The 57,671-nt window shown below is 71.3% G+C and carries 44 protein-coding genes and 2 tRNA genes; 17 read left to right on the forward strand and 29 right to left on the reverse strand.

Going from position 1 to position 57,671, the window contains the following annotated elements; all coding sequences use genetic code 11:
* Both CC117_RS29975 and CC117_RS29980 read right to left on the reverse strand, forming a co-directional pair.
* Nucleotides 1-2,752: AAA family ATPase (locus CC117_RS29975; RefSeq protein WP_198542040.1), on the reverse strand; the 2,752-nt coding region annotated here is incomplete at its 3' end.
* A 475-nt stretch (nt 2,753-3,227) separates the two neighbouring features.
* Nucleotides 3,228-3,303, reverse strand: a tRNA-Thr gene (locus CC117_RS29980).
* Between the two features lie 574 nt (nt 3,304-3,877).
* Between CC117_RS29980 and CC117_RS29985 the strand changes: the two genes are divergently transcribed.
* Nucleotides 3,878-4,939 carry an adenylate/guanylate cyclase domain-containing protein gene (locus tag CC117_RS29985; protein WP_241830555.1) on the forward strand — a complete coding sequence of 354 codons (1,062 nt, stop codon included), beginning with the start codon at nt 3,878-3,880 and terminating at the stop codon, nt 4,937-4,939.
* Nucleotides 4,940-4,955: 16 nt separating this feature from the next.
* Here the strand turns inward: CC117_RS29985 and CC117_RS29990 are convergent, their stop codons facing one another.
* The 10 genes from CC117_RS29990 to CC117_RS30030 all read right to left on the reverse strand — a co-directional run bounded on the left by CC117_RS29990 (nt 4,956) and on the right by CC117_RS30030 (nt 15,746).
* Nucleotides 4,956-5,387, reverse strand: a complete 432-nt coding sequence (locus CC117_RS29990) for a DUF3307 domain-containing protein (RefSeq protein WP_241830556.1) — start codon at nt 5,385-5,387, stop codon at nt 4,956-4,958.
* 391 nt (nt 5,388-5,778) lie between these two features.
* The gene (locus CC117_RS29995; protein ID WP_071090548.1) at nt 5,779-6,264 is read right to left on the reverse strand and encodes a hypothetical protein; all 486 of its coding nucleotides are present in this window, start codon (nt 6,262-6,264) and stop codon (nt 5,779-5,781) included.
* Between the two features lie 223 nt (nt 6,265-6,487).
* Complete coding sequence (locus tag CC117_RS37120; RefSeq protein ID WP_131803161.1) at nt 6,488-7,321, reverse strand: hypothetical protein; 834 nt, start codon at nt 7,319-7,321, stop codon at nt 6,488-6,490.
* The gene (locus CC117_RS30000; RefSeq protein WP_071090551.1) at nt 7,318-7,671 is read right to left on the reverse strand and encodes a hypothetical protein; all 354 of its coding nucleotides are present in this window, start codon (nt 7,669-7,671) and stop codon (nt 7,318-7,320) included. The genes CC117_RS37120 and CC117_RS30000 overlap by 4 nt, the downstream gene beginning before the upstream one ends.
* 90 nt (nt 7,672-7,761) lie before the next feature.
* Nucleotides 7,762-8,370 carry a GTP-binding protein gene (locus CC117_RS30005; RefSeq protein ID WP_071090553.1) on the reverse strand — a complete coding sequence of 203 codons (609 nt, stop codon included), beginning with the start codon at nt 8,368-8,370 and terminating at the stop codon, nt 7,762-7,764.
* Complete coding sequence (locus tag CC117_RS30010) at nt 8,351-8,743, reverse strand: DUF742 domain-containing protein (protein ID WP_018637388.1); 393 nt, start codon at nt 8,741-8,743, stop codon at nt 8,351-8,353. The genes CC117_RS30005 and CC117_RS30010 overlap by 20 nt, the downstream gene beginning before the upstream one ends.
* A 43-nt stretch (nt 8,744-8,786) precedes the next feature.
* Complete coding sequence (locus tag CC117_RS30015; protein ID WP_018637389.1) at nt 8,787-9,197, reverse strand: roadblock/LC7 domain-containing protein; 411 nt, start codon at nt 9,195-9,197, stop codon at nt 8,787-8,789.
* 3 nt (nt 9,198-9,200) lie between these two features.
* Nucleotides 9,201-12,170, reverse strand: a complete 2,970-nt coding sequence (locus CC117_RS30020) for a sensor histidine kinase (RefSeq protein ID WP_071090555.1) — start codon at nt 12,168-12,170, stop codon at nt 9,201-9,203.
* A gap of 303 nt (nt 12,171-12,473) precedes the next feature.
* On the reverse strand, nt 12,474-13,889 hold the full coding sequence (locus CC117_RS30025) for a LuxR C-terminal-related transcriptional regulator (RefSeq protein ID WP_116287933.1): 1,416 nt from the start codon (nt 13,887-13,889) through the stop codon (nt 12,474-12,476).
* Nucleotides 13,890-14,525: 636 nt separating this feature from the next.
* Nucleotides 14,526-15,746 (reverse strand): sensor histidine kinase, encoded by a 1,221-nt coding sequence (locus CC117_RS30030; RefSeq protein ID WP_084133029.1) that lies wholly within the window; start codon nt 15,744-15,746, stop codon nt 14,526-14,528.
* 1,136 nt (nt 15,747-16,882) lie between these two features.
* On the opposite strand from CC117_RS30030, the gene CC117_RS30035 reads away from it, so the two are divergent.
* From CC117_RS30035 to CC117_RS30055, 5 genes are all read left to right on the forward strand, one after another.
* The gene (locus CC117_RS30035) at nt 16,883-17,164 is read left to right on the forward strand and encodes a hypothetical protein (RefSeq protein WP_071090559.1); all 282 of its coding nucleotides are present in this window, start codon (nt 16,883-16,885) and stop codon (nt 17,162-17,164) included.
* Nucleotides 17,161-18,486: a glycosyltransferase family 2 protein gene (locus CC117_RS30040; RefSeq protein ID WP_071090562.1), complete on the forward strand. Its 1,326-nt coding sequence runs from the start codon at nt 17,161-17,163 to the stop codon at nt 18,484-18,486. The genes CC117_RS30035 and CC117_RS30040 overlap by 4 nt, the downstream gene beginning before the upstream one ends.
* A 125-nt stretch (nt 18,487-18,611) precedes the next feature.
* Nucleotides 18,612-19,295, forward strand: a complete 684-nt coding sequence (locus tag CC117_RS30045; RefSeq protein WP_071091134.1) for a family 16 glycoside hydrolase — start codon at nt 18,612-18,614, stop codon at nt 19,293-19,295.
* 96 nt (nt 19,296-19,391) lie between these two features.
* The gene (wecB, locus tag CC117_RS30050; RefSeq protein WP_071090565.1) at nt 19,392-20,672 is read left to right on the forward strand and encodes a non-hydrolyzing UDP-N-acetylglucosamine 2-epimerase; all 1,281 of its coding nucleotides are present in this window, start codon (nt 19,392-19,394) and stop codon (nt 20,670-20,672) included.
* 110 nt (nt 20,673-20,782) lie between these two features.
* The gene (locus CC117_RS30055; protein WP_241830558.1) at nt 20,783-22,543 is read left to right on the forward strand and encodes a DUF2334 domain-containing protein; all 1,761 of its coding nucleotides are present in this window, start codon (nt 20,783-20,785) and stop codon (nt 22,541-22,543) included.
* A 135-nt stretch (nt 22,544-22,678) separates the two neighbouring features.
* Here CC117_RS30055 and CC117_RS30060 read toward each other — a convergent pair whose 3' ends face one another.
* From CC117_RS30060 to rlmB, 3 genes are all read right to left on the reverse strand, one after another.
* Nucleotides 22,679-23,197, reverse strand: a complete 519-nt coding sequence (locus CC117_RS30060) for an RlpA-like double-psi beta-barrel domain-containing protein (protein ID WP_241830584.1) — start codon at nt 23,195-23,197, stop codon at nt 22,679-22,681.
* A 406-nt stretch (nt 23,198-23,603) separates the two neighbouring features.
* Nucleotides 23,604-25,049 carry a sensor domain-containing phosphodiesterase gene (locus tag CC117_RS30065; RefSeq protein WP_241830559.1) on the reverse strand — a complete coding sequence of 482 codons (1,446 nt, stop codon included), beginning with the start codon at nt 25,047-25,049 and terminating at the stop codon, nt 23,604-23,606.
* 155 nt (nt 25,050-25,204) lie between these two features.
* Nucleotides 25,205-26,293: a 23S rRNA (guanosine(2251)-2'-O)-methyltransferase RlmB gene (rlmB, locus tag CC117_RS30070; RefSeq protein ID WP_071090571.1), complete on the reverse strand. Its 1,089-nt coding sequence runs from the start codon at nt 26,291-26,293 to the stop codon at nt 25,205-25,207.
* Nucleotides 26,294-26,628: 335 nt separating this feature from the next.
* On the opposite strand from rlmB, the gene CC117_RS30075 reads away from it, so the two are divergent.
* From CC117_RS30075 to CC117_RS30085, 4 genes are all read left to right on the forward strand, one after another.
* Nucleotides 26,629-27,864, forward strand: coding sequence for a protein kinase domain-containing protein (locus CC117_RS30075; RefSeq protein ID WP_084133030.1), 1,236 nt, complete (start codon nt 26,629-26,631; stop codon nt 27,862-27,864).
* 220 nt (nt 27,865-28,084) lie between these two features.
* Nucleotides 28,085-29,653, forward strand: coding sequence for a PP2C family serine/threonine-protein phosphatase (locus CC117_RS30080; RefSeq protein WP_071090574.1), 1,569 nt, complete (start codon nt 28,085-28,087; stop codon nt 29,651-29,653).
* A gap of 92 nt (nt 29,654-29,745) precedes the next feature.
* A complete protein-coding gene (locus CC117_RS39880) occupies nt 29,746-29,919 on the forward strand; it encodes a hypothetical protein (RefSeq protein ID WP_157905482.1) in 174 nt (57 codons plus the stop codon).
* A gap of 4 nt (nt 29,920-29,923) precedes the next feature.
* On the forward strand, nt 29,924-31,495 hold the full coding sequence (locus CC117_RS30085; protein WP_071090577.1) for an FHA domain-containing protein: 1,572 nt from the start codon (nt 29,924-29,926) through the stop codon (nt 31,493-31,495).
* Between the two features lie 95 nt (nt 31,496-31,590).
* Here CC117_RS30085 and cysS read toward each other — a convergent pair whose 3' ends face one another.
* The 5 genes from cysS to CC117_RS30110 all read right to left on the reverse strand — a co-directional run bounded on the left by cysS (nt 31,591) and on the right by CC117_RS30110 (nt 35,770).
* Nucleotides 31,591-33,120 carry a cysteine--tRNA ligase gene (gene cysS, locus CC117_RS30090; RefSeq protein ID WP_071090580.1) on the reverse strand — a complete coding sequence of 510 codons (1,530 nt, stop codon included), beginning with the start codon at nt 33,118-33,120 and terminating at the stop codon, nt 31,591-31,593.
* Nucleotides 33,121-33,266: 146 nt separating this feature from the next.
* Nucleotides 33,267-33,659, reverse strand: coding sequence for a PPOX class F420-dependent oxidoreductase (locus CC117_RS30095; protein ID WP_071090583.1), 393 nt, complete (start codon nt 33,657-33,659; stop codon nt 33,267-33,269).
* A gap of 253 nt (nt 33,660-33,912) precedes the next feature.
* Nucleotides 33,913-34,395: a 2-C-methyl-D-erythritol 2,4-cyclodiphosphate synthase gene (ispF, locus tag CC117_RS30100; protein WP_071090586.1), complete on the reverse strand. Its 483-nt coding sequence runs from the start codon at nt 34,393-34,395 to the stop codon at nt 33,913-33,915.
* On the reverse strand, nt 34,392-35,081 hold the full coding sequence (gene ispD, locus CC117_RS30105) for a 2-C-methyl-D-erythritol 4-phosphate cytidylyltransferase (RefSeq protein WP_071091142.1): 690 nt from the start codon (nt 35,079-35,081) through the stop codon (nt 34,392-34,394). The genes ispF and ispD overlap by 4 nt, the downstream gene beginning before the upstream one ends.
* 206 nt (nt 35,082-35,287) lie before the next feature.
* Nucleotides 35,288-35,770, reverse strand: a complete 483-nt coding sequence (locus CC117_RS30110; RefSeq protein ID WP_006545253.1) for a CarD family transcriptional regulator — start codon at nt 35,768-35,770, stop codon at nt 35,288-35,290.
* A 1,173-nt stretch (nt 35,771-36,943) separates the two neighbouring features.
* On the opposite strand from CC117_RS30110, the gene CC117_RS30115 reads away from it, so the two are divergent.
* The 4 genes from CC117_RS30115 (at nt 36,944) to CC117_RS30130 (ending at nt 41,739) form a co-directional block, all read left to right on the forward strand.
* Entirely contained in the window at nt 36,944-37,729 is a 786-nt protein-coding gene (locus CC117_RS30115; RefSeq protein WP_071090589.1) for a copper chaperone PCu(A)C, read from the forward strand.
* A gap of 130 nt (nt 37,730-37,859) precedes the next feature.
* Nucleotides 37,860-39,332, forward strand: coding sequence for a DNA repair protein RadA (radA, locus tag CC117_RS30120; protein WP_116287942.1), 1,473 nt, complete (start codon nt 37,860-37,862; stop codon nt 39,330-39,332).
* Nucleotides 39,333-39,478: 146 nt separating this feature from the next.
* Nucleotides 39,479-40,558, forward strand: coding sequence for a DNA integrity scanning diadenylate cyclase DisA (gene disA, locus CC117_RS30125; RefSeq protein WP_071090592.1), 1,080 nt, complete (start codon nt 39,479-39,481; stop codon nt 40,556-40,558).
* Between the two features lie 269 nt (nt 40,559-40,827).
* Nucleotides 40,828-41,739, forward strand: a complete 912-nt coding sequence (locus CC117_RS30130; protein WP_084133060.1) for an HhH-GPD family protein — start codon at nt 40,828-40,830, stop codon at nt 41,737-41,739.
* Between the two features lie 52 nt (nt 41,740-41,791).
* Here CC117_RS30130 and CC117_RS30135 read toward each other — a convergent pair whose 3' ends face one another.
* The 5 genes from CC117_RS30135 to pstS all read right to left on the reverse strand — a co-directional run bounded on the left by CC117_RS30135 (nt 41,792) and on the right by pstS (nt 47,310).
* Nucleotides 41,792-42,943, reverse strand: a complete 1,152-nt coding sequence (locus tag CC117_RS30135; RefSeq protein WP_071090595.1) for a winged helix-turn-helix domain-containing protein — start codon at nt 42,941-42,943, stop codon at nt 41,792-41,794.
* A gap of 35 nt (nt 42,944-42,978) precedes the next feature.
* Nucleotides 42,979-43,755 carry a phosphate ABC transporter ATP-binding protein PstB gene (pstB, locus tag CC117_RS30140; protein ID WP_071090597.1) on the reverse strand — a complete coding sequence of 259 codons (777 nt, stop codon included), beginning with the start codon at nt 43,753-43,755 and terminating at the stop codon, nt 42,979-42,981.
* 122 nt (nt 43,756-43,877) lie between these two features.
* Nucleotides 43,878-44,942 (reverse strand): phosphate ABC transporter permease PstA, encoded by a 1,065-nt coding sequence (gene pstA, locus CC117_RS30145; protein ID WP_071090600.1) that lies wholly within the window; start codon nt 44,940-44,942, stop codon nt 43,878-43,880.
* Complete coding sequence (gene pstC / locus CC117_RS30150; RefSeq protein ID WP_071090603.1) at nt 44,939-46,027, reverse strand: phosphate ABC transporter permease subunit PstC; 1,089 nt, start codon at nt 46,025-46,027, stop codon at nt 44,939-44,941. Before pstC ends, pstA begins: the two co-directional genes overlap by 4 nt.
* Before the next feature lie 164 nt (nt 46,028-46,191).
* The gene (gene pstS / locus CC117_RS30155; RefSeq protein WP_071090605.1) at nt 46,192-47,310 is read right to left on the reverse strand and encodes a phosphate ABC transporter substrate-binding protein PstS; all 1,119 of its coding nucleotides are present in this window, start codon (nt 47,308-47,310) and stop codon (nt 46,192-46,194) included.
* A gap of 3,011 nt (nt 47,311-50,321) precedes the next feature.
* On the opposite strand from pstS, the gene CC117_RS30160 reads away from it, so the two are divergent.
* From CC117_RS30160 to CC117_RS30170, 3 genes are all read left to right on the forward strand, one after another.
* Nucleotides 50,322-50,648, forward strand: a complete 327-nt coding sequence (locus tag CC117_RS30160; protein ID WP_241830560.1) for a hypothetical protein — start codon at nt 50,322-50,324, stop codon at nt 50,646-50,648.
* Between the two features lie 80 nt (nt 50,649-50,728).
* Nucleotides 50,729-52,135, forward strand: a complete 1,407-nt coding sequence (gene proS / locus CC117_RS30165) for a proline--tRNA ligase (protein ID WP_071090609.1) — start codon at nt 50,729-50,731, stop codon at nt 52,133-52,135.
* 720 nt (nt 52,136-52,855) lie between these two features.
* Nucleotides 52,856-54,295: an aldehyde dehydrogenase family protein gene (locus tag CC117_RS30170; protein WP_071090611.1), complete on the forward strand. Its 1,440-nt coding sequence runs from the start codon at nt 52,856-52,858 to the stop codon at nt 54,293-54,295.
* 87 nt (nt 54,296-54,382) lie between these two features.
* On the opposite strand, the gene CC117_RS30175 is transcribed toward CC117_RS30170, so the two are convergent.
* From CC117_RS30175 to CC117_RS30190, 4 genes are all read right to left on the reverse strand, one after another.
* Nucleotides 54,383-55,198 carry an SDR family oxidoreductase gene (locus CC117_RS30175; protein WP_071090614.1) on the reverse strand — a complete coding sequence of 272 codons (816 nt, stop codon included), beginning with the start codon at nt 55,196-55,198 and terminating at the stop codon, nt 54,383-54,385.
* The gene (locus CC117_RS30180) at nt 55,195-56,130 is read right to left on the reverse strand and encodes a zinc-dependent alcohol dehydrogenase (RefSeq protein WP_071090617.1); all 936 of its coding nucleotides are present in this window, start codon (nt 56,128-56,130) and stop codon (nt 55,195-55,197) included. The genes CC117_RS30175 and CC117_RS30180 overlap by 4 nt, the downstream gene beginning before the upstream one ends.
* Nucleotides 56,131-56,471: 341 nt before the next feature.
* Nucleotides 56,472-56,548 (reverse strand) — tRNA-Pro (locus CC117_RS30185).
* A gap of 125 nt (nt 56,549-56,673) precedes the next feature.
* Nucleotides 56,674-57,585 carry a metallophosphoesterase gene (locus CC117_RS30190; RefSeq protein ID WP_071090619.1) on the reverse strand — a complete coding sequence of 304 codons (912 nt, stop codon included), beginning with the start codon at nt 57,583-57,585 and terminating at the stop codon, nt 56,674-56,676.
* Nucleotides 57,586-57,671 lie beyond the last annotated feature (86 nt).

A 57,671-nucleotide genomic window follows, 5' to 3' on the forward strand; every position in this document is an offset into this window, starting at 1 on the left:
GGATGATCGTGCCCCGATCATCCTGTGAGTTGTTCGTGGAACCCGTGATGAGTGTCCGGCCACCTGCGGTGAACACCGCTCCGGTGATGTTGCCTACGTGGCCGGTCAGCGGTTGTCCGATACGCCGAGGAGAGGCGGGATTGGATGTGTCCCACAAGATCACATCGGCGTCATCGGTCACCCTATCGCCTCCTCCGCGACCGAAGTCCGACGTGCCCGTGCCGGAGAGCGCGAGAAAGGAGCCGTCGGGGGTGAAGGCAGCGGCGAGGACTCCGCCGGTGTTGCCGCGGAGCGGCCCGGTGAGGAGCCGGGGCCGGTCGGGGTCGGAGATGTTCCAGAGGAAAGCCGTACCATCGGCGCTGCCGGTGGCCAGAGTCCCGGTTGTCTCCGCGAACGCGATCGCGTTGACGGTGGCGGTGGCGGTGTGGCCGGGCAGTGTCGCGGCGAGGTTGCTGTTGACAAGCGTGTCGAGCAGGTTCATGCGCGGGCGCGGGCCGTCAGCGATCGCGTTGGCGGCGACGCCGAGTCGCAGAGCGGTGCGCGGGTCATCGTTCTGAAGCGCATCGGCTCTGGCCAAGAGGCTCTCGGCGATCGCGGTCCGGCGAGCGCGTTCGGTGGCTTGCTCGCGGTCGAGGGCGCGTTGCCACTGCACGAGGGCGGTGATGCCGCCGGCGGTGACCAGGGTGGCGAGGACGGCGACGACCGCGATGGCCCGTCTTTGGGTACGGCGCGTGTGTTCCCGGCTGGCAGCGAGGAAGTCCCGTGCCCGGGGGCTCATCTGAGCTCGGTTGCGGGGGTCCGCGGCCCAGGCTGTGGCAGTGGCGAGGCGGTGTCCCTGGTAAAGGTGGCCGGGGGCACGGTTATCGTCGTGCCAAGTGTTCGCGTCGTCATCGAGGCGTTGGCGTAGGAGCTGGCCGGCGCGGTCGCTGTCGATCCAGGAGCGCAGGGTCGGCCAGGCACGCAGCAGGGCCTCGTGGGTGATCTCGACGTGCTGTTCGTGGATTGTGACGAGTCTGGCGTCGGGCGCGGCCAGCGCGTTTAAGACGTCCCGGGCCCTGCGGGGGTCAGCGGTGCTGGTGAGTAGCCGTTCGAGYGGGACCTTGCGGCGGGTGTCGTCGGTGCCCTCACCGACCCGCACGAGATCGAGCAGCAGGTGGCGAGCGGTTTCACGGTGAGCGTCATCGAACCGACCGAGGATCTCCTCGGCGGTGCTCGCCACGGCCCGGCGGATCCCACCGGTCGCGTGGTAGGCGGCCAAAGTCAGCAGCGTGCCGCCGCTGCGCTGACAGGTGACAAGCAAGGCGTGCGACAGCAAGGGCAGATGGCCGACGTGGTGCCCAGGCCTTCCCTGCGCCGACCGAGACAATGTACTCACAGGGTTGGCATCGAGATCCTCAAGGATGACGTCGGCAAGGCCCGGTTCCAGGTTCAACCCGGCTGCCGCGGCGGGCTGCTCGATGGCGCAACGCACCTCGTCCCCGCTCATCGGACCGACGAGCACCGGGTACGCCTCCACGGCCTCCCGCAGGCGCGGATAGGCCGCGAGGTGCTCGATGAAGTCCGCTCGGATACCGAGCACCACGGCCGCGGCGGGCGTCGGGGTGTCATCTGTGCAGCCCGCCAGCACCGCGAGCGCATCCAGGAACGCCCGCCGGGAACCCAAATCATTACACAGCGTGAAAAGTTCTTCGAATTGGTCAACGACGAGGACAACCCCCCGGCCGGCGCTCGTCGGGGACAGCGAAGTCAGGTGACGGCCGCGGAGGCGAGCCGCTACCTGGCTGGGCGCGTCCCTGAGCTCCGCAGCCACCGCGTCCGCGGATAGCTGCGCGGCATCGAGAGCTGGCGCCAATGCGGTGGCGAGGGCACGTAGCGGCGTTGCCGTCGGTGTCAAGGTCACGTGGGGCCAGTCCGCAGAACCGGGAATCCCGAGCTGACCCCGACGCAACGCGGGGAGGAGACCGGCTGCCAGGACCGACGACTTCCCGGCGCCGGACGCCCCGAGAACGACCAGCGGCCGGCCCTCACCGTAGGAGTGTGCCAACCGGGCAGCAAGCCGTACCGTGAGTTGTTCGCGGCCGAAAAACAGACCCTCATCGGATTCGGTGAACGCGGCCAACCCCTTGTAAGGGCACGCTGCGGATGGTCCGCCCCCGCCGCGACGGACACGCGCGTCCGTGTCTGGCTCCGTTGCCATCCACTCGAGCAACGACGACATCACATCACCTGAGAGGATCTCGCCTGCGTACGAACGGCGGACGCCGGGATGAATCTCGAGGAGCCGACCCAGAGTGTCGTGGTGCCACACCCACCAGTTCTTCAGGCCCAGCCCGGCGGCATGCTTGCTGATCAGCTGCTCGATGATGTCAATGCCCCCACCGCCAAGAGCCGGGGACAGCACGACGTTGGTCACGACCAGCAGGTACGCTGGGGCACGTCCCTTGCTAGCCCGCCCAGACTTCGGGTTAGACCACCACTCGAACTCCTTCTCTAGCTGCTGAGCAAGCCAGCGTGCGTCTCGCGCGTCCCCGTGCGGACGCCGCCGGAACTTGGCCTGCATGACGCCGTAGCCCGCCCAGGTACCGCCCCCAGCCTCCTCTGGGAGCAGGACCACGCCGTCAAACGTCGCGTCCCGGCCGCCGTCCGGCCCGTCGCCGTACACCACGGTTCCTCTGCCGAACACCGCCATCATCAGCGCTTGCGCCAAGTGCTCGAAGTCATGCTCGTTCAAGCGGCTCAAGTCGTGCTTCATGACCCGCATTGTCCATCTTGTCCTGACGCAACCGATCAGTCGACCATGCGACCGCCGACCTCCGCTACGCGGCCGACACGCGCACGCTCGGTCCGGCCCTGGGCAGATGGGTCATCCACGCCGACACATTCGCGCCCACGGCGGCGCCACGGCCCCCAACGGCCCCGTGCACGCCCGATCCCCACGCAGCGTGACCCCCAGGCAGGGTGCGCGGATGAACCACCGCCAGCCGACGCGCAACGCTCTTACCGCACCCCACCCACCCCAGAACCGCAGAAAAATAACAGACCGTAACCACTGCCGGGACGGTGGCGGGCCCTCAGATCCCGACCCAGACGGACAAAGGCGACACCCAAAACAAGATCGCCCCCAGCACGCCAACGCGAAATGCGCACACCATGCGCACACCAACCCGGTTTGATCTTGTCAAAATGATCTTTGACTTTGTAAAACCGCAGGTCAGGGCCTATTTTTCTGGAGCCGGCGAGGGGACTCGAACCCCTAGCCGCTCGATTACAAGTCGAGTGCGCTACCAATTGCGCCACGCCGGCCAGTGCCACCAGCGTACCGGACGGCATCGGCCGCCCGGGCCGACCGTCAGCTCTCGCCGCGCCCTCGGGCGCCGCCCGCTGGCCCGAGGCGAGCACGGACGGTTCGAGCCCCGGCAGGCCTGGGAAGGCGGAGGCTCTGGTGGCTGCGCCGGGCAGTCTCGCTGGCGGTTCCGGGGACCGCTCAGGGCCGACGGGGCACGAACCCGGCAAAGCCCCGGCCGGCTACCCAGAGGGTGGCGCCGACTGTAGTCCGCTGCTCTCGTTCCTGGTGCCCACGCCGGAGCCGAAATGTCGCCGCGGGCGGCGGTACGACACCTGACGGAGGGTGTCGGGTACTGGACATTGAATATTCGGGACCAGGCCGGATGATCTGATCGTACATCTCTTCAGTTCCGGGGGTCTTCCCTCGAATCAGGCTGGCTGGCTCCGGATTCACGGTTATGATTCCGCCGGGCCCGCCGCGTCAGCGGGTCGAAGGACGGGGACGACGATGGTGGGAATGGAAACGACAACCGTGTTGGTCGTGGATCTCGTGGGTTCGACGCGGGCCATCGCATCAGTTCCACAGGTTCRCATGGACGAAATGATGGCCGAGGCCGTGCTGCCGGTTCGCCGGGTCGTCGAGGAGCTCGACGGTGAGATCATCAAGTTCACGGGTGATGGTTATCTGACCGCGTTCCGGTCGGCGACGGGTGCGCTGCACGCGGCCGCACAAATCGTCAACCTGTTCATCTCCGGGCGGCGGTTGCCGATCGGCGAGTGGGTGGAGGGGTGCCGGGTCGCGATCCACACCTGCGACACGACCAGATTCGAGAACGACCTGCTGGGCGAGGGCGTTGTCGTCCCGGCACGAATGGAGAAGCAGGTACCTACGAACGAGGTGTACGTGACGTCGACGACGGTGGAGGCCGCGAAGTCGGCGGAGTTCACCTTCGACCTGATCGGCGATCTCTCGTTCGGCGGGATTCCGCGGCCGGTGCGGGTCCATCGGCTGCTGGCGGAGCGCTACCGGGGAATCGAGCGTGGAACGTTCCTCACGGTGACCGATCTGATCGGGCTGAACGCGCTGGCCGCGCAGGTCTCACTGACCGCGCTGAACGAACGGCTGCACAGCTGGGTCAGCATGCACCACGAGGCGCTGGGGGCGACGCGGGGTCGGCTGCGCTCCGTGGCCGGCGACAACATTCTGTCCACGCACGACGGTGCGGACGACGCCGTGGACTTTCTGGTCATGTTGGATCGCCTGGCCCGCGACCGGGTTGGCACGCCAGTCCCCGAGCAGGCCGCAGCCACGGACCCGGCCGCGGCCGCGGCTGCGGCTGCGGCAGGTGTGACGGTCGTTCCGGGGCCGGACGAGAGGCGCCAGGCGCCGTTCGCCTTCAGCGCCGTCATCACCTACGGGGATCTTTTCGTCCCGGATTTCGGGCTGGCAGGACCGGCCGTCAGCACCGCCTGCCGGACGCTGCAGGCCCTCACCCCGGGGACGAAGATCGCGGCAGCGGAGGTGCTGCGCCAGCTCGCCGCGCCGCGCGAGGAGTTCGGCAGCGCACTAGCGCCGCTGCCGGACGGGCTACCGGACAGTTACCACCTGTTCGGGACCCCCGACGGCGGCGAGGCCGCCTTCTCCGGAGCCTGACCGAGGCGGCCGCCGGTCAGCTCAGGGCAGCCGCCAGCAACGCACCGACGAACAGGCAGCCGATGTGCAGGGACTGGTCCGCCAGGTAGATCCCGTTGAGGCCGCCGCTGTCGATCTCGGCGAAGCGGGGGGAACGCCCCCGTTGCAGGATGCGGCGGACCGGCCATCGACGATCGATGAAGGCGTGGGTGACGAACGACCAGGCCAACGCCGCCGCAACACCGGCGGGTCGCAGCGGGACATCGATCAGTACGAGGCCCAGCAGCGCCGCGCCGATACACAGGTGGTAGTTGAGTAGATGACTGGTCATCGCCCGGGCCGCCGCCCAGCCCGAACCGTGCTTGCGGGCGGCCTGCCAGTCGGTCTGCGCGACGTGGTCGCCAAGATGATGTCCGACAAATAACGCGATGAACACAGCAGAGAATAGCGCGGTCTGATTCATGGACATTTCCCCCTCCTGCCGAAATCACAGTAGGACACGAACGCGGGAGATATCCGCGGGTTCGGTGGAGAGAGAGCTCGAAACGCGCCACCTGGCTGGCATCACCGCCTCCAGCGGTCGCGCAGCTGGGCGGAACGACGAAAATCAGCGGCGTTCGTCCCGATATGCGACAGCCAGCAAGGAAGAATACGCATATCTGTTTTATACGGACAGAAGCGGCAACGGCGGGGCCTCTGCGGCATGGTTCCGGCGACCAGGTGCGGCGCGCAGGATGCCGACCTCGACTCGGAACCGTGGCTCCGGTCGGGGCTACCGACCGAAAACGGAAGGCCCGACCGGTCGAACCGACCGGTCGGGCCTGACGGTGTTGCGAGGTGGTGCGGTGGTGCGGTGGTGCCTACAGGGTGCGGGTGCCGGTGGAGCTGACCGGGCCGGCGAACAGGACGTTGCCGTTCAGGTCGTAGGCGGTGGCCGTGCCCGTGGAGGTGTACTTGTTCCACGCTGTGAAGGTGGCCGAGTGGCGGATGTCGATGGTGCCGATCACCGAGCCGTTCGGGCCGGGCAGGCTCCGGACGAACTTGTAGGTGAAGGTGCGCGGCCCGGTCGACTTCCAGTTGCCGGTGAAGGAGCCGGTCGGGGTGGCGACCTGGAAGGTGCCGTTCAGTAGGAACTTCGTCTCAACGGCCTCGGTCTGGCCGGTGGAGGTCGTCGCCGTGCCCGACCAGCGGCCGACCGGCAGGTAGTAGACCGACAGGGCCGAGGTGTCCGCGGTGGCGGGAGCCGCGGTGGCCGCCGGGGCGCCGACCAGGACGAGTGCCCCGGCCAGTGCTGTCAGGATCAGTGTCACGCGTGTGGCGGCGGCCCGGACGCGAGATCTCAACATTCATGTGCTCCTTTGTTGCCGTCATCATCGAGGCGCCTGAACACCCGGACCGACATGCGGATGTCTGGGGATCACGTCGGTATGCGCACTCAGGCGGCGTCGCGCACACGTGCCCGCCCCGCGACAGATCTGGGACTCCACGCCCCCCGTCCGTGGTGTTGGGGGTTCGTGCCGGCATCCACGGCACGAACCCCCGACCTCACGGCTGGCGGGCCCCGTTCTGTCAGCGTGCGGGCGACGGCAACGACGAGCGCGCAGGAAAAGGGGTGAATCGGGACGTGTCAACGTCCGTACTGAGTGCTTCTGACCAGTCCCCCGCGGCCGGGACGACAACCTTCCAGTCGTCATCGACCCAGTTCACCTCGACCCGCATCGCCGTCGTGACGACTCCACCGCCGCCCCCGGACCGGGTGAGAACATACCGTACAACCGCGTTCCCGGATGAATAACGCTCCATCTGCCATCCGCTGATCTCAATCAGATCGGGAACAAAGGAGGTGGGCTCCCGGATTTCTTCGGTCACCCGGCGGATCATCGGGACGGCCGGCGCCGAGCCTGACCGTTGACGCCGAGCAGTCAATCCTTTTTCATATGGAATGTCGGATTTATCCGACACTCGGACGCCCGAGAGGGCGACTTCGCCATGCCGGTTCACGGCTTCAGAACACGCGACACACAACAGTTCGACGCCAGCAAGCCTCGACGCGAGGTTGATGGCAGCGACAACCGCCCCCAGCGGCGACTGCTCGAAACCCTCCACCCCCCGGGCATTGATCACTGCTGGGCCGGCGGACGGACTGTAGGGCAGTTTTATTCCGACTGGCACACCGGATTCTCGCGCAGTACCGGCCACGCCAACCGTGGCAGCCCTCAATTCGGGCGGCGCAACACCGCCCTGACCTTTTGCTGCCAGGCTACGGCCGCTTTCTGTCAGGTGCTCGTAGAAAGCGATGTCGGTCATGCTGATTCGCTGGCTGCGTGCCCGTAGCCGGAGCAGGACCCAGACGGTCGCACCGAACACCGTTGCCGCCTCGGCCGTCAGCAGAAGCATCGTCACGCGATGTCTCCGGGGGTGATCCGGGGGCGCGAGCTGGCTGGCGGCAGGTCGGCCAGCTCAGGGTGGTGGTCCGTGCCGGCAGCCATCCGGGCGGCCGCGAGCAGCGCACGGGCGACCTGGGCCCATTCGCTGCAGTCGCCGCCTATCGCGCCGCGGATCGTCTCCAGGCTGTGCAGTTCGTGGGAGAGACCCCCGGCGACGTAGGCGGGCATGCGGACCATGACCGCCGGTCGCCGGCTGTTCGGCGGGTCCTCGACCTCGATCGGGTCCTCCCAGTCGACATAGATCTCCATCTCAACTCCCGGCACCCGGCCGTGCGGCCGGGGCAGGTCGAGGTCGTGGCTGGGCATGGCGGCCTCCTGATGTCCCCCCGGGACTGATCAAGTCTGTCCTGGCGTTACGGGCCGGAACCGGGCCGGACCCGCATCGAAACGGTCCGATCACGGACCGTTTCGCCAGGGACCGTCCGCAGGCTCACCGGAAAGTGCCAGCTCCAGGGCATGGCGCACCAGGTGGACGAGCGTTGTCTGGGCACTGTCCGCACGCCGGGCGTCGCAGTACATCAGTGGTCGGTGCGGCGCGAGGTCAGCCGCATCGCGGACCATCGGGAGGGGGTACTCGCGGTTGTTCGCGTCGAACCGGTTCACCGCCACCAGAAACGGCACCTGACGGTTCTCGAAGAAATCGATGGCGGGGAACGAGTCGGCCATGCGGCGGGTGTCGACCAGCACCACCGCGCCGATCGCGCCGCGGACCAGCTCGTCCCACATGAACCAGAACCGGTCCTGACCCGGCGTGCCGAACAGATAGAGAATGATGTTGTTGCTGAGCGTGAGGCGGCCGAAGTCCATGGCAACGGTCGTGGTGGTCTTGYGGTTCACGGCGGAGGTGTCGTCCACGCCGACGCTCGCGCTCGTCATGGCCGCCTCGGTGGTGAGTGRCTCGATCTCGCTCACCGCCCCCACGAAAGTCGTCTTGCCTACGCCGAAACCACCGGCGACGAGCACTTTCACCGCGGTGGGCGCGCGCCTAGAGAGTGGTGAGACCATGCAGAACCCTCCGTAGGAGTTCCGGGCTGGGCCGATCGGGATGTTCGGGGCGGTGGACGGAGACCATTCCGTCCCGCGCCATGTCGTCGATGAGGACCCGCACGACCATCAGCGGCAGTTTCAGCCGGGCGGAGATCTCGGCGATCGAATGTATGCGCATGCAGAGGATCGCGATGTCGTGTTCCTCGGGGGCGAGCCGGCCACGGCGCCGGATCGCGGCCATGCCACCGTCCGTCGTCGCCACCAGGGCGACGAGTTCGAGCGGTACGGCCGGAGTGGTGCGTCCCCGGGTCACCGCGTAGGGGCGGACCAGCGGTTCGGCGTCATCCCAGCTCTCGCCCGGTGCCGGTGACCCGGACCAGTCCTGCGCCACCGTGTTCCTCCTCCCTGGTCGGGCCGGTCCCCGCGGTCCGCCGTCAGGACGGCAGTGCCGCCCGCATCTGGTTGCGCAGTTCGGGGGTCAGGAAACGGCCGGCTCGGCTGACCAGATGGGCCATCTCGTAGGCGATCTGGCCGACGTCGGCGTCGGCGGTGCTGGAGACGGCGAGGCAGGCGCTGTGCCCGACGGCCGTGATGAACAGGTAGCCGTTCTCCATGTCCACCATGGTCTTGTTGACCTGGCCCCAGCCGTGCTGCCGCGCGGCGCCGCGGGCGAGCGCGTCGAAGCCGGAGGCGACGGCGGCGAGCTGGTCGGCCGCGGCCCGGTCGATGCCGCTGGAGGTGGCCAGCAGCAGTCCGTCGGCGGACAGGACAACCGCGCAGAGGATGTCCGGCACGGTTTCGCGGAGCCTGTCGAGCAGAAAGGACAGGTCGGGCTGTCGGGGCATCGCTTATCTCCCGTCGAGGTCGTCGGCGTCACGCATGCCGCGTTCGAAAGCACTGGTGAAGCCCTGCGCGAGTGCGCGGGCGGCCTCGGGATCGGGCGTGCGTGCCACCCGTCGGGCAGCCGGCTCGGCGGGTGCCCCACCGGGGTCGTCGCGCAGGCTCTCGGCGAGGTGCGAGCCGCGGCGACGCCGTGGGAGATCCTCCAGGCGCGGGTGACCGCCGGCGCCGGCCGGCGCGGTCGACGCAGCCCCGTCGGTGCCTCGTAGTGGTCCGAACAGTGGGTCGAACATGCCGTTGTCAGCCAGATCCGTGGTGCCGTGGGCGGCCAGCCCGGGCACCCGGCCGTCGGCACGGCGCGGCGGGGCGGCGTCGAGGTCTCGATTGAGGCGGATGTGCCGCGAGTCGTCCGCGAACCGGTCACCGACGCCGCCGGCATCCCCGTACCCGCCTGTCCGGGCCGCCTCGCCGTACCCGCCGGCGACCCGCGCTCCGTCCCCACCCCGCTGGGCAGTGGCGCCGGCCTGCGGGTCCGCGCCGGTCCCGTCGAACCGCCCCGGGTAGCCGTCCGGCCCGGCGTAGCCGCCCCGTCCCGGGTAGCCGTCCCCGCCCCCGTAGCTCTCCCCGCCCCCGTAGCCGTTCCGGCCCTGCCCCGCGTAGCCGTCGTGCCCCGCCTGGCCGTCCCGGCTGGCGGGACCGTCGGGCTGCCCGCCATAGCCGTTGCGGTACTCGTCGTGACGTCCGTCCGCGTCATCGGGACGTCCACCGCGGCTGTCGGAGCGTCCGCCGTAGCCGTCGGGACGTCCGTCAGGGCTGTCGGGACGTCCGCCGTAGGTGTCTTCCGCGTGCGAGCCAAGGTGGTGCGGCGCCGTCCCGGCCGCGCCGGTCAGCGCGAGCTCCTCGGTGGGGGCGTGCATCCCGCGCATCCCGGCCCGGCCACCCGCTCCGATGCCGACTCCCTCGCCGCCCGCGCCGTTGCTGGTGAAGCCGGTGCCGGGGCCCGTGCCCGGGCCCGAACCAAGCTCGGCCATCCGGCGGCCGGGGGCGTCCGGACCGCCGGGCATCGCGGCCCGGCCGGCGGGGAGCAGGGCGTTCTGGTGCGGAACCTCGGTGTGGATCAGCGCCGCGGGAATGATCGTGACCACGTGGACGCCGCCGTACACGCTCGGCTTGAAGCGCACCGCGATCCGGTGCCGGGCCGCGAGCCGGGCGACCACGAACAGGCCGATCTGGCTGCCGTGCGTGGAGGCCTCGAAAGGCGGCGGGTTGGCCATGCGGTCGTTCGTCGCGGCGTAGGTCTCGTCGTCAAGGCCGACCCCGCGATCCTCGATCTCCACCGTCCAGCCCTGGCCGACCCGGCTGGCCTGGACGGTCACCGGGGTGTCCGGCGGGGAGAACGCGCAGGCGTTCTCGATCAGCTCGGCGAGCATGTGGGTCAGGTCGCCGACGGCGGTGGCGACGATCTCGACATCCGACGTCGGCAGATGCACGTGGACCCGGGTGTAGTCCTCGACCTCGCTGACCGCCGCGCGCAGCACCTGGACCAGGCGCACCGGCCCGCGGAACGTGCGCCCGGGCTGGCCGCCGGACAGCACGATCAGGCTTTCCGCCAGCCGCCGCATACGGGTCGCCTGGTGGTCGACGCCGAACAGTCTCGTCAGGATCTCGCCGTCCTGCTGGTCACGTTCCAGCTCGTCGATCAGCCGCAGCTGGCGCTGGATGAGTCCCTGGGTGCGCCGCGCGAGGGTCTGCAGGATCGCGCCGACACTGCGGCCCTCGGCGACCTCGTAGGCGGCGGTGATGGCCGACGAGTAGGTGACGTTGAAGGCGCGCGCCACGTCACCGATCTCGTCGCCGGTTGCGGTGGCGAACGCCGGTGGTTCGGCGGCGAGATCCACGGGGTGTCCCTGCCGCAGCCTCGAGGTGATGGCCGGCAGCCTGCTCTGAGCCACGTCGAGCGCACCGGCTCGCAGCGTCCGCAGCGCGCCGACCAGCCGGGAGGCGACGCCGACGGACACCGCGATGGACAGCGCGAGGACGCCGGCGGCGAGCAGGCCGGAGAGGATGGCCTGGCGCAGCGCCGCCTCGGCGAGGTTGCCGCTGCGGTTCTCCAGATCCTCGACGACCCGTCGCTGCACCGCGCGGATCTGCTCGGACTTCGCTCCGCTCGCGGACGCCCAGGCGGTGAAGTCGATGCGCTCTCCGCGCAGCACCCGGTCACGCAGGTCGGTGACCGGGGCCTGGGTCGGGCCGACCAGCCGGTCGTAAAGTGCGGCCTGGTCAGCCGTCGCGGACAGGCGGAACTGGGTCAGCCACGCGGTCTCGGACCCGGTCGCGGCCTGAACCCGGGTGACGCTGTCCGGCACCGCGGTGCCGAGCACGGCCGCCGAGGAGACGTACCCGTACTGCTGGCTGATCGCCTCGCCGACCCGGGAGATCGCGGACAACGCGGTCGCGACCCGGACGAGCTCGGTGTCCTCGCTGCCGATGCCGACCATGGCGGCGCCGACGTCCAGCCAGCCGGAGATCATCTGGTTGTAGGTGACGGTGCCCGGGCCCGGGCGCAGGGTCTGCGCGTCGACACCGGCACGGACCGTCGCCAGCCCGCCCATCTGGCCACGCGCGGCGGTGACCGCGTCCCGGACCTGGTTACGGGGGCCGGCCGGAAGCTCGCCAGCGGCCGCTGTGACGGTCGCGAACGCTCCGTCGACCGGGCCCCGCGCGTTCATCGAGCGGACCGCGAAGTCCCGTTCCCGGTACCCGGAGCCGACCAGGCTTGAGACGGCGTACCGCTCGGTCTGCAGGGCGTAGACAAGATCGTTGACGTGGATGAGGAAGCGGGCCGCGGTGCGGGTCTGCTCACTCGCCTGCTGGGCCGCGAGCTGGCCGGACACGACCCAGCTCCCGAAACCGACCAGGGCCAGCAGCGGCAGGAGCAGGACCAGCGTGATCTTGTAGCGAATGGGCCAGTTCCGCACTCCGCCACCTCTCGTCGGGGACGTGGCCGTCCTCTGGACGTCAAGTCGGCCGACGGGACCGGACTGTGGCAGGGAGGGGACTCACCACGCCCAGCCGCACACGCGCTGGGTGCCGTGGCGACTGCACGCCGATTTCAGTCGCCACACAGAGCCACGCTGAGCAGCTGCACCGATCCCGTCGGCGATCACGACGGTAACCGTGGTAGACGGTTGACCGGAAGAGTAATCATGTGACGCTTAAGGGACGCCGTGTCCTGTTCATGCCATTCCGGCCGGGGATAGGGCGAACTGTTGACAGATCGGTCACCCTCGCGCGCGCTTCGCCGGCGCGCCCTGTGGCGGACGTCCCGCGCGGCCCCGGGCCCCCGCCCTCGACTCCGGCCCGGACCCCGGTYGGGCGTCCGGTGCCGGTCGCCCATCCGCTGCCACACGCCCATCCGCTGCCGCACGCCCATCGGCCGCCGCACGGCCATCGGCCGCCGCTCGGACGTCCGGCGATAACGGCGGCGACGGCGACACCGCCGGGCGTGGCGGGCGTGGCGCGGCGCTCGCGCGTGTAGGCAGCCGCGCGCCGCCGGGGATCGCCAGCACCCCGGCAGTCCGGGTCGCCGCGGCCGGGCCTGCGCCGTCCACCGCGCGGCCCGTCCTACCGACGCCGGCCCCGCCAGAGACATCGGCCGTCTCGGCCGTCTCGGTGAGATCGGCGATCTCGGTTCCCTGGGCGGCCTGGACCAGGAAGCCGGCACGCGCGGCGGCGGCACCCAGCTGGAACCGGGTCAGCACCCCGAAGCGTTGGCACAGTTCCGCCACGTCCCGTTTCACCGTCCGGTCGGAGACGCCGAGTTCGCGGGCCGCCCGGCTGTCGTCGAACCCGATGGCCAGCAGCCGCAGCAGCGCACGCTGGCGGCGCAGCGCGGCGGGCTCGTCGACGGTCACCGCCGGGGTTCCGCGGCGTTCGGCCGCCCGCTGCGCCCGGGTCACCATGTCCGCGACCGCCAGGACCAGCGTCGGCGCCACGACGACGAAGGCGCCTTCATCGAGATCGTCATCACGGACGGGGACGAGCGCCGCGGCGCCGTCCCACACGATCGCGCGCATCGGCAACGCCTGGGCCACGTGGATCTGGCCGATGGGCGGCAGCCGCCGGCCCTGGTTGCGCCGCCGGGCCGCCGAGATCGCGGCTGCAGTCCACGCACTGGAGACCCGCACGCCGCGGCCGACAGCTGGCACGAGCAGGTCTGTGACCTCGCCACCGAGCCCGGGGGGCTGCGGTCCGTTCAGCAGGAACCGGATCGACTGGTTCGACTTCCTGGTGAACTCGGCCATCCGGGGAAAGATCTCGTCGCGGGCGAGCACCTGCACTCCGGAGTTCGTTCCGGCCCGGCGACGGCCGGCGACGTAGTCGCCGAACAGGCCGGAGCGGTAGAGCTGGGCGCGCTCGTCGGCCATGCGGGCCCGTTCGGCTACCAGCGCCGCCTCGCGTGCCGCATGCCGGGCCTGGAGCACACGTGCCGGATCCTGCGGCTCCCACTGGTGCCCGACCTGGCGGACGAGGCCGGCCTCGACCAGGCGTTCCAGCTCTTCCTGGACGATCGGCTCGGGTCGACGCAGCCATTCGGCAAGCAAATCGACGCCGCAGGAGGGGTGCCGCGCCACTGTGCGCCACACCTCGTCGGAGAATTCGTCCAGCCCGTCGAACCCGAGTTCGGACAGACGCATGCGCACCCCTTCCCGCGTGACCTGCCGCCACGAGCAACGAACATTCCAGATACGCCCCGGAAACACTTCGCTGGATTCACGGGAAATCGCGGTGCGCGGCAGACCGCACGTTGCGCTGACACACCGGTTACAACTGGTTACGGCAAGCTATACCAGCCCCGCCGGTTCTTCAACGGCTTTGCACGAAATCGCGAAGAGATCCCCGCAACACCACAACGTCATCCCAAAGATGATCGATCATTTGCGTTGCCATGTTCTTGCATGGTGTGTCCGAACGCAGATATGGCCGAAATTCGTCTACCGCGATCAGCACACCAATACACGCCAACGGAGACACATCGAAACGCCTGCACGGCCATCCACCCACGCCAAAAGGCTGCCGCCCGCGCCGCGCCGCCTGGGCGGTCCGCCATGCGCCGGGCACCGAGCGGTAACTCGCCTGTTACCCGGAAGTCGTCCGGCGCCCGGGCGGGAATCACCTCTCGCCGCTCAGAGAACTATTTACCGGACGGACATCACCGGCCCGGAAACATCGGGTTCAGAATAGCCATCCGACGGAAATGCGATCCTGCCCGGCTCCCGTCCCACCGGTCGCCCGCACCCGACGGCGCAGGCGCCAGGTGCACGGAAACGTGACTACTGAGGGGACTCCCGGTCGCGCCACGGCACCGTCGCGACGACCTCGGTCGRCCCGCCGGCCGGACTCTCCAGCCGCAGTGATCCGTCCAACGCCCCCAGGCGTTCGGTGAGACCGGCGAGACCGCTCCCGATGCCGGGCCGCGCACCGCCCTTCCCGTCGTCGGTGATCCGCAGCAGGAGCCGGTCACCGGCCCGGTGGACGTGAACGGTCGCCGCCGCCGCACCGCTGTGCTTGCTGATGTTGGTGAGCAGCTCGGCCGTGGTGAAGTAGACGATGCCCTCGATGGCCGCGGCCGGCCGCTCCTCGAGGTCCACCGCGACATGCACCGGCACGGTGCACCGTGCCCCGAGCGAGGGGATCGCTCCGGGCAGACCGCGATCGGTGAGGATCGCCGGGTGGATCCCGCGGGCCAGGTCACGCAGCTCGCGCAGCGCGAGCTTGACCTCTCCGTGTGCCTCTTCGACCATCCTCGCCGCGGCGTCCGGGTCGTCCTGGAGCTTGTCGCGCGCCATGCCGAGGCCCATCGCCAGTGCGACCAGGCGCGCCTGAGCGCCGTCATGCAGGTCCCGCTCGATGCGGCGCAGATCGGCGGCAGCAGTGTCCACCACGGTGCCGCGGTCGGCCTCGAGCTCGCGGATCCGCCGTTCCATCCGGTCGGACGGTGCCAGCAACGTGGTGATCATGGCGGCGTCGGCGGCGGCCAGGGCACGTGCCACGACCGGCAGCACCGGCCAGCCGACGAGGAGCACGACGAGCACCACCACGAAGGTGAAGATCACCCAGGGCAGCCGGACGAGGAAGTACAGCGCGTGCCGCCACCCGACCGGGTCCGCCACACCGGCCCACAGACGGGCGACGATGCCGGACGAGGACGAGCGGGGCTTCGACGCCGGCGGGACACGCACGCCCAGCATCGCCCCGGCACGCGCTCGCTCGACCGTGCCGAGAGCCCGCACCCCGACGAGCCCCAGGGCTAGCAGCGGCAGCCCGACGACGGTGACGGCCAGGCCGACGCCAACCGAGAACCAGGCCGCGACGAAGACGAACCCGACCAGCCCCAGCGGGAAGTCCAGCAGCAGGAAGAGCACCCGCCGCCAGGAGCGGACATCCAACGCGAAGACAGGCTCCCCCGCGGTGCCCGCCTCGCCGGAGCCGGCGGGACCAGCGGAACCAGCGGAACCAGCGGTGCCCGGACTCACGTCGACGGGACCGGCCACCAGACGCTCCTCTCCGCGGTACAGCGCCGAGGGCAGGGAAGCGCGGTTTCCCGGGTTCGTCAAGCCGCTGATCCACCGACCTCGCGGCGGCGCGGCACCCGGCGGCGCCACGAGAACTGCCAGCCACCCAATAAAACAGAGCATACAGATTATTCAAATTGGCTTCACGCACCCTCTCGGGACCACATTGTGAGACGGCGGGCCCGCGTCGAAGAAAAGTCGGCCATCCGTACCACCGCGGTCGCACTCCGTGTAAGAATGAAGCCGAACACGCACGTCACGGGGCGCCCTCCCGCCCTGGTCCACTGAGGATTCAGCGAGATCGCAGGGATTCAGCGAGATCGCAGGCGTCGCCTCCAGCTGGCCGTCCAGCGGTTCCGGGAGGCATGCTCCATTGGGGGGAAGATCTGAATCAGCTGCAGCCGACGGGCGGCGAACCGCGCCGATGTCAGGGCGCGTCGGCCACGGCCACGCCCGCAGAATCCACCTGTGCCGGCCCCGCGCCGGGCAGCCGGTCCGTATCGTGTTACGAGCTCGCCGCGGCCACTGCCGAGCGCTGGCCCGCATGGGAAACCCCTGTCCCGGACAGCATCCGGGGAATGCGCTCGCGGCGTCGTGCGGCAACCGGCCTCCGTCCCCGTCACCACGGCCGGAACCGCAGCGGCAGCCACAACGCGGCCCAGCCATTGACCGAATCCGGGCGTCCAGACTGGTTCTGACCGTCTGCCGGGCGGGTGTCACCACCGAGCTGGCCGTTCCCGTGAGTCCGGCAGCCGGCGCCGTCACTGCGTGATTCTGCCCGCGCTTCCACGAAGACCTCGACGTTCGCGCGATACCACTCCCGAACAACGTCGCGCCTTCGAATCCCTGCCGATTCGAAGGCGCCGGTCCCGGCATGCCTTTCGGACCCGAAACAGGCCGCGCTGCGCCGTTCGGAACGCGAACACAGACCTGTGTTCCGCCGTCGTCGTTTCGTCGCTGTGTCGTTTCGTCGTTCCCGACGCCACATCACCCGGCTCCGGCCGACGAACCACCGGTGCGCTGGCGCGCCGACACTGCCCGCGCCAGCTCCGCGAGCCGGCGCGGGTGCCCCGCGTGCGCTCGGACCCTCGCACCTGATCTCGCACGGAGGACTCATGTACGTCCCGCTGCCCGCTGCCGAAACGCTCGCCCCTGCGGGGTTCGGCCCGACCGAACCGCTCCGCGGCCCAGTGGCACAGGCGGTCACCCCAGCCGCTCGCGAGGCATCACCCGACCACGCGACCGTCCTGCTCGACCTGGTTTCCGGCCTGCTGACCGACGTGGTGGGCGTCGCGTTCCTGTTGTACCTGTCGACCGGGCTGCTCGGCATCCTGGTCGCCCTCGTGCTGCGGGCCGGCCGCCGACCGTCCCGGCCCGGTCCCGGCCCGGCCGCATGAACCTGCTCGACGCCGACGGCGGCGACGCCCGGCTCCTCGCCACGATCATGATCGCTTTCGGAATGCTCTACCTGCTCATGATGCTGGTGCTCTCCCGCGTCCACCGAGCCCGGACCGGGCCTCCTCCGACCGGCATCTTCTTCGTCTTCGTGATGCCCTGCCTGAACGAGGAGGCGGTCATCGAGGCGAGCCTGCGTCGCCTGCTGCTCTCCCCCGCCCCGAACCGCCGGGTGCTCGTCGTGGACGACGGCTCCGACGACCGGACGTCCCAGCTGGTGCTCGACGTGGTCGACGACCGGGTGTGGCTGCTGCGCCGCAACCTGCCGGACGCCCGGCGCGGCAAGGGCGCCGCGCTCAACTCCGCGATCGCGCACCTGGCGACCCGTGACGAGGTCGCCTCCCGCGACCCGGATGACGTGATCATCGCGGTGGTCGACGCCGACGGGCGGCTCGACCCGCACACGGTGGACGCCGTCGCGCCCTACTTCGCCGACCCCCGCACCGCGGGAGTGCAGACCGGCGTGCGCATCAACAACCGCGACGGCAGCCTGCTCGCCCGGCTCCAGGACATGGAGTTCGTGATCTACACGGACGTGTTCCAGCGCGGCCGCGGCGAGCTGGACAACGTCGGCCTCGGCGGCAACGGCCAGTTCGTCCGGCTCTCCGCGCTGCGCTCGCTCGGCAGTGGCGGGCCGTGGTCGCACAGCCTCACCGAGGACCTGGACCTCGGCGTCCGCCTGCTCCTCGCCGGCTGGCGCAACCAGTTCTGCCCGCAGGCGGACGTCCACCAGCAGGGGGTCGTCCGCCTCGGTCGGCTGCTGCGGCAACGGTCCCGCTGGTTCCAGGGCCACCTGCAGTCGTGGACGCTGCTGCCCCGGGTGCTGCGGCAGGCGCGGGTCCGGGCGCTGCCGGACATGCTGTTCCACCTCTCGAGCCCGCTGCTGATCCTGCTGGCATCGATGCTGACAGCGGCGTTCGCGCTGAGCACCGTGGCCGTGCTGACGCGCTGGCTGGCGGGTGGGGTGGCGCCGGATCCGCGCTACTTCCTCGGCGCCTACGTGATGGCCGCATGCCCGGCGCTGATCTGCGGACTGATCTACCGCTCGCGGGAGCCGCTCGTCGGCCTCGGCATGCTGCGGCTCGCCGGCTACGCCCATCTCTACCTGATCTACTCGCTGGTCTGGTTCGTGGCCGGCTGGTGGGCGCTGGCCCGGGTGGTGGGACGCCGGACAAGCTGGCACAAGACCGCCCGCACCCCGGAACCGGCCCGCTCCGAGCCCAGGGCGCCGGTGCCCGTCATCCACGACAGCTCCGGCCGATGAGGGCCGCGACGCGGGCCACCGCCGGACGCCAGACCGCCGGACGCCAGACCGCCGGTCGCCAGACCGCCGGTCGAGGGCCGGCAGGACGACAGCCGAACGGGCGGCCCCGGCACGGCGCCCATCCGGTGCCGGTGGTGGTCCTGCTTCTGCTGGGTGCCGTCGCGGCGCTGACCGGGGTGTGGGCGGTGGTCCAGCTGGGCTCCGACGGCCGTCCCACCCGCTGGCGCGACGGGACCACCCACGGCCCCTGGCAGGCGATCTTCGACGGCTACGGGCGCACCACCGGGCACACCGTCGGCGGCGATCTCGTCATCACGTTGGCTCCGCAGGCCGCCGAGGGACCCGAGCACACCCACGCCGGCCTTGTCATCAGCTCCGAGGAGTACCGCGATGTGCGCTTCACAGCGCAGGTCCGCACCATCCRCCAGCTCCGCCCGGGTTCTCCGTCTCCCTGGGAGGTCGGGTGGGTCCTGTGGAACTACACCGATTCAGCGCACTTCTACGCCTTCGCGCTGAAGCCGAACGGGTGGGAGCTCAGCAAGCAGGACCCGGCCTATCCCGGCGGCCAGCGGTTCCTGGCGAGTGGGCCCACGCCGCGGGCCCAGCTCGGCAGCTGGCACACCGTCGATGTGGTCCACGCGGGGGATGCGCTGGCGGTCTCGGTGGACGGCGTCCCGACGGTGCGGACCCAGGACGCCGAGCGCCCCTACCACTCCGGAGCGGTCGGCCTGTACTGCGAGGACGCGGTCGTGGAGTTCCGCCGGGCCGGGGCCCGAAGCCTGCGCCCGACCGACGCGCCGACCCCCTGACCCGCCTGACCTGCTGCCCGCCTGCCTGGCTGGCTGGCTGGCTACCCAGCCGCCTGTCTGCCACATCCGACATGCGATCAACGATGGGAGGACGACGTGACCGACAGCTCCACCGGTCACACGGTGCTGCTCGTGTACGGCACGAGACCCGAGGCGATCAAGATGGCGCCGGTGGTCCACGAGCTGCGCCGGGGCCGGTCGCTGCGACCGGTCCTGGCCGTCACAGGCCAGCACCGGACCATGCTCGACCAGGTCAACAGCCTGTTCGGGCTGGTGCCTGACTACGACCTGGAGATCCTGCAGCACCGCCAGTCCCTGTCCGGGGTGACCACGCGTGCCCTTGCCGGTCTCGAGGCGGTGATGACCGAGGTGCGGCCGGACGCGGTCGTCGTCCAGGGTGACACGACCACGGCGTTCACCGGCGCGCTGGCGGCCTTCTACCAGAACGTGCCCGTCGTCCATCTGGAAGCCGGGCTGCGCACCGACGACCCGTCCTCACCGTTCCCCGAGGAGATCAACCGCCGGCTCACCGCACAGCTGGCGGACCTGCACCTCGCCCCGACCCCGTCGGCCCGCGCCAACCTGCTGGCCGAAGGCGTCCGGGCGGACTCGATCCTCGTCACCGGGAACACGGTGATCGATGCCCTGCTGCAGGTGACCGCGGCGCCGCCGCCCGACGACCGGCTGCTCGCCGACGTCCGGCAGCGCATCGGCGACAGTGGGCGTCCGGTCGTCCTGGTCACGGCGCACCGGCGCGAGTCCTGGGGCGAGCCGCTCGCCCGGGTCGGCGCGGCGCTGGCCCGGCTCGCGACCGAGCGGCCCGAGCTGCTGATCGTGCTGCCCGCCCATCGGAACCCCGCGGTGCGGGAGGCCGTGCTGCCACCACTCGCCGGACTGCCCGGCATCATCGTCGCCGACCCGGTCGACTACGCTGCGTTCGCGCACCTCATGGCCATGGCGACGGTCGTCCTGACCGACAGCGGAGGAGTCCAGGAGGAGGCGCCGAGCCTCGGCAAGCCCGTGCTGGTGCTGCGAGACAACACCGAACGCCCCGAAGGCGTGCGGGCCGGCACCGCCCGGCTCGTCGGCACCGACCCGGACCAGATCGTGGCGGCGGTGGGGAACCTGGTGGACGACCCGGTGGCGTACGCGGCGATGGCCGGGGCCGTCAATCCCTACGGGGACGGGCAGGCTGCCCGCCGGGCGGTGGCGGCGATCGAGCACCGGCTACTCGGCGCTCCCGTTCCGGATGCCTTCGTCCCGGACCTCCCGCTGCCGCCCGCGCGCCCGATCACCATCCCGCGCCAGCCGGCGGTTCCACACCGCGAGCGCACCGGCACCGTGGTCACGGCAGGCCGAGAGGAAAGCGGCGCATGACCTCCCCCGAGAGACCCCGACACCGTCTCCTCGGCCGCTGCCGGGCTGTCGGCAACCGCCGGGTTGTCGCAAGCCGTCAGGCCGTCGGGCGAAGCCGGAGTCGGCGGCCGGTGACGGTCGCGGCGGCCGGGCTGCTCGCGGTCGCCGTGAGCGCCGGCGCCGGCGCCGCAACCGCCACCGCGCCCAGGGCCGGGGTCGGGGTCGGGACGGCGCGGCCACGGCGCGCGCCGCGGCCGGTACCGCCCGGCAGGGGGACCGACCTGCCACCGGCCGGACCAGCCGAATCCCCGGCCCCGGGCGGGCGCGCGGGGGGCGGTGCCGGTGGTGACGGCCGACCGGAGGACGCCGCCCCCACGACCACGGCCGCCACCACGACCACGGCCGCCCCCACGCCGCCCGCCGCGGCAGCGGCCGGCGTGGGGACGCTGATCCTCTACGACACGACCGGCGCGTGGGGCTGGCTCGGCGAGCAGTACGCCATGCAGGCGGCGAACCTCGCGTCGCGGTTCGGCACCTGGCAGGCCCGGCCCGGCAGCACCTACACCGCCGGCCAGCTGGCCGGCTACGCAGCCGTGATCTACATCGGGTCCACCTACGACGAACAGGTGCCGACAGCCTTCCTGACGGACGTCCTGGCGGGCACCCGCCCGGTGGTCTGGATGTACAACAACATCTGGCAGCTCACGGCCCAGTCGCCGGCGTTCCCGACGACCTATGGCTGGAACTGGTCGGGCTTCGACACCTCCACCGTCGGCGCCGTTCGCTACAAGGGGACGGACCTCACCCGGTACACCGGCAACGCCGCAGGGATCATGGACTACGCGGCGGTGGACACCACCCGGGCGACTGTGYTGGCGGAGGCGGTCCGCGGCGACGGGACGAGATTCCCCTGGGCGCTGCGGGCGAGGAACCTGACCTACATCGGTGAGATCCCGTTCGCCTACGCCGACATGACCGACCGCTACCTCTCCGTGGCGGACGTTCTCTTCGACGTGCTGGCGCCGCAGACACCGACCAGGCACCGGGCCCTGGTACGCATCGAGGACGTCGGGCCGGATGCCGACCCGGCCGAGCTGCGCGCCATCGCCGACTACCTCTCCTCGGCGCGGGTCCCGTTCTCGGTCACGGTCTACCCGCGGTACGTCGACGCGAACGGCACCTACAACAACGGTGTCGCACAGGATTACAGTCTCGCCGCACGGCCGGACGTCGTCTCCGCACTGCGCTACATGACCCAGCGCGGCGGAACGCTGATCATGCACGGTTGGACGCACCAGTTCTCGAACGCGGCCAATCCCTATTCCGGGGCGAGCGCGGACGACTTCGAGTTCTTCCGGGCCCATGTCGACGCGCAGGACAACGTCGTGTACGACGGGCCGGTCCCCGGTGACAGCCAGGCCTGGGCCACCAGCCGGATTAACGGGGCTGCGGCCGCTTTCACCGCGGCCGGGCTGGCTGTGCCGACCGTTTTCGAGTTCCCGCACTACGCCGCTTCCGCGCCCGACTACGCAGCGGCCCGGACGAAGTTCCCGCGCCGGTACGACCGTGGGCTGTACTTCCGCAACCAGCTGGCTGGCGGGACCGTCGACCACACGAAGTACGGAGGTCAGTTCTTTCCTTACCCGGTCACCGACATCCACGGGTCGTTCGTGATTCCGGAGAACATCGGGAACGTGGAGCCGGCGGCGTTCAACAACCACCCGGCGCGGCTGCCCGCGGATCTGATCGACGCGGCACGGCGCAATCTGGTCGTCCGGGACGGGTACGCCAGCATGTCCTACCACCCGTATCTGGGCGTCGACTACCTGCGGCAGACCGTCGAAGGTGTTCGGGCGCTCGGGTACTCCTTCATCGCCGCCTCGGCGGTCTGAGCGCACGGACCCACAACGGCGGGGAGGGCGTGGGACCCGGAGTTCCCACGCCCTCCCCGCCGTCGCGCTCTCCCCACCGTCGTGCCCTCGCACCGGCCGATCCACCGTCGTGCCCTCGCACCGGCCGATGCGGGTTCAGGCCCGGGGCTGTCGGTCCGCGTCAGCCCGCCCGGTGACCGTGACCGTGACGCGTGCGTCGACACCGGTCAGGTAGAGCGGACTGGTCTCGGTGAAACCGGGACCGTCCTCCTCCCCGATGTAGAGATCGAGCCGGCGGTCGCCCCCGAGTCCCGGGGTGAACTCGTCGCGTACCTCCCAGGTCGTGCGCCGCAGCGCCTCGCAGGCGGCCGGGTCGATCGCGGACCCGTCCTCCTCATGGCCGCAGTCGTCGATCACGAAGGCCGTCCCGGAGGGAAGGGTCGACGGATCCGCCGCGGCGCTGCGGAAGGGAACCAGGGCCCGGCCGACGGTGTCGCTGGGAATGTCGTCGAGCCAGAAACCGGTGTCGAAGGACCAGTTGAGCATCGACCCCGATCGCGGCCCGCTGGTGATACGCCCCGTCCCCTCGTCGCGTACCGCGTCGACGAAACTGGCGGGAAAGGCACCGAGAAGCTCGTCACCAAAGGCGCAGTCACGCTGCGGGCAGCCGCGCACCGTCGTCAACGGTGTATCCGCGTGAAAACCTTCCACCGCCGTGTAGTAGACGGTGAGATGCCAGCCTTCACCCGTTCCGCCCGTAACCTGGCCGCCCGCAGGCTCCGTGCAGGAGACAGAACCCACAGCCGATGTCAGCAGCACCGCCCCGGCCAGGATCCGCCGACTGAATCCCCGCGGGGATCTCACAGACGACACCCGGATGTTCTCCGCAGTTTTCACAGCCCACACTCTGCGGGCACCCTCCGGACGTCGGCAATGCTCCGGTTCAACCGGGTCACCACAACGCCCGGAAGGCCACACCCGCCGACTTCGGCCCCATCATCCCGCGATGGGGCGGGAATCAGGTACCAGAAGCGACGAAGTGCCGGGAGGAACCGCGGCCGATCCTGCCGGTGCGGACCGATCAGGCCATTGCGGCGGATTTCGGCGTGCCCTGTCCCAGTGGGAGACACCGGCAGTGCGCGGGCAGCGGCAGCGGGCCCGGCGGGCCCAGGAAGTCTCCCTGGCCCTGGTCCACACCCGCCGCGGTCAGCACCCGCATCGCGCCGGTCGTCTCGATGCCGGCAGCGACCAGGGTCGCCCCGATCTGCCGGGAGAAGTGCACCAGTGCCTCGACCAGCGCGCGGCGGGCCGTGTCCGCGCCGACCTCGGCGGAGAGCCAGCGGTTCATCTTCACGACGTCCGGCAGGATCTGCACGAGCCGGCGCAGGCTGGCATAGGCCACGCCCACGTTGTCGACCGCGACGCGGACGCCCATGTCCCGCAGCTCCTGCAGCCGGCCGAGCGTGCCGGGCAGGTCGTGGATGCTCTCCCGCTCGGTGATCTCGACGACCACCTGGTCGGCGCCCGGCCCGCTGAGCAGCTCGGTGAGACGTCCGGAGGCGATGGTCGCCGGTGCGGCGTTGACCGCGATGGACAGGCCGCGCGGGAACCGGGGCAGCGCCGTGAGGGTCGCCCGGATCGCCGCGAGCTCGAGATCGATGCCCATGCCGACCGACGTCGCGTAGGCGAACCATCGCTCCGGGGTCAAGCCGCCGTATTCCGGTCGGCGGGCCCCGTTCCCGGGCGCGGATCCGGGCGCGGGCTGTCGGCCARCCTCCGTGCCGGCTTCGTCGAAGATTCCCCCGCCCCCACCACAGTCTTCGCCGCCCGGCGGTGGGAAGGAGGGGAAGCGCGCCAGCGCCTCCGCCCCGACGATCCCGTGGGTCGGCAGATCGAACACCGGTTGGAAGACCATCTCCGGACCACCGCGGTCGATGATCCTCCCGATCACCGACCGGAGGTGGTCGTCGTCCGCGCCGCTACGGCGCAGCGCCGACACCGTCTCGGTCAGGGCGTCGGCCAGCAGCCGCAGGAAGTGACCGTCCTTGTCGCCCAGCTCCGGGTCCGGGTCGGTGCCCAGCGCGCACAGCATGCCGTAGAGCTCACCGGAGTCCAGATAGACCGGCGCTCCGACGTAGGAGCCGATCCCCAGCTCCCGGGTGACTGCCAGGCCGGCGGTACGGCTGTCGGCCCGCGCGTCGGGAATCACGGCGGGCAGCCGCCCGTCGAGCACCCGGGCGCAGTAGGTGCGCTCCTGGTCGACCTGACGCCCGACCAGGCTCTCGGCCAGAGCGCCGTCGCCGGCTACCAGCTCGATGACCTGACGGTCCCCGCTGAAGCGGGACAGCCAGGCGACGTCGGTGCGCAGGTGGCGCCGGGCGAGATCGAGCACCCGCGCCATCTCGTCGGTGTGCTCCCGCGCCTCCTGGACCGGGTCGCGCCTTCTGTGCCGGTCGCTGTCGGCACCGCCCGGATTCGCCTGCCCGCGCGCGGCCTCCCGCCTGCCGCCGGCCACACGCTCACTCACGGGTGCACCTCCCGCTCCTCGGCCGCCGGCGCCGAACCGGCGCTCCTGCCCCGTCGGTGGCGCTTCGTACCGTCGCTGCTCTCCTGTCCGCTCCTCAGTTCATGGTGCGCCGGTCCGCGTACCTCCGCAGGTCCGCGGATCCCGGCCGGGGAAGCTCAGTCGGCCGCGAGGGCCTGCCGGCGACGGCGGGCGATCTCCGCCAGTGCGATGCCGGTCGCGACACCGGCGTTCAGCGACTCCGTGGCTCCCGCCATCGGAATCCGGATCCTGAGATCACAGCATTCGCCGACCAGCCGGGAGAGCCCGCGGCCCTCCGAGCCGACAACGACGACCAGCGGGTCGGTGGCGACCTCCAGGTCGTCGAGGCTGACCTCGCCGTCCGCCGCCAGACCCGCGACGAACAGGCCCGCTTCGGCGTACGACCGCAGCGTGCGGGTCAGGTTCACGGCGCGCGCGACCGGCAGCCGAGCCGCCGCGCCCGCGGACGTCTTCCAGGCCGCCGCGGTCATGCCGGCGGCGCGCCGCTCCGGCACCACCACCCCGGTCGCGCCGAAGGCGGCTGCCGAGCGGACGACCGCCCCGAGGTTGCGCGGGTCGGTGACGCCGTCGAGTGCGACGACGAGGCCGGGCTGCGCGCCGCGGGTGGCCGCGGCCAGCAGGTCGTCCGGGTGGGCGTAGCTGTACGGCGGGACCGTCAGCGCCAGCCCCTGGTGCGGGGCGTTCGGGCAGAGCCGGTCGAGCTCGATCCGCCCGATGTCGACGACGCTCAGCCCGGCCCGGCCGGCGAGGCGGCGGGCGTCGGCGACCCGCTCGTCGAAGTCGAGACCGCCGGCGATCAGCAGCGTGGTCGCCGGCACGCCGGCGCGCAGCGCCTCGACCACCGCGTTGCGGCCGACCACGTACTCGTCGGACTCGCCGCGCCGTGAGGCGTACGCCGCCGAGCCGCCGGCCGGGCCCGCCCCGCCCGCCGCACCCGCACCCGCACCCGCACCCGCGGCACGCTCCACCCCAGGACGCCGTGCCCCCCGGGTGGCCGCGTTCGCCGCCGCGGCTGCCCGGCGCTGGGCCGGATGGCCCGGCCGCATCTCCGCCGGCGGTGTCGCACCCTTGCCCTGCAGCGCCTTGCGGCGCTGGCCGCCGCTGCCGAGCGCCGCGCCCTTACGGTGGGAGCCTGCCTTCCCGGCCCGGCCCCCCTGCCCACCGCGGGCGATGCCGCCACCGCCCCGGCCCTGGCCACCGGCCATCACAGACCACCTCGTCACTCACGCGTCGGGCCGTCGACCCGTCTGCGAGCCAACGATCATCAGACCGCACCCGGCCGGCCGGCGCCGGCCGGCCGGGGTGCTGTCGTCCATCAACGGTATCCGCCGACATCACGCCACGCGGCGGACACCGTCACCGGCGACCCTCGGCACCTCCACGCCTCGCCGGGCGCCGGAACCACGGCCCCACCGTGCCCGCGGCTGCACCGCCGGCCGCGACTGGCCCGGTCGGGGCACCAGTTGGCCAGGACGGCCGCCGGACCGGCGCCTTGCTACCTATCCTCAGGGTGACGCGCGGACCGACATCTGGAGGGCGGGTGGCAGGCTTCTCCGGACCGGGAGCGACGGATTCCGACCCGTCTGGCGCTCACCTTCCCACCCAGTCCCACACCCATGCCCGCGCCACCGCTGCCGGCGCCTGGCGACGGGCACATCCCGCCGTGTCCTGCCCGGTCTGCGCCAGTCCACTGGGCCGCGCCGCCGGCCGGGCCGGCGCCGGTGGGCACCTGCGGGAGAGCGGCTTCTGCCCGCGCTGCCGGACGCCCTACTCCTTCGCGCCGCCGCTGCGCGCCGGGGACGTCGCCGGCGGCTACGAGATCGTCGACTGCCTGGGCACGGGAGGCCCGGGAGYGGGCGGCTGGGTCTTCCTCGCCGTCGCGCCCGGCGGCCCGGTGGGCGCCGGGCGGCGGGTGGTACTGAAGAGCCTGCGGCGAGCCGGGACACGCCCGCCCCCGCTGAGCGCGCGGTTCTCCCGACGCCCGCTGCCGGCCCCCCCGCTGCGGCATCCGGCGATCGTGGAGACCCTCGGCGAGGTGCGGCACAACAACATCGTCTACACGGTGATGGACTTCGTGCCCGGCCCGTCGCTGGCGGGGCTGCTGCGGTCCAGGAGGCTCGCGCTCGGCGCGGCCGGCGCGCCACTGCCCGTCCCGGACGGGATCGCCGGCGCCCTGCGGCTGCTCTCCGCCCTGCGGTACGTGCACGAGCGCGGCTACGTCCACGGCGACCTCGCGCCGGGCAACGTGGTCTGGAACGGCGACCAGGTGACGCTGATCGATCTCCAGTCGGTGCGCCAGCACGGCCGGCGCTGCGGGGCCTTCCACGTCACGGCTGGATTTGACGCCCCCGAGCTCGCCATGAGTCCCCCGTCGGTGGGTTCTGACCTCTACGCTCTCGGCAGGCTCTTGGCAATCGCGGTGCTCGATTTTCCGCACCGTGCGTCAACATATCGCTACATCCTTCCGGCGGAGGAGGTCCACCAGGTGCTGGCCCGGAACGAACCCCTGCACCGGTTCCTCCTTCGTGCCACCGCGACCGATCCCGCGCGGAGGTTCGGCACCGCCGGCGACATGGCCGCGGCGCTGGCCGCGGTGGCGGCGAACGCCGCGCCGCAGCGCCCCACCGACGCCGGGCCGCGCCCGGCCGGAGCCCAGCAAAGGCCTCTGACCAGGCAAAAGGCGTGGGGGGCAGCGGAGGTTCCGGAGCACGCGCGGGCGGCGGGCGTACTGCAGGGGAGAACTTCCGGCATTCCACGCAGGACGGGCGGACGTTGACACCGAGGCAGGAACCGAGATCACCGGCGTCGACGCACCTGGCGGACCATGCCACTATTCATCTCGGCGTCCTTGGATCTGAGCAGGTCGACGTGATATATCCGGTCCCCACAGGACGGGCAGGAGGCACTTACCACATGGCTCCGCGCCAGACGGCTCCGCGCATACCGCCCAGACTCGCTGTCACTGGCGGGCCGCTGCCGCGGCCGGTGGCCTGACTGTGGACCTCAACCCCCGCCCGGGGCAGAGCTATCCCGGGCACGGCTACCCGCCGGAGGGCCCGGACGCCCMCCGCCCCGGTGACGGCTACCTCGACGAGTCGGGCCAGCAGGGCCGGTACCAGGGTAGCGATCTGCCGCCGGAGGGCTACCCGCCGGAGGAGTTCCGTCCGGAGCATCGCGGGGAGGGCTACGCCGCGGGCCACTTCCAGGACGCGCCCTATCCCGGGAACAGCTACCCCGAGAACGGCTACAGCGAGGGCGGCTACCCGGAGAACGCCGGCTACCCGGAGAACAACTATCCGGGCGGCGCGGCCTATCCCGGGGCCGGCTACCAGGCAGAATCGGGCACCTATCGTGACAGCGAGTATCGGGATGGGTACGCGGAGCACGGTTACGAGGCTGYGGCCTACCCGCCCGGCGGTTATTCGGACGGCGACTACTCCGGCGGCGGATTCGCCGGCGACGGGTACAGCCCCGACTCCGATCCCGCCACGATGCTCCTGGGCCACCGCGCCTCGCCGGTGAGCGAGTCCGCTGCCGGTGAGGAGGTCGTCCGCTGCCCGGTGTGCGCGGCGCCCAACTACAGCGATGCGCGGTACTGCGAGGCATGCGGCTTCGCCTTCACCGGCGCGCCGGTGGGTGGCGGCGACGCGGACCACCGCGAGATCGACCTGGGCCCGCTGGCCGGGGTGTGCGACCGCGGGGTCCGGCACACGACGAACGAGGACTCGATGGGCGTGGCGATCGTCCACGGAACGCTCATCGCCGTGGTCTGTGACGGCGTCTCGACGACCCCGGGGTCCGGCGAGGCGTCCGCGGCAGCCACCTCGACCGCGACGGCGATCCTCGCGGACGCGGTGCGCGCCCACGGACCCGGCGAGGCCGTCCCGTACGAGGAGCGCACCGAAAGCTCCGCGAACGATGTTCTGGACGTCCTGGAGGAGTACACCGAGTACGACGAGCCGCGTACCGCGCCGCGCCGGATCTCCGGAGGTTTCGGCCCGGACGAGGCCGACGCCGCCCTGCACGCCGCAGTCGAGGCTGCCCAGGCCACCATCGCCCAGCTCAGCGCGGCCGAGGGCCGGATGGCTCCGTCCTGCACCATCGCCGCGGCGATCATCACCCCGCCCTCGGTGGACGGCCCGGGCATGGTCACCGTCGGCTGGGTCGGCGACAGCCGGGTCTACCTGCTCGGTCCGCGCTGGTGCGAGCGGCTCACCGCGGACGACACCTGGGCGGCCGAAGCGGCCCGCGCCGGGCTGATCCCCGCCTCGGAGGCGGAGACGCACCGGCGTGCCCACACGCTGACCCGCTGGCTGGGCGGCGATGCCGAGGACGTCACCCCGCACACGGCCGCCTTCCCGATCGAGACGCCGGCCACGGTGCTCGTCTGCAGTGACGGGCTGTGGAACTACTCCTCCCGGCCGGACGTGCTCGCCGCTCTGGTGAACCAGCTCGACCCCGGTGCCGCCGCGCTGGACGTCGCCCGCCACCTCACCGACTTCGCGATCGACCAGGGCGGCCATGACAACATCACCGTGGTCGCGGCCAGGGTGACCAGTCAGTGACCTTCCACGGCCGGTCGGAAACGGCCCGGGGCGGGGATGCCCGGCCGTCGACCGCGGCGACACGGCTGCCAGACCGGTGATCCGGCCGGGCGATTCGGGAGGCCCTCACCTGGGGCAACGACGCAACCTACCGCCTCCTACAGGAGGCGGTTCACATCGACATTCCAACAACGGGTACGGTTCGTCTGAAGAAATACGTCGAGAAGATGGACGAGATGGTCCGCGACTCGTCGATGTCGGCCAGGACCGTTCGGGTGAACAGGTGATCAGGTGAGCGCACGCTGCCCGGAGGGGCACCTGTCCCACGATCCTGACTACTGCGATCAGTGCGGGCTACGGATCGTGGGCGGTCAGGATCGTTATGGTTTCCGCCAGGACGATGGCGGCCGTGATCCCGCGTACCCGGCGGGCGCGCCCGCCGGCCGGGCGGCGGACCCGTACGCGCGACGGGCACCGGAGCGGGACCCGTCGGTCCCGCCGGGCGCCGACGGCGCCCAGGGCGGCTACGACCCGCTCGGGATCCGGCGCGCGCCGGCCGACGCCCCCGGGGTGGCGGACCCGCCCCGCGGCGCGGGCCGCGGCGGTGACCCGTACGGCGGCTACGGCCGCGAGGGCTACGCCGAGGAACCGCGCTCCGCTCGCGGTGGCTACCCGGCGGACCCGTACGCCCGCGAGGGCTACGGGCGGCCGGACGAGCGCGGGCGTCCCGACGCCCGCGGTGAGCGGCACGACCCGTACGGGCGTGAGCCCGACGAGCGCGGCGCCGGCTTCGGCGGCCGTGACGACCGGACACCGCCCGGGTACGGCCGCGAGGGCCGGGACGAGCGGGACGGGCGGGGCGGCTACCCCGTCGGGCGGGCCGAGCCGGACGGCGGGTTTCCCCGCGGCCGTGACGACCGCGGCGGCTATGGCGGGCCTGAGGGCCGGCCCGACGGCCGCGGCGGGTACGGCGCGGGCGAGCCGGGCCGGGGTGCCCCGGACGCCGACCCCCGGCGCGGCTACCGCGACGGCGGGTCGTTCGGTGCACCCGGCGGCGGCTACGGCGCCGACCCACTGGGCGCGGCGGGGGCCGGCTCCACGCCGGTGCCGGCGGGGCCTGCCGGGCCGGGCGTCCGGGACCGTGCCGCCGACCGCTACGCGCCCTGCCCCAACTGCCGGTCGCTGAACGACCCGTCCGCACGCTTCTGCGAGAACTGCGGGCTCGATTTCAGCACCGGCCAGCTGCCCGCCCCGGCGGGCGGCGGCGGGATCGACGACGCGGGTGCCACCTCACGGCAGGCCGGGCCGCGGCGCGGCCAGGAGGCCCGCCACGCCACCGATCCGAGGATGGCCGACCCGCGCCTCGGTGACCCCCGGCTGGGCGACCCGCGGATCGGCGAGCAGCGCCGCGACGACCCGAGGATGGGCGACCCGCGCGCGGGGAGCCGGGGCAACGACTGGGACGCGCCGCAGGCCGGCACCTGGGAGGCCGTCGTCGAGGCCGAGCGGGAGTACTACGACAGCGGCGACGACCATCGCGTCCCGTTCCCGGCGTTCTACCCGCGCCGCGTCTTCGCGCTGACCGAGTCGCAGATGCTCATCGGGCGGCGCAGCGAGTCCCGGGGCATCAACCCGGAGATCGACCTGTCGGGCGCGCCGGAGGACCCGGGGATCTCCCGGGCCCACGCGACGCTGGAGCGGATGCCCGACGGGACGTACGCCGTCCGGGACCCGGGGTCGACCAACGGGACCCGGCTGAACGACGAGCCCGACCCGATCGAGCCCGGCCGCCCGATTCCGCTGCGCGACGGCGATCGCGTCTACGTCGGCGCCTGGACGAGGATCACCGTCCGCGCACAGTGATCGCCGCCGTCAGGCGGGAACCTGACGGCTCGGCACGATCTGGCCCGCGTCGCTGTCACCAGCGGCGCGGGCCAGGTCGTTCAGGCGGATGTCGTTCAGGCGAGGTGCCAGCGCTGGCCTTCGGGCGTGTCCTCGATGACGACGCCGGCGGCGGCGAGCCGCGAGCGGATCGAGTCCGCCTCGGAGTAGTCCCGCCGGGCCCTGGCCGCCGAGCGCAGGTCGAGCAGGACGTCCATGACGCCGTCGAGCGCCGGGCGCAGCTCGGCCCCGGCCGTCGGCCACTGCTCCACCGGGTCGAGCCCGAGCACGGTGAGCATCCGGCGGGTGACGTCGACCCAGCCGGCCAGTTCCCGGCTGTGCGTCTTGGAAAGCACCTGGTTGCCGCGGCCGACCACGCCGAACAGCGCCGCCAGCGCGCGGCCGACCGAGAGATCGTCGTCCAGCGCTGCCGCGAACTCGGCCCAGGCCTGACGGGGCGTCAGGTCATCGCCCGCAGGCGCGGCCGCACCCGCCTGCGCCAGCCCCCCCGGCGACAGGCTCCGCTGTGCCAGCCCCGCGGGACCGCCTCCCGGATCCGTGCCGTCGCGGTCGGTCTCCGCGGCGAGCGCGGCGGCCTCGTCCGGCCCGCCCAGGATGTCGAGGGCGTTGCGGACGAACGTCTCCACCCGGTCGTGCGCCGCGCCGGACTCGTCGAGCGTCTGCGCGCTGTACTCCAGCGAGGAGCGGTAGTGCGCCGAGAGCAGGTGGTACCGCAGGACCTGCGGGCGGACCGCGGCCAGCGCGTCCGTCACGAAGAACGAGTTGCCCAGCGACTTGGACATCTTGGTGCCACCGGTGGTCAGCAGCCCCACGTGCATCCAGTAGTTGGCCATCTCGGCGGCTTCTGGTCCACCAGCCGAGCAGACCGTCTGGGCGCGCTCGTTCTCGTGATGCGGGAAGACCAGATCGAGCCCACCGCCGTGGATGTCGAAGACGTCACCGAGGTACTTGCCGGCCATCGCCGAGCACTCCAGGTGCCAGCCGGGACGGCCCGGCCCCCAGGGCGACGACCAGGAGGGCTCGCCGGGCCGCGCCGCCTTCCACAGGGCGAAGTCCCGGGGATCGGACTTGCCCGGCTCGGCCTCCGGAGACGGGTGCATCGACGCGGGCCGCTGGTGGGACAGGGCGCCGTAGTCCGCGTAGGCGCCGACCCGGAACCACACCGAGCCCGCGCCCGGGTAGGCCAGCCCCCGCTCCACCAGGACGGAGACCATCTCCAGCATCTCCGGGATGTGCCCGGTGGCCCGCGGGGAGATCGTCGGTGGCAGGACGCCGACAGCCCGGTAGGCCTCGTCGAACGCCCTGGTCTGCCGGGTGGCGAGCTCCCAGACGGTGGTACCCGCCAGGTCCGCGTTGACGATGATCTTGTCGTCGATGTCGGTGACGTTCTRCACGAAGGTCACCGCGAGCCCGCCCTGCGTCATCCACCGCCGCAGCAGGTCGAACGCCAGCGCGGTGCGGATATGGCCCACATGCGGCGGTGACTGGACGGTGGGCCCACACACGTACACGCCCACATGACCGGGGCGCAGCGGCACAAACGGCCGCACGCGCCGGGTGCGCGTGTCATAGAGGCGAAGACCCATCTGTCAAGGGTACGGCCCCCGGCAGCCGCCACGCCGAAGGGAGGTACTGGAATGGGGGTCGCGCCGGGGCATCAGGGGGCCGAATCGCGGAACCGACCCCCCGCGCGAAGGCGGTCGCGGGCGGTGTCAGCCCGCGGTGAGAACGGTCAGCCCGTGGTGAGAACGCGCTCCGCGATGACGCGGATCACCAGCCTGACCTCGTCCGGCCCGTCCCAGCCGTACGGAGAGCCGGTGTACTTCGTGGACAGCTGGTCGATGAGCTCCTTGCCGCCCTCCTCGGAGAGCGAGGCCACACCGCGGATCTCGACGTAGGCATACGGGTCGCGCTGGTCAAGAAACATCAGGCCGACCCGAGGGTCTCGGGCGATGTCCCGCTCCTTGGCCCGGCCGCGCACCGTCGACAGCAGCAGGTCGTCACCGTCCCGCGCGATCCACAGCACGGTGAGGCGCGGCGCGCCGTCCGGACGGATCGTCGCCAGCGTCACGTAGGTCGGAGCATCCACGAGTGCCCTGACCGCCTCCGGGAGCCGCGCCGCCATCACACTCCTCCGAGACTCGCTCACCGGGCACACCCTCTCACTCCCCCAGCATCAAACTACGTCCGATGCCAGTCAGGCATGCCAACAATCCGGCAACCGCGCCTGCCGTCCGGGAAGGGCCCGCCCGCAGGCGGCTACCCAGCGCCCGGCGTGCCCGCCGGCACGCCCGCCGACGGGTCCGTCGCAGGCAGCCGACGGGCAGCCCGCCGACCGGGAACGCGAACGCCGCCGGCCGAGGCCGGCGGGAGTGGGTTCAGAGGCGGGCGACCAGGGCCGTCGCCACCGCGGCCAGCCCCTCACCCCGCCCGGTCAGACCGAGGCCGTCCGTGGTCGTCGCGGACAGGTTGACCGGGGCACCCAGAGCCGACGACATCGCCTCCTGCGCCTCGAGCCGCCTGGCGGCCATCCGGGGGCGGTTACCCACCACCTGGACAGCGACGTTGCCGATCAGCCAGCCGCCCTCCGCGAGCAGCCGGGCTGTCTCGCCCAGCAGTGCGGCGCCGGAGGCCCCGGACCACTCCGGGCGGCCCGTGCCGAACACCGCGCCGAGGTCACCGATGCCGGCGGCGGTAAGCAGCGCGTCGCAGGCCGCGTGTGCGGCCACGTCACCGTCGGAGTGCCCGGCCAGGCCGGTCTCGCCCGGCCACTGCAGGCAGGCGACCCAGCAGTCGCGCCCCGCCTCGAAGGGGTRGACGTCCACCCCCGTGCCCACGCGGGGCAGCTGCGGCGCGGTCATCGCTGGCCGTCCCGGGCCAGCGAGTCGGCCAGCAGCGCCTCCGCGAGGACCAGATCGACCGGCCGGGTCACCTTGAACGCCTCCTCGGCGCCGGGAATCGTCGTCACCGGCACCCCGAGCGCCTCGACGAGGCCCGCGTCGTCGGTGACGGGCAGGTCGCGGTTCGCGTAGGCGGTGCGCAGAATGTCCCGCCGGAAGCCCTGCGGGGTCTGCACCGCGCGCAGCATGTCCCGGCGCGGGGTCCGCACCACCCGGCCGTCCGCGTCGATCTCCTTGACGGTGTCCGTCACGGGCAACACGGGGATCACCGCCGGATGACCGGCGAGCACCGCCGTCGCGACCGCGTCCACCAGCGTGGCCGGCGTGAGCGGCCGTGCCGCGTCATGCACGAGGACGACCCCGATGTCATCGTCCAGGGCGTCCAGCGCGGTGCGCACCGAATCCACCCGCTCCCCGCCGCCCGGCACCACGCACACTCCGGGGCCGAGGATCTGCCCGACGACGTCCACCAGCGTGGGTGGCGCCGCGACAACGACCTGGGTGACGTGCGCGGACGCCAGGAGAGTCTCCACCGCCCGCAGCAGCATCGGACGGCCAGCGAGCGGCCGCAGTGCCTTGGGTGTGCCGCCACCGAGGCGCTCGCCCCGGCCAGCTGCCGGCACGACCGCCCCTACTCGGGTGCTCACCACCTATGGCCTCCGCAGCGTCCGCGTATCGCGACCCGGTCGATCCGGGCGGGTGAGAGGCCCCCTTCCGGGGGCACTCCCACAGGTACGGAAATCCGCAGCAACCACGATTCGGTCGGGAACATCAAGCCTTCCGCTGACGTCGGGCGACGCGTACAAAGCCGCCCTGGTGTTGCCGACCGTGCATGTCCGAGGTGGCGCCGGTATCAGCCGGCGAGGACCTCGTCGAGCATGGCTTCGGCCTTGTCCTCATTGGTTCCCTCAGCGAGCGCGAGTTCACTGACAAGAATCTGCCGCGCCTTGCTGAGCATGCGCTTCTCACCTGCGGAAAGACCGCGCTCACGATCACGCCGCCAGAGATCACGAACCACCTCGGCGACCTTGTTCACGTCGCCGGAGGCGAGCTTCTCCAGGTTGGCCTTGTAACGCCGTGACCAGTTGGTCGGCTCCTCCGTGTGCGGGGCGCGCAGCACCTCGAACACACGCTCCAGGCCGTCCTGGCCGACAACGTCACGCACGCCCACCATGCCGACGTTGTCGGCTGGAACACGGACAGTGAGATCGCCCTGAGCGACCTTCAGCACGAGATAAAGTTTCTCTTCACCCTTGATGACGCGCGTTTCAATCGCATCAATCAGAGCAGCACCATGATGCGGGTAAACAACGGTCTCGCCGACTTGGAACGCCATGTGTCACGTGCCCCTTCCGCCTCTACCAGCGTAACACGCACGCATCGCCGCAGGTCAGACGCGCACTCCCGGCCGGCAGGGGAAGAGCGCCGCCGTCGTGTTGCGGCCACCCTCCGAGGCGGACAGCTGCTGCACGCGACCGGGCCGGTGCGCAGGCCGACCGGATCCGCGCAGGTCGGGGCCTATCAAGAGGCGGATCGACCCGGCTGGCGAAACAGATGGCGATGCGGTGGAAGTTGTCCGGTTGTTGGTATCAAGGGCGCCGCGACACTACCGCTCCGGCCACCCGTCCCCCCGCCGACCCGCCGGATGTCCCCCTGGCACCGGCCGCGCCGGCCGGGCGTGTCGCGCCGCCGCCACCAAGGTCGGGCACCCCACCCGTTGGTTCCGGGCACGGTCCGGCCCCGTCCGGCAGGTGCACCGGCGTCCCGCGCGGACACCCGCGTGCCACCCGATCGCCAACCTGATRATCACTGGCCCGAGGTGGCCAATGGCCCGCGATCCCCGTGTACTGCGGCCTTTTCCGTCCGGACCGGCGGGGACCAGGCGGCCTCCCCCGCGCGTGCCAGGCCCGGGCGGGCCCCCCTTTCCGCGGTCCCACCTTGGCCGGAGCGGACGGGTCCCGAGCGGGCGGCGCACACCGCGGACATCCGCATTCTCTTGCGCGAGCCAGGACCGAAACGCCATGCTCGCGATCGCTCGCCCCCCGACCCCCGCCGGCATCCTTCCGCCCGCTCCACCTGCCGGCCGGCTCCACCAGGGGGCCTGGCCAGGCCAGCCCCGGYGGCCGCCACCGGCCGGGCCCGGTCCATCCGGGCAGCGGCGCCCCTGCCGCAGCGCCCCGCCCAGGCCCGCGGACGGTTTCGTCTGGGCCGTTCGGGCGGCGCCGTGCTGTCCGATCGGTCCAGATGTCGAGCCCGACACGTACCAGACGCACATTGAGGGCCGGGATGGCTAGTGTTAGCCCCGCACCCGCGGCCCGACCTGGGTCTCGCGGGTGACCGGGTGCGCTCCCGGTGTGCCATGGACGATCCACCGGCTGGACTCTCCACGGCCCGCGGGGGAGCGCGCCGGCCGCTGCGGATTCCCGCAACGGCCACACTGACCGGTCACGACCGTTCGGCACCGACGCGCCAGCCGCGCCGGTCCCTGCGCAGGAGGAGCCACCGAGCCGTGAGCCGCCGTCTGGGTGCTCGTTCCGCGACGTCCACCACCATGGGGACGCCGCCCGTCGACGCCACCGATACCGATGGCCCCAGCCACGCACCGCGAGCCGGCGCCGGCGCACCCGCCGCCCGCCGCAGCGGCACGCGCAGGCGGGCCGCCATCGCCGCGTCGTCCGTCGCCGCGGCCATTGTCACCGCCACTCTCAGCGGCTGCGCGTCCGGGACGGACGCGGTCACCAACTCCGCCCGCACGACAACCAACTCGGTGAGCGGATCCGTCGGCTCCGTCACCCTGCGGAACGTCTATGTCGCCGGGCCCGCGGACGAGGGCGGCACCGCCCAGATCATCTCCGCGGTGTTCAACGGGGGCGCCGAAGAGGACAGTCTCATCACCGTGTCCTCGCCGGCCGCGAGTGGCGGGCAGGCACCGTCACCGTCGATCATTCGTCCCGGCGGCGGCAACATCTACATCGCCAACGGCTCGGCCCCGACACTGACCGGCCTCACCGAGGACCTGATGGTCGGCGCCGAGATCCCCGTGACGTTCACCTTCGCCAAGTCCGGCAGCCTCACGCTCGACGTACCGATCGAGCCGCCCGCTCCCGGCGCCTCGGCGGCCGCGACGGCGGGCACGACCCTGCCGGCCACGGAGCCGGCGACGACGTCGCCAGCCACCGCCAGCACCCCGCCCGAGGCCGGCGCCGGGACACCTGGAGCCGGTGGGACCGCACCCGCGCCCACGGCGCCCGCGGAGACCGCACCTGCGGCCACGGCGCCCGTACCCACCTCCTGACCGAGGCTTCCTGACCCCGCGGCGCTGAGGGCGCAGGCCCGCCTCGCCCGACCAGGCCGCGGGCATGGACTGGACGGCGCGTAGCCCGCCCGGGCCCGAACTGTCGGACCCGGCGGCTACCGTGACCGTCATGTCCTCTGTTGGCCCTGCGGGGCGGTCGGCCGGTGGCCTGGGGCGGGCTCCGTCCCGTGGCGCGAGCTCCCGCAACCCCGCCGGAGGCTTCCGTTGCTCCGCCTGTGAGACGGAGACCGTCCGCTGGGCCGGGCGGTGCCCACGCTGCCAGGCCTGGGGCACGCTCGAGGCACAGGCACCGCCGGCCCGCCGGCCCGGCGCTCTGAGCGGCGGCGGGCTGGGTGGCGGGGCACGGCTCGGGGCCGCCGCGCCGGTGACCGCGCCCGCGACTCCCGTCACCGCGGTCGACACCACGGCCACCCGCATGCGTCCCACCGGCATCGGTGAGCTCGACCGGGTGCTCGGCGGCGGGCTGGTGCCGGGCGCGGTGATCCTGCTGGCCGGCGAGCCGGGGGTAGGCAAGTCCACGCTCCTCCTGGAGGTGGCCGCGCGCAGCGCCACCGGTGGCTCCCGGGCCCTCGTCGTGACCGGCGAGGAGTCCGCGGCCCAGGTGCGCCTGCGCGCCGGTCGCATCGGGGCGCTGCACCCCGACCTCTGGCTGGCCGCCGAGACCGACCTCGGCGCCGTGCTGACGCATGTCGAGGAGGTCCGTCCAGAGCTCCTCGTCGTCGACTCTGTGCAGACGATCTCCTCGTCGGGCTCCGAGGGCTCCGCCGGCGGCGTCACGCAGGTGCGCGAGGTGACCGGGGCACTGATCCGCACGGCCAAGGCGCTGGGCCTGGCGACCGTGCTGGTCGGCCATGTCACCAAGGAGGGCACGGTGGCCGGCCCGCGGCTGCTCGAGCACCTCGTGGACGTCGTCCTGCACTTCGAGGGTGAGCGGCACTCCACGCTGCGGCTGGTGCGCGCAGRCAAGAACCGGTACGGCCCGGCCGACGAGGTGGGCTGCTTCGAGATGCACGACTCGGGCATCCGCGAGGTCGCCGACCCCAGCGGGCTGTTCCTCTCCCGGTCCGGCGGTGCGGGCCCGGCAGCCGTGGCCGGTACCTGTGTGACGGTGACGGTCGAGGGCCGCCGGCCCCTGGTCGCCGAGGTCCAGGCCCTGGTCGCCGAAGCGTCCGCGCAGGTCCCGCGCCGGGCCGTCTCCGGGCTCGACGCGGCCCGGGTCGCGATGATCCTCGCGGTCGTGGAGCGGCGGGCCCGGGTCCGCTTCGGCCGGGCCGATGTCTACACCGCGACCGTGGGCGGGGTTCGGCTCGCCGAGCCCGCCGCCGATCTGGCCGTGGCGCTGGCCACAGTGAGCGCCGCGCGGGACCATCCCCTCCCCGGCGACCTGGTCGCGATCGGCGAGGTCGGCCTGGCCGGCGAGGTGCGGTCGGTGGGCGCGGTGCGGCAGCGCCTCGCCGCGGCAGCCCGGCTGGGCTTCCGGCGCGCGCTCGTCCCCACCGGCTCCGGTGAGGCCCCGGAGGGCCTTGTGGTCCAGGAAGTGCCCGACCTTATCGCGGCCATTGCGCACATGTACGACGAATGAACATGCTTTGGCGATTGYCGGATATGGTGAGATCGCGTTGAGCCTGCGCTCATCCGCACGGGGCCTACCGATACCATCAGGGCGACGGGCACGACACGACGGGGGCGTTCGACGCACAGGACGTCGGAGAACAACGAGGGAGCCTGATGGCAGGACCACCCGGGGATGACATCTTCCGGGCGACACTCGCCGCGGTCGCGCCCGGAACTCCGTTCCGTGATGGTCTCGAGCGCATCCTGCGTGGTCACACCGGAGCCCTGATCGTGCTGGGCCACGACAAGGTCGTGGAAGGTCTGTGCACCGGCGGGTTCGAGTTCGACGTCGAGTTCTCCGCCACCCGCCTGCGCGAGCTGGCGAAGATGGACGGCGCGATCGTGCTCTCCTCCGACCTCACCCACATCGTCCGGGCAGCGGTACATCTGGTCCCCGATCCGACCGTCCCGACCGAGGAGTCCGGCACCCGGCACCGCACCGCGGAGCGGGTCGCCAAGCAGACCGGCTTCCCGGTGATCTCCGTCAGCCAGTCGATGCACATCATCGCCCTGTACGTCGCCGGGCGGCGCTACGTCCTCGACGGGGCGGCGGCCATCCTGTCCCGCGCCAACCAGGCACTGGCGACGCTCGAACGGTACAAGCTGCGGCTCGACGAGGTCGCCGGCACGCTGTCCGCGCTGGAGATCGAGGATCTCGTCACCGTCCGCGACGCCATCTCGGTCAGTCAGCGCCTCGAGATGGTCCGGCGGATCGCGGACGAGATCGAGAGCTACGTGGTCGAGCTGGGCACCGACGGCCGCCTGCTGTCCCTGCAGCTCGAGGAGCTGATGGCCGGGGTCGAGACGGAGCGCGAGCTCACCGTCCGCGACTACCTGCCGGTCGGAGCCCGGGCCGGGAACGCCACGCAGGTCCTCACGGAGCTCTCCGCGATGTCCCCGACCGACCTGCTCGACCTCACCGTGATCGCCCGGGTGATCGGCTTCTCCGGTGGGGCGGACATCCTCGACCGCCAGATCAGCCCGCGGGGCTACCGGATGCTGGCCAAGGTRCCGCGCCTGCCGCGGATGGTCGTCGACCGCCTCGTCGACCACTTCGGAACGCTGCAGAAGCTGCTGGCGGCTGGTGTCGACGACCTGCAGGCCGTCGACGGCGTCGGGGAGGGCCGGGCGCGGGCCGTCCGCGAAGGCCTCTCCCGGCTCGCCGAGTCCAGCATCCTCGAGCGCTACGTCTAGCGCGGTCACCGCGCCAGTGCGGTGACCGGCAGGGTTCGGGGTTCGCCCGGCGCTGATACCGGGCGTGCCCGGGAGCGATATCAGCACCAATAACGCCACCATTGTTCTCCGATCGGGAGAATACCTTTCCGCGCCGCGGCATTTCCGGTTCGCCGGGAATACGTCCGCGCCACGATGCTGAACCCGGGTACTGAACCGGGTGCTGAACGACAAACGGACCAGTGTCCTGATCCGGGCGCCCGGATGGCACGATGGAGCCGATGACATCGATGACGACACCCGGGATCGAACCGGTCGGAACGGCCGACCCGACGCTGGCACTCGCGGAGCGCGTGCTGGGCTGGTTCGGTGCCCACGCTCGGGAGCTGCCGTGGCGGCGGCCGGAGACCGGCCCGTGGGGCGTTCTCGTCAGCGAGATCATGCTCCAGCAGACCCCGGTGAACCGGGTCCTGCCGGTCTGGGAGCTCTGGCTGCACCGCTGGCCCACCCCTGCGGACCTCGCCGCCGAGCCCTCCGGTGAGGCGGTACGACAGTGGGGGCGACTCGGCTACCCACGCCGGGCGCTGCGCCTGCACCAGGCCGCCGTCGCCATCGTGGAACGGCACGGCGGGGCCGTGCCGGACGGCCTGGACGACCTGCTGGCACTGCCCGGGGTCGGCAGCTACACCGCCCGGGCCGTCGCCGCGTTCGCCTTCCGCCAGCGCCACCCCGTGATCGACGTCAACGTCCGGCGTTTCGTCGCGCGGGCCGTCGAAGGTGTGGCCGAAGGGCCGGCCGCGGTGTCGCGGCGGGATCTGGAGCTCGTCGCCGGCCTGCTGCCGGCGGACGCGGAGACGGCGGCCCGGGCGAGCGCGGCGTTCATGGAGCTGGGTGCGCTGGTCTGTGTGGCGCGCACGCCGCGCTGCCCGGCGTGCCCGGTCAGCGATCTCTGCGGGTGGACGGCGGYCGGCAGCCCGCCGTCGAACGTCCCGGCCCGGCGCCCCCAGACGTACGCCGGAACCGACCGTCAGGTCCGCGGGCGGCTRCTCGCCGTCCTCCGTGACGCCACCGGGCCCGTCGAGCGGTCCATCCTCGACCAGGTGTGGGACGAACCCGTCCAGCACGCCCGGGCGCTCGCCGGGCTGGTCGCCGACGGGCTCGTCGTGGAGTGCGCCCCCGGCGTCTACGCCCTGCCGGGCTGACCTCGCGGGCACTTCGTCCCCGGCAGACGGCGCCTGGGGCGCCGGGCCGCTCTCAGCTGGGGTGTGGGTGCTGTGGGGCCCGAAAACGGTAGCCGATTCCGCGGATGCTCTCGATGAGCGGCGGCCGCACCTCGACCGGCCCCCGGGTGGCACCCGGGCGACCGAGCAGCGTCGGGGAGCCGACGCCCGGTTCCGCCGTGGCCTGCAGGGCCGCCGGGTCGCCGAGACGGCGGCGCAGCCGGCGCACATGGACGGCCAGGGTGTTCGGGTCGGTGTCGGGTGATCCCCAGACCTCGGTGAGCAGCGTCTCCCGGGTGACGACCCGTCCCGCGTGGCCGAGCAGCAGCCGCAACAGCCTGAACTCCCGCGGGGGCATGTGCACGGCCCGGCCGTCCACGGTGACCTCGTGGGCGTCGACGTCGAGGACCACCGGGCCGGAGCGCAGTATCTCGGAACGTTCACCGACCAGCGCGGCGGCCGCGGGCAGGCCCTGCACCCCCGGGACGGGCCCACCGCCCGCAGCGGGCACCAGACCCATCCCGGCCGAGCTGTTCTGCGGGCCCATGCCCGCCACGCCCGGGACGCCGGGCCACGTTGACGCGCCTGGCGTGCCGTCGGCGCCGACGAGGCCTGCCGCATTCACCGGAGTGCCGGGCAGGCCGACCGAGCCGGGAGGGCCCGCCGTGAGCACCCGCGCCACGGCGCCGGCATCGCTGGCGGCGGCGCCGGCCACCAGCGCGGCCGGCGGCCGCGCGGCCAGGTCGTCCGGGCCGTGGGGTGCGCTGCCGGCCAGGCCGCCGACGGCGCCGACCATCGCGAGGACCTCGTGCACCCGGTAGGGCTTGCCGACGCAGGCGCTCGCCCCGGCCTCCAGCGCGGCGGCGGCCTGCTCGCGGTCACCGGGGCCGACGGCGAACAGGATCGGGGTGGTGGCCCGGTCCGTGGCCGCCCGGACGGTGCGGATCACTGTGACGCCGTCCACCACCGGCAGGCTCGCGGTGAGGAGCACCGCGGAAGGTGCGAGGCGCCCGATCTCCACGAGTGCCAGCGCCCCGTCCGCGACCACGCTCACCTCGACGCCCTGATCCCGCAGCGCGGGCAGCAGCTCGTCGTCGGCCTCGCTGTCCGCGATGAGCAGCGATGGGCGCCGTCCCTGGCCGAGCCCGGCCGGGGACGGGCCGGTCCGCCAGGAACCGGCCGCCACCTGCGCCTCGGAAGATCCGGGCCCCTCGGAGGGGCTCAGCCGAACCGCCCGGAGACGTAGTCCTCGGTCCGCTTCTCCTTGGGGTTGCTGAAGATCTGCGAGGTCTTGTCGTACTCCACCAGCCGACCCGGGTCCCCGGTCTTCTCCAGCGAGAAGAACGCGGTGGTCTCGCTCACCCGGGACGCCTGCTGCATGTTGTGGGTGACGATCACGATCGTGTAGCTGGACCGCAGCTTCTGGATGAGGTCCTCGATCGCCAGCGTCGAGATCGGGTCGAGCGCGGAGCACGGCTCGTCCATGAGCAGCACCTGGGGCTCGACCGCGATGGCGCGGGCGATACACAGCCGCTGCTGCTGGCCGCCGGACAGACCGGCGCCGGGACGGCCAAGCCGGTCCTTGACCTCGTCCCACAGGTTCGCGCCGCGCAGCGACTGCTCGACCCGCTCGTCCAGCAGTGACTTCTTGCGGATGCCGTTCAGCTTCAGGCCCGCGACGACATTCTCGTAGATCGACATCGTGGGGAACGGGTTGGGGCGCTGGAAGACCATGCCGACGTTGCGCCGCACGTTGACGGGGTCCACTCCGGGGGCGTAGAGGTCCTCACCGTCGAGCAGGACCTCGCCCTCGACCCGGGCGCCCGGCAGCACCTCGTGCATGCGGTTGAGGGTGCGCAGGACGGTGGACTTGCCGCATCCGGACGGCCCGATGAAGGCCGTGACGCTCTTCGGCTCGATGGTCAGGTTCACATCCGCTACGGCCTTGAACTTCCCGTAGTAGGCGGTCAGCCCCGAGATGTCGATACGGGTGGCCATGGCTACCTCGACTCAGGTGATTGTGCGGTCGGTCGTCTCGTTGCGATCGAAAGGGTCACTGATGCCGGCACAGTCCGTACAGCTTCCGGACGGGCCCGGCGAACGACGATGGCCACCGGGCGCTACTTGACCGTCGCCCGGCGTGCGACGAGTCGAGCAAGAGCACTGATCAGCATGATGATGATAATCAGCGTCAGTGCCGCGGCCCAGGCCCTGTCGATGGCGAACTGCTGCGGCTGTCCGGCCTGTGAATAAATGTAGAGCGGCAGCGCCGCCTGTTCCCCGTCGAACGGGTTGAAGTTGATCGAGTTCTCGCCGAAGACCGTGAGCAGCAACGGCGCGGTCTCACCCGCAACTCGCGCCACCGCCAGCATGACTCCGGTCACAATTCCGGGGAGCGCCGTCGGAAGAACCACCTTGAGAATCGTTCGCCAGCGGGCAACGCCGAGAGCGTAACTGGCCTCTCGCAACTCGTCCGGCACGAGTTTCAGCATCTCCTCGGCCGACCGCACGACCACCGGAACCATGAGGATCGTGAGGGCCAGCGCCCCGGCGAAGCCCGTGAACGGCTGGTCGAGGGCCAGAATCCAGAAGCCGAGCACGAACAGACCCGCGATGATCGACGGGAGACYGGTCAGCACGTCGACGAAGAAGCTGATCACCCTGCTGATCCGGCCGGTTCCGTACTCGACGAGATAGATGGCGACGAGAAGGCCGAACGGCACCGCCATGAGGCTCGCCAGGCCGACCTGCTCCAGCGTTCCGATGATGGCGTGGTAGATACCGCCGCCGGCGTCTCGCGCACCGATGCTGCGCATCGAGTGAGTCAGGAAGTCCATGTCGAGACGCTTGGCACCGCGCATGATCACAGCGGCCAGCACGGCGATCAACGGAATGACAGCGAGCAGGAACGACCCGAAGACCAGTGTGGTGACCATCCGGTCCTTCGCGCGCCGCCCACCCTCGACCAGGACGGAGGCGACCGTCTGGCCAGCAGAGAACAACAACAGCACGATCAGCACGAACTGGATCCGGCTGTGAATCGACGTAACCAGATACAGGAGCCCCGTGACAGCCAGGGCGCCGGCTCCGATGGCGGCGAGCACCTGACGACTGAGGGTCTTCCCCCGAAGACTCAGCGGAGTAGCTCCGACCGGGGATGTCGGCGCGGTCGTCGCGGTGCTCATGCGGCACGTCCCGAGAACTCGCGGCGCCGCGCGATCACGGCCCGAGCGATCATGTTGACCACCATTGTGACGACAAACAGGACAAGACCGGAGGCGATAAGAGCGCCCCGGCCGACGTCGTTCGCCTCACCGAAGCCGTTCGCGACGTTGGCCGCGATCGTGTTTCCGGTCGGCGCCAGGATGTGCCAGGAGATGTCGAAGGAGGCAGGCAGAACAAGTGCGACCGCGATCGTCTCACCCATGGCCCTACCGAGGCCGAGCATCGAGGCGCTGATGACACCCGGCTTGCCATAGGGGATCACAGCAGTCCGGATCATCTCCCAACGGGTGGCGCCGAGCGCGAGCGCGGCCTCCCGATGGGTGATGGGAACCTGCGAGAAGACTTCGCGTGAGATTGCCGCGACGATCGGCAGAATCATGATCGCGAGGACGACGCTCGCCAGCAGGATGGAACGACCGACCGTGTCCTCACCGGTGTCGAACAGYGGGATCCAGCCGAGGTAGTCGTTCAGCCAGGACTGCGTCCCGTTGAAGTGCGGGGCGAGGACGAGTAGTCCCCACAGGCCGTAGATGACGCTGGGAACGGCCGCGAGCAGGTCCACGATGTAGCCGAGGCTGGCGGCGATCCTACGAGGAGCGTAGATCGTGATGAACAGCGCGATGCCAACCGCAACCGGAACCGCGATGACGAGCGCGATCACCGCTGTGATCAAAGTGCCGAAGAGGAGCGCCGCCACGCCGAACACAGGTGGCGTGGCGTTTGCCCGCCACTCCTCCGTCGTGAGGAAGTTCCCCTCGTTGGCGCCCAGCGCGTCCCATGCGCGGATCACCAGGAACGCGGCGATCAGAGCGATCAGGACCAGCAGGCCGATGCCTGCCGTCCTGGTCAGATTCTTGAACACAGCGTCCGCCAGCCCGACTTTCGGTCTGGCGTCCGGTGCCGGCGCGACCTCCCTGGGGGGAAGATCTCCGGGTGTCTCCGCGGGCGGCGTGGCGATCACGCCGGCCGCCGCCTCCGCAGGGTCCTCCGGGGAACCGGTTCCCCGTGGCCCGGCGTCTGCCGGGCTGTCCGGCTCCGTCGTCATTCCTACCTACCTCGGCTCTTCCTCCCTCAGGGAGCGCCGCGCGACCCACGGCCAGATCGGCCGGAGGTCGGCGGTGCCCCGGAAAACCACGGCTTCCGCGGCCGGGCCACACTGTCCCGACCGCGGAAGGACGTGCTGGTCACATCGTCATACAGACAATTCGGTCAGGCGAGCTTCGCGACGACGGCGCGCACCTTCTCGGCGATGGTGTCGGGCAGCGGCGCGTAGCCGAGGTCAGCGATCGCCGCCTGACCCGCCTCAGAGACGGTGTAGGTCAGGAAGCTCTTGAGCAGCGGAGCGGCATCGGCAGCGGTTCCAGCGGTGCAGACGATCTCGTAGCTCGCGAGGTAGATCGGGTATGCGCCCTTGGTGGCCGTCGCATAGTCGAAGGTCAGCTTGAGGTCGTCGCCCTCGGCCACCTTGGCGGTGCTGATACCCAGCGACGCCGCCTCGGTGCTCGGGGCGATGAACTCGTCCGCCGCGTTGCCGACAAGTGCCGTGGACAGGCTCGCGTTCTCCGCGTAGGAGAGCTCCACGTAACCGATGGAGTTGGCGGTGCCCTTGACCGTCGAGGTCACGCCGTCGCTGCCCTTGGCACCCTGACCGCCCGGCGCGGACCAGTCGGAGCCGCCCTCGAAGGTCCAGTCGGCCTCGGCCGCACCCTTCAGGAACTTGGTGAAGTTGTCCGTGGTGCCCGAACCATCCGAACGGTGCACCGCCTGGATCGGGGCGTCAGGCAGGTCCGCGCCGCTGTTGTCGGCGACGATCGCCGGGTCGTTCCACTTGGTGATCGCACCCGAGAAGATCTTGGCGATGGCGGACGGGCTCAGCTTGAGCTCGTCGACACCCTCAAGGTTGTAGATCAGCGCGATGGGGCCGACGACCATCGGGAGGTCGGCGGCCACGCCCCCGGTGCAGCGCGCGTCCGCGTCGGTCTTCTGCTGCTCCTTCAGCGCCGAGTCAGAGCCCGCGAAGGTGACCTGACCTTCGATGAACTGCTGGCGCCCCGTCGACGAGCTGGAGCTCTGGTAGTTGATGGTGGCGCCGCTGCACTCGTCCTGGTACGCAGAGATCCACTCGTCCATCGCGTTCTTCTGCGCGGAGGACCCCGAGCCCGTGATCGAGCCCTCGGCGCACTCGATCGCGCTGGCGGTGGCCCCGGAGGAGGACCCGGCACCAGCGCCCTCATCCGTGTCGCTGTTGTCGTCCGAGCCACACGCGGCCAGTGAGAGCAGTGCCGCGGCGGCAAGGCCCGCGWCTACCTGACGCTTGCCTAGGTTCACACGCAATCCTTCGTCTTCGCGCCTAGCGGCGCCGAACTCGTCCCGCCCCCCGTTCGGGGTGCCGGCGAGAATCGAAGCGAGACAGGATGAACAGATGGTGAACAGAACCGGACATGAACCGCACTCCACCAGGAACACATTCAGCACACCGGGCCATGGATCCCCCAAGGGGCCCGCCCATCTCCCGATCGACCACTATGAGTGCCACTCTCGCCACCTATAGCCACCGCCCCGGCAGGACAGAGCGATCATCCGATTACTCTCGGCAGCATTCCATACATATGGGCAGGCAGGAGGAACGCCAGATGACCGGCATGATGACCGAGGCAACCACGCTCGACTCCCACCAGCGCGGAGATGGCCACGGTGGTGCTGGTCGATGACGCCCTGGCTCAAAACCGCACCGGYGGCCACCGGGCGAACCCGCTACGACACCCGGGCCGGGACGTGGCTACCCAGACCGGCCCTCGCCGGGATGGTGGCGCCTCGCACCGCCGCCTGGATGGGCCCGCTGTGGACCCGCGGGCGCCACCCTGATCACCGGCATCGGTCGGCACACTTTCCACCACTGTCCCGAATCCGGTCCCAGGAGATGCAGGAACATTCAAGCTCGTCTGCCCCCGACCCTTCCGCCCTCCCCTCGACGGGCGGCGCCTGAGGAAGGCGGCGACGCGGTAGAGCCCAGGCTGTGCGAGCTCCGACAGATCGACCGGAACAACGTCTCGAGTGGCTTCCGCACTCCAGAACTCGGCATAGCCCGACGCGACAGGCCGCTGCACGCACGGATCAGCCCACACGACGTAGGGCGCGGAACCAGGAATCTGGTTCCGCGCCCTACAGAAGAAACGAATCACACCTTCGACGTCCGGGCTTTTATGTTGGCCCGACTCACAGTCGACCGGCTGATCTAGACAGCACCGTCGTCAGTCACAGCTGAAGGAGCGGGTCGGTCCGTAGTCGACAGCCGGCGCGCTTCCGTCTGCGGTCACGGTCACCACAGTCTTTATATTTGCGACGCCCGGGAAATCACAGTTCTGCCGCGCGTAATTGCTGAAGGCAGAAGACGCGGTCGGGCTGCTGTTCCCGGGAGTACCCACATTCACCCAGCCAGAGGCGCCAAAATCTTTTTTCAGCTGGGCGTTGATAGTCAGTGCCCGCGTCTGGGTACAGATTACCAACCCACGCCCTTCAACGACACCGGTCCCCGAGTTGTAGGTTGGCGGATCCGCCACGATCTTGCAATCATTCGAGGTGTAGGCCACTGCGTGTGCCGGTGCCGCCCCCATGACGCTGAGCGCCACTGGGCCACACGCTCCGATCGCTACTGCACTCAGCGTGCGCCTTGCGTTCATGCATCCTCCCGCGTTCCGAAACCGATTGGACGACTGTCTTATCTTGTGCTTTTGTACACGTTCCGAGTTGCTGGCCGCCAGACGCTATTTCGCCTTATTCTTCAGGTGATCTGGCATTGCTACTGTAGCCATGCGTGATCGATGACGATCTGATGATCCGGCGACAGCCGCAGGTGTCAGACAGGACGTCTCGCRAACAACCGTGGTCGAATCCACGGGCAGGCGCCGAGGTACCCGAGGGCTGCCGCTAGACTGCTTGAACTGTTCGTAGGGCGGTATCGAACCGCGAGAGTRCAAAAAAAATCCGGTCCTCGGGCGAATTCGATGCGGGATCCGGGTACTTCCGTATGAGCCATCCGAGAAGCGCGTCCAAAGCTTGGCGTCCGACCAAGATGGATTCGTTGATCACGACAAGTTTCGTCTTGAAACTCTGCAGCACTACTGTCATCAGGCGACCATTTGAGAATCTAACATCACCATTTTTTCTGAGCAACTGGTGTCACGCTTCAGGTTCCAGAGCTGCATCCAGCACGGTGCAGTAAGAGCTGGCCGCCACACATCCTTCGCTACAGAGCGTTGCGAGGCGACTCGCTCCACCTTCTCTCCAGCGGCGCGATACCGAAGCGCCGTATACCGTCTGCCAGCCAGTTCATGCCCCCGTCAAGTGTGGCAGGCCGCCTATCCGCTGAACACGAAACGTGTTCAAGCAGCATGCTGCGAGTTGGACGCAAGGAAGGCTGCGTGACAGTAATCACGCAGCAGTTGATAGCCAGATCCTCGGGTTCGAAGGAGGTATGAGTCGCTCCTGAAGGAGTGGCCCTGGAGGTCCGCCGGTCTGTGCGGACACGCCGGCGGTGCGGATGATCCCTTGATGGTCTCCGCTCGTGCCGGGAGCTGGGCACGCACCGCCGGTGTTCGCAGCTGGTGCCGCGCCGCAGCCCGCGTCTGCTTGCACCGCTGGCACCCGCCTGCTGACGACTTGGCGCTGCGGCAGGCAACGTTGGCCGACCCGGCTGTCGGTCCGGTGAGGGGCAACCGCCGCCGGCCCGGCCGCGCTCCTGGCCTTCGACGGCGGTGGACCCCCGGGCAGAGACCACTGGCGGCCACACCGATAGCAATAGCTCGTCAACAGGACATGACAGGCATCCAGCTACGCAGACGGACAGAATCTTCGCTCCACGTGACGAGACGTCCAGTCTGACCCGAGATCGTCCCCCGCCTTCCCAGCCGCCCCCTTGCTTGCTATAAAGCAAATCGACGGTAGCTGACAGCATTAGTTCGTAACCACAGAGTCAGGAGGTGTCCGAGGTTCGATGCGCTCGCCTGCCGCGGCGAAACGACGGTCACTCCAGACCGGCCCCAGGCTTACCGGGATACCTCGCAGCCCCGCGGACGTCCCGCCAGGTCCCCCGCCAAGATGCCCGGTGGCCAACGCCGTCGCGCCGCCGCCGTGGCGTCCCATCGAATCGCTGACCATCTATGGCTCCGTCCCCACGGAGCCGGGCACGGCTGTTCTCCAGGCCTCCCTGGCGGCACCCCCAGACCCGCTGGTGAGGCCCCTTCCCGATCGCGGAGCCAGGTCCCGTCGGCCGATCCGCGCCGCGAACCTGCGCGTTTGAGGCGCCTGTCCTACATCTCCGCCCCACGCCACCGATCCCGGTGACCGCCAGCAACAGGAAGGCAGCACGCACGATGAACACCGTCGACACCGGCGAACTCCTGCCGGAGCCCAGACCCGTATCCGGTGGTCCGCCGCCGTCACTGGCGGAGGTCGTCACCGTGCGGGCGGGATTAATGGTCGAGCACGAACTGGTGCTGTCCCCCGGCGCCACCGCCGCCGACCTGACCAGCGCGATGATCCTGGTCCCGCCGACAGCCGCCCTCGTCAGCCACCACGGTGACGTGGATCTTTCGCTCGTGTTCCGCGAGGTGCCCCGCCCGGCGCCGGAGGAACCTCCGAATCTCGCCGACTCCAGCCCTCGCTGACACCGCGAGCGGAGCGGCCCGTCCACGGGGGGCGGGCCGGCTCCGCCGTACCGGCGCTCCGACCCAATATCGTGGACGACGTGGCTGTTATCACCCCCCGCTCCACCGACTTCCCACGCTGGTACCAGGACGTGCTCGAGAAGGCCGAGCTCGCCGACAACGGGCCGGTCCGCGGCTCGATGGTCATCAGGCCGTACGGCTACGCGCTGTGGGAACGGATGCAGGCCGACGTCGACGCCCGGATCAAGGCCGCGGGCGCGGTGAACGCCTACTTCCCCCTGTTCATCCCGGAGAGCTACCTGCACCGGGAGGCCGAGCACGTCGAGGGGTTCAGCCCGGAGCTCGCCGTCGTCACCCACGGCGGCGGCAAGGAACTGGCCGAGCCGGTCGTGGTCCGCCCCACCAGTGAGACGGTCATCGGCGAGTACATGGCCAAGTGGACGCAGAGCTACCGCGACCTGCCGCTGCTGCTGAACCAGTGGGCGAACGTCGTCCGCTGGGAGCTGCGCCCGCGGCTGTTCCTGCGGACCAGCGAGTTCCTCTGGCAGGAGGGCCACACCGCGCACGCGGACGAGGCCGACGCCAGCGCGTACRCCCGCCGGATCGCGCTGGAGGTCTACCGGGACTTCCTGACCTCGGTGCTGGCGCTGCCCGTCTTCGTCGGCGCCAAGACCCGCAAGGAGCGCTTTGCCGGCGCCACCAACACGATGACCTGCGAAGCGATCATGGGGGACGGCAAGGCCCTGCAGATGGCGACCAGCCACGAGCTCGGCCAGAACTTCGCCCGCGCCTTCGAGATCGACTTCCTCGGCGCCGACGGCGGCCGCCACCTGGCCTGGACGACGTCCTGGGGCAGCTCGACCCGCATGGTCGGCGGCCTGATCATGGCGCACGGAGACGACAACGGTCTGCGGGTCCCGCCGGCGCTCGCGCCGACCCAGGTGATCGTGCTGCCCGTCCGCGACGACGAGGCCGTGGTCGCGAAGGCCCGCGAGATCACCGAGGCGCTCACCGCGGGCGGCGTCCGGGTGCGCCTCGACGCGCGGCCGGGCCTGTCGTTCGGCCGCCGCGTCACCGATGCCGAGCTCAAGGGCATCCCGGTCCGCATCGAGATCGGGCCGCGCGACCTCGCCGCCGGGAACGTCACGATTGCCCGCCGGGACACCGGCGAGAAGGCCCCCGCGCCGCTCGCCGAGGTCGCCGCGCGGGTGCCGGCGCTGCTCGACGAGGTGCAGGCCAGTCTCTACGCCCAGGCGCTGGCGCACCGTGACGCCCGCACCACGGACGTCACCTCGCTGGCCGAGGCGGTCGAAGCCGCTGCGACCGGCTTCGCCCGGCTGCCCTGGCGCCTGGTCGGCGAGGCCGGCGAGGCCCGGCTGGCCGAGGACTCGGTGACCGTCCGGTGCCTGCAGACCGCCGACGGCGAGCTGCCGACCGCCGACACCGCCGAGGACGACCTCGTCTGCCTGGTGRCCCGCTCCTACTGAGCGCCCGTCGCGCCGGCCGGACCGCCCGCGGCGGGACGGCCGGCGCATCTCGCCGCAAGATGCTATACGCTCGGTCAGCAGGAGGCTGAGGTTTTCCCGCAGACCCAGAAATAGCCAGCCGCCCGGTCTCGGCATGGGCATGTAATTGGCCTCGGGAAGTTTCCCGTGTGATCACCGGGGGCTGCTGACACAGGGCCTGGCTGAGGCATCGACGCACTACCGGAATTCCGTGGGCCGGCGGTCGCGAATCCGCGGGCGGAAAATGCGTCATGGATTCGTCCGGGCGCTGTTTCGGGTGGTGGCGGCCAGGCGACGGAGCGCGACACCGGGGTCCGGATGAGCGACCCGGATCCCGGTGGCCCAGGGATCGCCCCCACCGCGGCGGGCCGGCTGGCCTGCTGTCCTGCAGGTGACTGGGCCGCGGCCCCTCCCCGGCCGATGCCGTCCGGGCCGCCGTCGATCCGGTTGAAGGGCCGGCTGTAGGCCCGGTTGTCGATCGGCTTGTTGATCCCGGTCGGACCGCGGTCGCCGCCAGCGCAATCGGTTGACTCCGAAATTGGCGCAAGTAGGATTACGACACGAATGCGACGTGCCGGCGCAGCGGGCACCGCCGGTGTTCCCCGATGCTTCCGCGCGCTTCCGACGTCGCACCGTGGCTCCGGTCGGGTCGTCGGCTCCGGGCGGGTCATCATGGACTACCGACATCAATGAGGAGCGGCTGTGAAGCGGTTGCTGATCGACGGGCAGCTTGTCGAGACCGAACGAACGGTCGACTCGATAAACCCCGCCACCGGTGAGGTCGTCGGCACGGCTGCGGAGGCGACGGCCGAGCAGGTCGAGGCCGCGGTCAAGGCCGCCCGGCGGGCGTTCGACACGACGGACTGGTCGACCAACGTCGAGTTCCGCGTCCGCTGCCTCAACCAGCTTCACGAAGCCCTCGTCAAGCACCTCGAGGAGTTCCGCGAGCTGACGATCGCCGAGGTCGGGCACCCTCGCATGATCACCGATGGCCCGGCGCTCACCGACCCGGTCAACCTGGTCAAGTACTACGCGGACCTCGCCGCCGGCTACTCCTTCACCCAGGACCTGGGTGTGGTCGAGGCCCGTGGCGGCCAGCACCGCCGCTGGATCGAGCGGGAGCCCGCCGGTGTGGTCTCGGCAATCGTCGCCTACAACTACCCGACCCAGCTCGCCCTGGCGAAGCTCGCCCCGGCCCTGGCCGCCGGCTGCACCGTCGTGCTCAAGGGCGCGCCCGACACCCCGCTGCTGGCGCTGGCGCTCGGCGAGCTGATCCTCAACGAGACGGACATCCCGGCCGGGGTCGTCAACGTCGTCACCGCCGTCAACGTCGAGGCCGCCGAGGTGCTGACCACGCACCGCGACGTCGACCTGATCACCTTCACCGGCTCCACCGCGGTCGGCCGCCGGATCATGGCGGCGGCCAGCGACACGGTGAAGAAGGTCTTCCTGGAGCTCGGCGGCAAGTCGGCCCTGATCCTCCTGGACGACGCGGACCTCGACCTCTCGGCGATGATCGCCGCGTTCACGATCTGCTCGCACTCCGGCCAGGGCTGCGCGATCACCTCCCGGCTCGTCGTGCCGCGCGACAAGCACGACGCCGTGGTGGAGAAGGTCGCCGCGATGCTCGGCAACATCAAGGTGGGCGACCCGACCGACCCCGCCACCTACATGGGGCCACTGATCAGCGAGAAGCAGCGCGACAAGGTGGACGCCATGGTCCAGCGCGCGGTCGCGGCGGGCGCCACCCTGGTCACCGGTGGTAAGAAGATCGACCCGGGCTTCTTCTACGAGCCCACCCTGCTCGCCAACGTCGACCCGGACAGCGAGATCGCGCAGGAGGAGATCTTCGGCCCGGTCCTCGCCGTGATCCCGCACGACGGTGACGACGACGCGGTCGCGATCGCCAACAACTCGATCTTCGGCCTGTCGGGCGGTGTGGTCAGCCCGGACCAGGAGCGGGCGCTCGCCGTCGCGCGCCGGATCCGCAGCGGCACGATCAGCGTCAACGGCGGGAACTACTTCTCGCCGGACGCGCCGTTCGGCGGCTACAAGCAGTCTGGCATCGGCCGCGAGAGCGGCATCGCCGGCCTGGAGGAGTTCCTCGAGATCAAGACCATCGCGACGCCCGCCTCCGCCTAGTCAGACGCGGCCCGCTGTGCCGGCGGCCGGCCGAGCCCCGAGGTCCCGGGGCTTGGCCGGCCGCCGGCCGCGTTCACGGCCGGTTCGCTATGCGCGGACGGCCGCGAGCACGCCGCCGTCAACCAGGACGTCGATCCCGGTGACGAACCGCGCCTGCTCCGACAGCAGGAACGCGACCACGTCGGCGACGTCCGCGGACTCCCCGCGCCGGCCCAGCGGCGTCCGGTCGACCAGCATCTGCATGCTGGCGTGCTGCTCCGCCTCCTGGCGGCCCTGCGGGGTGTCGATGACACCCGGGGAGACCGAGCACACCCGGCCGCCGAGCGGGCCGACGCGCACCGCCTCCTGCCGGGCGAAGCGGTGTACCCCCCGCTTGGCCCAGGAGTAGGCCCAGCCCGGATCCTCCACCTGGGTGCCGAGCACCTCGTGGAGCCGGTCGAGGAAGTCGTCCGCGAGCGGATCGGCCAGGACGGCGTCCGCCTCCGGATGCGGCTCGCTGAAGCTGAGCAGCGGCGCCATCGAGGCGAAGTAGACCGACGCCGTGCCGGCGACGGTGAGCGGGCGCAGGGCCCGCGCCAGCAGCGCCGTGCCGACCAGGTCGACGTGGAAGATCCGGCGCCAGTCGGCCATCGAGGGGGAGATCCCCGCGGCGTGCGCGACGGCGCGGAGCTCCCCAAGCTCGCCGACCCGCTTCGCCAGCCGGTCGATCCCCTCCGCGTCGGTGACGTCCAGGACGAAGCCCTCGACGCGCGCCGGAGCGCGGCCGCCGAGCTCGCCGGYCACCGCACCGACCGACTCGTCCCGGTCGACCAGCAGCAGAACGTCGACCATCTCCGCCAGCCGTTCGGCGCAGACGAACCCCATCCCCCGGCCGGCGCCGGTCGCGATGCCCACGGTCGTCACGGCTCCACCACSACCCGCAGCGCGCCGGCCGCACGGTCGGCCGCGACCCGGAAGGCCTCCGCGGCATCCTCGAGGGGAAAACGGTGTGTGATCAAAGTCCGGGCGATCTCCGGATTGGCGGCCAGCATCGCGGCGGCGCTCTCCATCTCGCGCCTGTCGTCATGGACTCCATAGCCCATGGAGGGGATAAGCCGTGCCTCCCGGTGGAACAGCGTCCCCCAGTCGACCTCCACCCGGCCCAGCCGGACGCCGATGCAGACCACGGTGCCTCCCGGCGCCACCAGGTCGATCGCGCGGTCCAGCCCGCTCTCTGATCCGGCGGCCTCGACCACCACGTCGTACAGCCCCGTCGGGCCGACGGTGGCGCCCAGTCGCTCGGCGGCTTCGGCCTGGTGGGGATGGCGGGCCTCCACAGCCACCTCCGGCGCGCCCTGGGCGCGCGCCCCGGCCACCGCCATCAGGCCCAGCGCGCCGGTGCCGACCACGGCGACACGGCTGGCCGGGCCGGTCCCGGCGATCCGGACGGCGTGCCAGGCGACCGAGGCCGGCTCGACCAGCGCGGCGTCACGGACATCGAGCCCCTCGGGGAGCGCCACGAGGTGCTCGGCAGGCGCCCGGAACTGCTCGGCCATGCCGCCGTCGGCCGTCGAGCCGAGGGCTCGCTGGCGGTGGACCGAGCAGAGGTTGTACCGGCCGGACCGGCACAGCTCGCACTCCATACAGCCCATGATCGCCTCGACGATGGCGGCGGTGCCGTCGGCGCGGACGCCGGCCAGCTCGTGGCCGACGACCCGCTCGCAGCCGAGGCGGATGTACAGCAGATCCGAGCTGCAGATGCTCGCCGAACTGATTGTCAGTAACTCCCCGGTGCCGGGCGGTTCGTCGACGTCGACGACGCCCACGGCCCCGGCTCTGGAACGCACAGCCTTCACGAAAACTCCCTCGCGGTGGTACGAAGCCCGGCGACGTGCCTGCCCTGCAGTTACCCAGATGACAGAACGCGGTTCCTGTTGTTGAGAAGGTCCTTCTACCGGGCGGGAATCGTAACCCGCTTCGCCTGCCATGGGATACCCGCACGGGGGCCGTCATCGGCGGGTCGACCGCCCGAAACCGGACCCGGACCCGGCCCCGGACCCGGCCCCGGGCGCGGGCGCGGGCGCGGGCGCGGGCGCGGGCGATCGACGAGGCCCTCCGGCCGGCAGCCACCGCCCCGCGCTCATCACCGGGAAAAACAACCAGGGGCATGACCCGGAAATGGATCATGCCCCTGCGTTGGTCGGGGTGGCGGGATTCGAACCCACGACCTCTTCGTCCCGAACGAAGCGCGCTACCAAGCTGCGCCACACCCCGCGACCGTGGCTCAGTGTACTAGAAAGCCGGGTGCAGGTGACGAGGCGGGTCCCCCGGGCTGCGACCCGCTCCCGAACCACCGTCCGGGGCCGCAGCCCACCGCCTGAGACTGCCGGCGACCGCGGTCACTGCGCGCCGGACAGGGCGAGCAGCGTCGCCTCCGGGCGGCAGTTGAGCCGGAACGGTGCGAACGGCGAGGTGCCGAGCCCGGCGGAGACGTGCAGCCAGGAGCGGCGTCCCGCGGCCTCGTGCCGGGACAGGCCCCAGGCCCGCTCACGGTCGATGCCGCAGTTCGTGACCAACGCTCCGATCCCCGGCAGCCGGATCTGCCCGCCGTGCGTGTGCCCGGAGAGGATCAGGCCGACCCCGTCGGCGGTGAAGGCGTCGAGGACGCGTGGCTCCGGGGTGTGGGTCAGGCCGAGCGCCAGCTCGGTGCCGGGCTCCGGCGGACCCGCCACCAGCGCGGTCCGGTCACGGCGCAGCCGGGCGTCGTCGACGCCGCGCAGGTCGATCCCGCGCCCCCCGACCTCCATGCGCGCCCGGGTGTTCGTCAGTTCCCGCCACCCGCTCGCCGCGGCCAGCTCGCGGGCGAACCCGGGCCAGTCGAGCGGCGTACCCCGGCGCGTGGGCTGGTTGTTCCGCTTGAGGTAGTGGTGCGGACTGCGCCGTGTGGGTGCGTAGTAGTCGTTGTTGCCCGGGACGAAGAGGCCGGGAAAGGCGAAGAGGGGCTCGAGGGCGGCGAGCAGCGGCGGCTGGGCCCGCGGGTCGGAAAGGACGTCCCCGGTGAGCACGACGAGGTCGGGTACGAGCCGGGCCAGATCCGACAACCAGGCGAACTTGCCGTGCTGGTTCGGGGTGACGTGCAGGTCCGAGAGGTGCAGCACGCGCAGGGGCACGCTTCCGGGCGCCAGCACGGGCACCTCGCGCCGGCGCAGGGTGTAGGCCGTGCGCTCGTAGACGGCCCCGTAGAGCGCGGTCCCCAGCCCCGCCGCGGTCAGCCCCGCCACCGCCCGCGCCGCCACCGCGCGCCGCCGCACCGGCTGCCGGCGCCGAACGTGAACGGGTGCACGGTCTCCACGTCTCGGTCGCATCACTCCAGTCTCACCCAGCCGTTGGACACCGC

Source organism: Parafrankia colletiae (assembly GCF_001854655.1).
GTDB classification, from domain to species: Bacteria; Actinomycetota; Actinomycetes; order Frankiales; family Frankiaceae; genus Parafrankia; species Parafrankia colletiae.

Coding starts and splice junctions, on each gene's coding strand:
- CC117_RS29985 (WP_241830555.1), top strand. CDS start 3,878: ATGGACGAAATGATGGCCGAGGCCGTGCTGCCGGTTCGCCGGGTCGTC.
- CC117_RS29990 (WP_241830556.1), bottom strand. CDS start 5,387: ATGTCCATGAATCAGACCGCGCTATTCTCTGCTGTGTTCATCGCGTTA.
- CC117_RS29995 (WP_071090548.1), bottom strand. CDS start 6,264: ATGTTGAGATCTCGCGTCCGGGCCGCCGCCACACGCGTGACACTGATC.
- CC117_RS30000 (WP_071090551.1), bottom strand. CDS start 7,671: ATGCCCAGCCACGACCTCGACCTGCCCCGGCCGCACGGCCGGGTGCCG.
- CC117_RS30015 (WP_018637389.1), bottom strand. CDS start 9,197: ATGCCCCGACAGCCCGACCTGTCCTTTCTGCTCGACAGGCTCCGCGAA.
- CC117_RS30035 (WP_071090559.1), top strand. CDS start 16,883: ATGTACGTCCCGCTGCCCGCTGCCGAAACGCTCGCCCCTGCGGGGTTC.
- CC117_RS30040 (WP_071090562.1), top strand. CDS start 17,161: ATGAACCTGCTCGACGCCGACGGCGGCGACGCCCGGCTCCTCGCCACG.
- rlmB (WP_071090571.1), bottom strand. CDS start 26,293: ATGGCCGGTGGCCAGGGCCGGGGCGGTGGCGGCATCGCCCGCGGTGGG.
- CC117_RS30095 (WP_071090583.1), bottom strand. CDS start 33,659: ATGGCGGCGCGGCTCCCGGAGGCGGTCAGGGCACTCGTGGATGCTCCG.
- CC117_RS30110 (WP_006545253.1), bottom strand. CDS start 35,770: ATGGCGTTCCAAGTCGGCGAGACCGTTGTTTACCCGCATCATGGTGCT.
- pstB (WP_071090597.1), bottom strand. CDS start 43,755: ATGGCCACCCGTATCGACATCTCGGGGCTGACCGCCTACTACGGGAAG.